This window comes from Ruegeria sp. O5 (assembly GCF_056535105.1).
In genome coordinates, this window is record NZ_JBQERN010000011.1 from 1 (window position 1) to 57,084 (window position 57,084).

Genomic DNA, 57,084 nt, shown 5'->3' on the forward strand with positions numbered 1-57,084 from the left:
CGCCCGCCGGCACCTGAAACCATCATCCCGATGGATCACAGGCCGATGATGCACTAACAATCAACTTGGACCAGTCAGATGAGGCTGCTCAGAAGCACGGACACGCAGCCTAGTCCGTGACATTCAGAGCGAATTGAACCGCGTCGGATGCAGTGCGGGCGCGGCGGACGGCGTTGCAGGTCCTCGCACTAGAGCGGCATATACCAGATACCGGAACGCCCGAAAAAACCTGGGGCTTCCGGCGGAAGGTCTGATCCAACAACAGACCCTCATTGCGCTTAAAAAAGAACCGGGTCGCGTTTGCAAGGAAGTTGCGGTTGCCGTAGGTTTAGACGGTGATTACGTCATCTCCATTCGGCGTAGATGGGATGATGACTATTGGCAGACTGCAACGCGCGGCGACGAATCCTACTACCCCGGAAAAATCGAACCACTCGCGTCATTGCGGATCAATCGGAAAGGCAGCAAAGTGACTCTGGTGTCCGCCCAAGCGTTTACCGGAGGCGGTCCGTGGTTCAAGGATTTCCAGGGGTCATTGGATGACAACGGTCAACTGAAACTCCGTTTCACCCTAAGCTCACATTTTGGTCCACCGGTGACGCCCTACAAGGTTCGAATTGATGTAAAATTGCCTCAAGGACTGCAACCCAACCGACGCCTCGTGTATGAGCCACGACGTATCGACGGTCAGTTTTTCCTGAATTTCCTGGTTAGGCGTGCGAACTAGCTTCCAACGGAAATCCCAAGATGACGAGGGTCGACAAGAGCGGCATGAATACCAAGCTGCGTGCCGTTTGCGCCAAAGTTGCAGAGACCGTTTTCCTCTACTACGAAGTCGGCAATCGGCTTGAGAGCCGTTGAAAATAGAATATCCACTAAATCAACTGAAGTAGCTGCATGTTGTTGTAGAATTCCGTACTCTGCCATGAGGTCGGTGATATTGGAAGGTGGTGGGCGGGATCACAGCGAACGGCAGCTATGCGGGCTTCACCACCAGCATTCGGCTTTGACGCTAAAGGTCCGGTATGGGGCGCTCACAAACTTCTCGATTTAGATGTGGAATTTTGAGATATTCCATGCCAAATCGACCTGAAGACGTCGAGGCACACAATCAGCATGCCGCCTTACATAGCCTCCAACGTATGGGCGAGGCCATTTCTGATGTGATCTTCCAACAGTTTCTTGGCTGTATCAGCGTCTTTGGCCAACGCGGCATCGAACATGCGTTTGTGTTCTTGGGCTGCAACCTCACCTCGGTAGGTCAGTACGAGCATCTGATAACGAAGGTACTTGTCATAAATGATTGAGTGAAGGGATAAGAGGTTCTTGGAATTACAGGCTGCAATCATCGCTTGATGAAACTCTGAATCGTACCTCTTCCAGGTTTCCTTTTCAGAGTCATCTCCCTTGAGAAGCCGTTGCTCCATCAAATGCAGCTTGTGATGCGCAGCGACCAGATTGCCTTCCCAGTCCGTGTCGCCATTCGCAATGGACAACTCCAACGCGTGGCATTCCAGCAGAACGCGCAGTTCTGAAATCTCGGTCAGGTCTTCTCGTGAAACTGGCGTGACCAGGAAACCCCGTTGCTCAGGAGCTTCGACAAATCCGTCGCTGGCGAGCCTGTTCAGCGTTTCACGAAGTGTCGAAAGGCTTGCCGAGTAGCGTTCCTTCAAGGCGTCCAGCTTCAGTTTGGAGCCGGGCTGCAGCTCCCCGAAGATGATGTCCCGCTTGATGCGCTGATAGGTGCTTGCACCTATCGTAGACGGCTGTTTCGCCATGCGTTTCACCCGATATTTTTGGTTTCCTCGTTCAATTAGCATTTTTTAGAGACATCAGCAATCCAAACTGATGTATGGTATAAATAAAAATATCATACATTATTGCGGAATCGCGAAAACCCCAATACGGTCGTGGCCAAATTGGGCAAGGCAGCCTGATCGCAATCAACGGTTTCGGGATTTTCCGGACCCTCCGGAAGGAAGCAAAGTGTCTAAGAACTTTCGCATTGCCATTGTCGGCATTGGTCTTGTTGGACGCCGCCACGCAGACGCTATCCTAGCGTTGCGCCATGTTGATCTCGTTGCGGTAGTCGACCCCAGTGATGAAGGTCGTGCTTACGCCGTTGAGCACGGGGTCGCATGTTACGAGACCCTCGAGAAAATGTTTGCAAATCAGACTCCAGACGGAGCTGTTCTTGCGACCCCGACCACACTTCATGTTGAACAAGGCCTCACGTGTGTTCGACACGGTTGTCCTGTTCTTGTCGAAAAGCCGATCGCCGTAGAAGCCACCGCTGCACTTGAGCTTGTTCAAGCTGCGGAGAAGGCCAATGTGCCACTGATGGTCGGCCATCATCGCAGACACAATCCTCTGATCAGGTCGGCTAAGGAAGCCATTGTCGATGGAAAAATTGGAGATGTGCGCGCTGTCCATGCGAATTGCTGGTTCTATAAGCCAGACGAGTATTTTGATGCTGCGCCCTGGAGAAAGAAACCCGGTGCAGGGCCCATCTCGGTCAATCTTGTCCACGATGTGGATCTGCTGCGGTACCTGGCCGGAGAAGTCATGACCGTACAGGCGCGGTCGGCTGCATCGCAGCGGGGTTACGACAACGAAGACGTTGCTGGTGCGCTGTTGACGTTTGAAAGCGGGGCGATAGGGACCATAAGTGTGTCCGACAGCATCGTTGCTCCATGGAGCTGGGAGATGACGTCTCAGGAATATCCAATCTATCCTTCGACCACAGAGAGTAGCTATATGATCGGTGGCTCTCATGGTTCGTTGTCCGTTCCCGATCTTCGCCTGTGGAGTTACCAGAGTGAGCAACGGGACTGGTGGACGCCTATCTCATCGACCGCGCTGAAGAAGGGTGCGTCTGACCCTTTGGTCAATCAGCTCAGGCACTTTATTGAAGTAGCCCGGCACGAAGCAGTGCCGATTGTGTCTGGATGGGAAGGTTTCAGAACGCTTCAAGTTATTGAAGCTATTCAGAATTCTTGCAGAACAGGTGAAACGGTCAGGATCAAAAACTTACAAAAAACACCAATGGTAGATATGACAGTAGTATAAAATATCAGATATTTTGCAAAAAATCTTGCAAACTTTCCAAAATAGGTCAAAACTCTGAATCGCAAAAAAGAAGCATCATGATGTCTCAGGGAGGAGCAAAGTGATTACCAAACTTACCCGCCGGGCTGCTGTATCAGCCCTTGTTGCAACCGGTGTTCTGTTTGGCGCGACAAGCGGTGCGCTGGCGGAAGACAAAGTGCAACTTCGCCTCGCAACATCAGGATCGGAGACCGACCAGCGCTCGGTGGCTATGGCCGAGATTTTCGCGCCGATGGTCGCCGATTTCGCAAGCTACGAGCCCAGCTATAATGGAACCATCTTTGCCCAAGGCACCGAGTTGGATGCCATCAGCCGGGGTAACCTGGAAATGTCGATCACCTCGGCGCAGGAACTGGCACAGTTCTTCCCCGAGTTTTCGATCTTTACCGCAGGTTATGTCCACCAGGACGCAGCGCATCAGGTGGCTGTCTTCAACGATCCCTTGATGGATGCCTTTAAGCAGAAGGCCGAAGAAGAATTAGGCGTCAAACTGCTGTCGGTCATGTATCTGGGCCGTCGTCAGGTGAACCTGCGCCAGCCCAAGGATGAGCTGACAGTCACGACACCCGCAGATTTGGAAGGCGTGAATCTGCGGATGCCGGGCACCGACGCATGGCAGTTCCTTGGCAAGGCGCTGGGTGCCGCGCCGACACCGATGGCCTTCTCCGAAGTCTATACCGCGCTGTCGACCGGTGCCGTTGACGGGCAGGATAACCCGTTGCCGACCGTCGTCGACGCCAAGTTCTATGAAGTGACCAATCAGATCGTCCTGACATCGCATCTGGTCGACCTGAACTATATCGCCATCGGCAAAGAGGTTTGGGACGGGCTGACACCGGAACAGCAAGCCAAGGTTCAGGAAGCTGCGGACGCAGCAGCTGAATCAGGCCGCCAGAAGCAGCTTCAGAAAGAAGAGGATCTTGTCAGCTTCCTGAAAGAGCAGGGCATGGAGATTTACGAACCCGATCTCGCTGCGTTCCGCGATCAGGTACAGTCTATGTATCTGGACAGCGAATTCGCTGGCTCATGGCCCGAAGGCGTTCTGGATCAGATCAACGCTCTGGGCAACTGAACCCAGTAAGACAGGGGAGGGAGAACCATAATGAAGGCCTTTATGAAGGGGTTCTCCCGACTGACCGAAGCGATTGCCGGCGGGATGCTGGCGGCAATCTTCCTTATCTTCCTTCTCCAAATTCTACTACGGTACTTCTTCACCCCAGCAGGCTGGACGCTGGAATTGATCGGCATTCTTTGGGTCTGGGTGATTTTCTTCAGCTGCGCTTTCATCGTGCGCGAACGGGATCACGTGAAGTTCGACATCATCTATCTTTCGGTGCCGATGCGCGTACGGCAGGTCTTTGCGATGCTGGCGGCCGCAGCGATCGTAGTCGGTATGCTCTACAGCTTCCTTCCGACGTGGGACTACATCGACTGGATGAAAATCCGCAAGACATCGACTGTCCGCAATCCGTTCTCCGGTGAGAAGATTCCGCTGCGCACAGTATTCTCGATTTACGCGGTATTCATGCTGGTCGTCGCAGCGCGCTACGCGTGGCTATTCTTCGACGTCATGCGCAATGGCCCACCAAAGACAGAGTTGGAACTGGTCGTTGGGTACAACGTGGTTGACGATCATCCCCGTGTCGACGTCGAAAAGGATGAGGAAGTTAAGAAATGAGTTTTGAACTTCTTTCCTGCCTGCTCGCTCTCTTTCTTCTGGCAGGCATCGGGACACCTATCGGCTATTCCATCCTCCTGGCCTCATTAGTGTACCTGGGCACGGCCGGACTGGACGTCGCCCTCGCGGGCGAGAAGATCCTGCAAGGTTTTTACAAAAGCACGATCCTGCTTGCCGTGCCTTTGTTCATCGTCGCCGCGAATATCATGAACGCTGGATCGATCACGGACCGTCTTTTGAACTTCTGCGTCGCTGCTGTCGGTCGTTTCAAGGGCGGCCTCGGGCACGTAAACGTGGTGGCGTCACTGATCTTTTCGGGTATGTCCGGCTCGGCCGTCGCGGATGCTGCGGGGATCGGGAAGATCATCATTGAAATGATGACCAAGGATGGCCGCTACAGCCGAGGCTACGCAGCTGCAATCACGGCGGCGTCGGCAACGATCGGCCCTATTATTCCGCCCTCTATCCCGATGGTTTTGTACGCGCTCGTTTCCAAGGCCTCCATCGGGTCGCTGTTCCTAGCCGGTATTCTGCCGGGCCTGATCATGGGCGTCGTCCTCATGGCGATGAACTATTATCTGGCCGGAAAGCGGAACTTTGCATTGGAAGAACCTGTTCCACTGCGCGAGTTGCCGGCTAAAACCGCCAACGCATTTCCGGCACTGCTGATGCCCGCAATCCTGCTCTACGGCATATATGGGGGCGTCACCACTCCGACTGAAGCTGCCGCCGTAGCTGCATTCTACGCCCTGCTACTGGCAGCGTTGTTCTACCGAGCGCTGACCTTCCGCGGCCTTTATCAGGTGTTCGTCGATAGTGCGCGCTCTTCCGCAGCCGTCGGGGTTGTCATTGGTGGCGCGTTCATTCTGAACTTCATCGTCATCCAGGAACAAATACCGCAGTCTATCTCGGCGCTGCTGGAGGGTTCCGATGTTAGCCCGATTGTGTTCCTGATCCTCGTAAACCTGCTGATCCTCGCGCTGGGATGCGTGTTAGACGCAACAACGATCATCCTGGTGATTGTGCCCCTGTTCATTCCAACCTGCGAGGCGCTTGGGATTGATCTGGTGCATTTCGGGGTGCTGGTCGTCGTGAACTCGATGATCGGTCTGATCACGCCGCCCTATGGCATTCTGCTCTTTGTGATCAACGCCGTGACGGACATTCCGCTACGCGAAATCATCTCGGAAATCTGGGCCTTCCTCGCGGTTCTCATCTTCGCCCTGGTGATCATGATACTGATGCCTGATTTGGTCCTGTGGTTGCCGCGTATGTTTGGATATCAGGGATAATGTGCCTCTCGGTTTCGACAACGTCGATCCCCGGTGATCTGGCCGAAAAACTAAGCACTATCGCTGACGCGGGATTCGGGGGTGTCGAATTACACGAACCGGACTTGACCGCTTTTGACGGGCCGCCATCGCAAATTCGGAACATTGCATCAGATCTCGGCCTGAAGATTTGCCTGCTGCAACCTTTCCATAACCTTGAAGGTCAGTCTGGCGGCGGACGGGAGCGCGCCTTTGATCGACTGAAGCGCAAACTCGACCTGATGAGCGAATTGGGTACGGATCTGCTGCTAATCGGGTCCGCATTCGAGGTCGATGCCGCTGCGACCGAAGAACAGGTAATCGCAGATCTTGGCGAGGCGGCCGAAATAGCAAAGGCATTGGGGTTGCGTCTGGCCTATATGGGCTTGCCATGGTCGGATCTTATTCACTCGGATGAACAGGCGTTAGGCGTCGTTGAAGCTATCGACAGCCCTTATTTGGGGTTGGCCTTGAATTCCTTCTTCTCGCTTGCCGACGGGTCCAAACCAGCCCGCCTTCGGGACATTCCCGGAGATCGGCTGTTCCATGTGCAGCTATCCGATGCACCCCGACTTGAGATGGATATTCGCAGGCTCAAACGGCACTTTGGGCTTCTGCCGGGGCTTGGGTCGCTGAACCTTGCGGGCTTTGTGCGGGTGTTGTCCCGCGCTGGGTACAAGGGGCCTTGGTCTATTGCGCGTGTCAATGAAGCAGCTCCTCAACCCGGTGGCCTGACACTGGCCCGAGACAGCTACAGGTCGCTGGTGAACCTGTTAGATGAGGTTTCCCGGACCGAACCGGGAACAGATTTCGGCATCCCGGACCTGCCGGAACGCGTCTATGCGTCAGGCTTCGAATTCGTCGAATTTACAGCCGACGAAACAAGCGGCGCGCAGCTGGCAGATATGCTGTCAGCAATGTGTTTTCGAATGGAGCGAAAACACGTAACCAAGTCCGTCGAGCTGTGGCGGCAGGGCGCGATAAACATCGTTGTAAATACCGAAAAGGAAGGTTTCGCCCATTCGGCGTTCCTGGGTCACGGCCCCTCCGTGTGTGACATGGGGTTGCGTGTCAAAGATGCGGATCAGACGGTTCAGCGAGCGACCGCGTTGGGCGCGCCGAATTTCTCACAGCCGGTAGGGACTGGGGAACTGGACATCCCGGCCATCCGAGGTGTTGGTGGCAATGTTGTCCATTTCATAGATGAGAAATCCGATCTGCATCGGGTTTGGGACATCGAGTTCGAGCCAGTCGCCAAGACCAAAGCGATCCAGCCTGCTGGTCTGCGCCGCATCGACCATCTGGCGCAGACGATGCGTAACGATGAGATGCAAAGCTGGCTGCTCTATTACATTTCGACTTTTGAGATGGCAAAATCTCCGATCGTGAACGTTGCCGACCCTTCAGGTGTTGTGCAAAGCCAAGCCATCGAGAGCCCCGAGGGCGAAGTGCGTTTAAACCTGAATGGTGCAGTTGGGCGTCGAACACTGGCGGCTTCATTCCTTGAAGACGGTTTTGGTGCCGGTGTTCAGCACATAGCCTTCCAGTCGGACGACATATTTGAAACCTCAGCCCAATTGCGGAAGTCCGGCTTTCCCAGCCTGTCCATCCCAGAAAACTACTACGCTGATCTGCAAGCGACATTCGGGTTAAGTGAAGACCTGATCGCCCAAATGCGCAGGGATAACATTCTCTACGACCGCGCAGCGGGTTCCGAGTATTTTCAGATCTACAGCCGACCTATCTTTAACGGCTTCTTCTTTGAAATTGTTGAGCGCCGATCTGGCTATTCCGGCTATGGCGCGCGCAATGCTGCGTTCCGATTGGCGGCCCAAGCGCGACACCACATGGCGGAAGGAACAACCTGAAATGAAGGCGGCACTAATCGGCCAAGGTATTGCTGGCTCCATGACGCCTGAGATGCACGAGGCAGAAGGTCGGGCGCAGGGTATCGATCTGAGCTACGGTAGGATCGACACTGCAAAAGAGCCATTTCGTGGAATGTCGGTCGCTGATTTACTGCATTATTCCGTTGAATTAGGCTGCGCGGCGGTCAACGTGACGCATCCCTACAAAGCATCAGTCATTGATCATCTTGATGAGCTTACCAAGACTGCTGAGGAGCTTCAAGCTGTCAACGCGGTGGTTTTTTGTGACGACCGAATGGTTGGCCACAACACCGACTACATAGGTTTCCACAGTGCCTTCGGAGATTCTTTGGGATCATCGAAGACTGAAACGGTTCTCATGTTTGGTGCTGGTGGCGCGGGCAGTGCAGTCTCTTTGGCTTTGCTTGATTCAGGTGTTCGAGACCTGGAGATTATTGATCCTGACCTCCGCCGAGCGCAGGCGCTGGTCAGTCGACTAGAGGTCTTGCGCCCTTACGCAAAGATTCAGGGTTCCCCTTCGATTTCGTTGGATCGGATCGAACTTGTGGACGGAGTGGTCAACGCAACACCACTTGGAATGGACAAGTACCCCGGAACAGTCATTGAACCATCCCTGTTGCGGCCCGATGCATGGGTGGCAGACATCGTATATTTCCCGCTTGAGACACACCTACTGAGCAGGGCCCGCGCAACTGGGTTGAAAGTGATGAATGGTGCTGGAATGGCGGTTCATCAGGCTGCAGCGTCTTTTGAAATCTTCACCGGCTGCACCGCCTCAATCAGTCGCCTTCAAAACGTTTTCGATTCACTTCGTCAGCAGCGCATGCGCGAGTTTAGAGGTGCAACGGTATGACAAACGACGAACAAGCAATCCGCCAATGGTGGCGCACATCCATCATTGACATGAAACCCGGCAAGATCGCGTTTCGTGGCAACGCAATAGAGGATCTGATCGGGAACGTTTCTTTCCCGCAGATGATCTGGCTGATGGTGCGGGGCGATCTGCCCAGCGACGCACAAGCGCGTCTGTTCGAAGCCGCTTTGGTCGCAGGCGTGGATCACGGCCCACAGGCCCCCTCAATCGCGGCGGCGCGCATGGCTGCCACCTGCGGGGTAGGTCTCAATAATGCGATGGCGACTGCGGTGAACATGCTGGGCGATGTGCATGGCGGAGCAGGCGAACAATGCGCCGAGCTTTACTATGATATCTCGGAACGCGTGAATGCTGGGGCATCGCTGATTAATGCTGTTCAGGACGGTCTGGACAGCTGGCGCGAGACGTACGGCAAGATCGTCTCGGGCTTTGGCCACCGTTTTCACAAGCCCGTCGACCCGCGCGCGCCCCGGCTGATGCAACTTGTTCGTGATGCGGCGGCAGAAGGCACAGTATCTGGCCGGTTTGCCGATATCGGAGAAGAGGTTCGCGCCGAACTCGGCCGTCAACGCGGCGGTCGGCCAATTGCCATGAATATTGACGGCGCGACAGCTGTGATCTTCTGCGAACTTGGCTTTCCCGCGCCCTTGTCGCGGGGGTTGTTCTGCCTATCCCGCTCGGTCGGAATACTTGCCCACGCCTGGGAGCAGACGAGCCAGGGCGGTCGGAACAAAGGGCCCATGCCCCCGAATTACTTACCTCTCTACGAAGACAGGAATGATGACACGTGAGACATCGAAATCCTTCCGGGTCGGCCTTATCGGTTGTGGTCGTATCAGCGATATCTATCTAAAAACGCTATCCAAATTCTCAAACGTCGAGGTCGTGGCTTGTGCAAGCCTTGATCCTTCGGAAAGCCGCGCCAAAGCAGATCAATACGGTGTCGCCCAGGCCTGCACACCAGATGAAGTGTTTGACGATCCGACGATTGACTGCGTTCTGAATCTGACAATTCCGGCGGCGCATGCGGAAATCAGTTTGCGCGCGTTGGAGGCCGGCAAGCACGTCTATTCCGAGAAGCCGCTGGTTATGAATCGAACGGACGGAAAGGCGATCCTGCACACTGCCACTGAAAAGGGGCTACTGGTCGGTTGCGCACCCGACACGTTTCTGGGCGGTCGTTGGCAGACCGTTCGGCGCTTGATCGATGAAGGCGCTATCGGGAAACCAACAGGGATTTTTGCCCATGTCGGGACCCACGGGACGGAGCGCCACCATCCCAACCCGGATTTCTACTATAAGGCGGGTGGTGGGCCAATGCTGGACCTTGGGCCGTACTACCTGACCGCCATGATCTACTGCCTTGGACCCGTTGACCGGGTTGCCGGAATGGCTCGGCGCACGTTTGACAAAAGGATGATCGAAAACGGCCCTCGCAACGGCGAATGGATGAATGTCGAGGTGGACACGCACTCCCTAAGCCTGCTGCAGTTCTCTTCCGGAGCAATAGGGTCGATGACCATGAGCTTCGACGTCTGGGACAGCGAAACTCCGCGGTTCGAGATCTATGGTGAAAACGGAACCATCAGCATCCCTGACCCTGACCCGGTTCATGGCGCCAACATCTTTCAGGGGGATGTCTGGCTGAAAACGCGGGAGACCTCACGCTGGTCTCATCAGCCCCGTCCAACCGGTCGTGAAGACTGGCAGGTTGTTGAAAACAGACATGGGTTTAACGAAGATAGCCGCGGGCTCGGCCTTTTGGACCTCGCCCTGGCGGCACAAGAAGGACGCCAACCCCGTGCAAGTGGAGCGCTTGCTTACCACGTTTTCGAGGTCATGGACGCAATTGAACGGGCGCCAAAATTCGGCGCCTATCAGACGATAGAAAGCCGGTGCGCGGCTCCGGAGCCTTTGCCGGTCGATTTTCTGAACGGTGAGAGGAAGGAGTCGGCCCATGCCGATTGAGACACTCGACTTTGCCCAGCCATTCTTTCGCGTCCAGCACATAACTGACGAGCGCAGAATTTCTATCGAGGGTCGCGCCATCGTCCTTAACCTTGGGGGGCGAAATTTCTCTGTCGAGGATCAGACCATTGCACCGCTTTCCTCTGTGATCGTGCAAGACAGCACGCTTAGCGGCGTGGAACGTGCAGTCATTGTCCACGGTTTCGACGCCCATTCCAATGACAACGAGTTGTTCGCATGGGTGAAAGATACATGGCCATCTGCTTTTGATGTTCGCCAAGAGGAGCGTCTGCGTGGCGTCAGCCACTACATGTCGCCGAAGGTCTTCGTGGGTAACGTTGGACTGACCATGTACCATTCCGGCTCGGTCCCTTTGAATGTCGGATTGCATAAGGATCATCCGTTCTGCCCGGTACCTGGGTTTCGCGAAGTGCATACGCAGATCGTTGGCTTCGGCAAAATGCAGCAATGTCGCGAACGGGATGTCGAGACCCTGTATCTCGAAGAATTCATGGCCCCGGGCGCGACCCACAAACCTATGTATGACGCCGAAGGCAATTATCCCTGGCATCAATACGAGACGATCACCCCCGGTATCTTCATGGCGGTGGAAATACTATCCGAGGGCGAACTGGTCCCGGAAATGGAGGTTGAGAATGGCTGAGAGACTTTTACCCGAAGACCTGAAGTTCGACGGCCCTTTCCCCCGCTTGTCTCGCCGTTTGCGGTTGGGCGTTGTTGGTGGAGGACGGATCTCTGTCACGCAAGCATCATCCGCGCGGATGACCGACCGGTGGGAGGTCGTCGCAGGAGCACTCAGTTCTGACACAGCGCGCAGTAAGGCGCGTGGGGCCGAGTGGTTCCTGCCGGCCGAACGGTGCTACGCGTCGTTCGAGGAGATGGCACAGGCCGAGGCGGCGCGCCCAGATGGCGTAGATGCCGTCATGATCACGACCCCAAACCACGTTCATTTCGGCGTGGCCAAAGCGTTTCTGGAAGCGGGCATTGACGTGTTGTGCGACAAGCCCCTGACCAACGAAGTGGCCGAGGCCGAGGGGCTTGAGGAGATTACCGCGCGCACGGGACACATCTTTGCTGTCGGTTATGTGATGTCATGTTTTCCGGTGATACGGCAGGCCAAGCAGATCGTGGCCGACGGGGGCATCGGCAAAATCAACCAGATCCATGTCGAGTTCATGCAAGACTGGATGACGCCCGAAGATGTGGCCGATGCGCCTCATGTAAAGTGGCGGCTGGACCCCAAGATTTCTGGTCCAACCAGCTGTGTCGGCGATATCGGCACCCATGCCGCGCATCTCGCCAGTTTTGTTTCCGGCCTGCCCTTGACCGACCTGCGGGCCGAGTTTCATGTCTGCGGCGCGCCAAAGCCTTTGGAAGACACGGTGTTCATGTTCACCCGTTACCAAAATGAAGTCCCCGGAACCTTGATGGCAACACGCCTTGCCCCCGGAAACCGGGGTGGGTTGCGCCTGCGCATATTCGGGAACGAAGGAGGCCTCGAGTGGGACCTAGAGAACTCGGAGCGGCTGAAATTCAATCGGTTTGGTGAACCGGATCAAATCATCAGCCGAGGTCTCGGGCATGGTATCGGACCCGGCGCAGAACGTTTGATCCGTACCGCGCGCGGCTTCCCTGAAGGGATTATCGAAGCCTGGGCCAACCTCTATACGGAACTTGCGATGGCCGTAGCCGCGCGTCGGGATGGCGTTACCGTTCCGGCCGATTGGCTTGCTTATCCCAGTGTCGAACAAGGCGCAGACGGTGTTCGATTCATTGACGCCTCTGTGCGCTCTCACCAGTCCGGAGGGGACTGGGTCACTCTCTAAGGGTCTGCCTACACGAATGTAATACACGCCCGGGCCGTTGCCCGGGCGTTTTCATTTCCTGTTCAGTATTAAAGTTGATATTTTAAAAAATAACAGATATTTTTGACTACGTGTGATGAATTTTAGATTCGCAGACACGTGGAGCTGTCGTTCATGGTGAAACCCGAAGAGGCTGGCGCAAGCCCCTCTCTCTACTCCTTGGCGCATCTGACGCTGATTGGCTGTACGCCGCCCGAGTTGGTCTATATCGCCGCACGGGCCGGTTACGATGCCGTCAGCCCCCGATTCATTCCGATGCATGTGCCCGGCGAATTCACTCAATCCCCAATCGACAAGGCACAGGTGCAGGCCACCAAAACGGCTCTCTCTACCACCGGATTGAAGGTCCTTGATGTCGAGCTTGCACGCATCACCGAAGATGTCGATCCACGCAGTTTTGAGCCTTCTCTTGAGATTGGCGGGGAGTTGAGCGCCAAACGCATGATTATGAGCGCGTGGACAAACACCCGCGATGATCGTGACTTTCTGATCGACGTCTATTCCGAAACCTGCGAACTGGCAGCGCCCTACGGATTAACGGTGGACTTGGAGTTCCCGAGCTTCTCCCGCTTGCGCACGCTGGATGAAGCACTGGACATTGTCCGCGCCTCTGATCAGCCCAACGGCGGTATTCTGGTCGATACGCTCTACCTGCACCTCAGCCGCGTAGATCTTGGTGAGCTGTTGCACGTTCCCTCGGACCTGTTTCACTTCCTGCATATCTCTGATTGCCTGCCCGGCATCGCCGATACGCGTGAGGGCATGATCCAACTGGCCCGCGATGCGCGGCTATATCCCGGTGAGGGATGGATCGATTTCACAGGCATCATCGAACGGATGCCACCCGTCGACTATTCCATCGAACTGCCCAACCAAAGCCGCGTGGCCGAGTTGGGATATGAAGAACACGCGCGTCGCTGTCTCAGCCACGCCAAGCGAACATTCGGCGAGGCGCGGTCACAGCGTCGTATGCCCGATGCTGCAATTCCAAAACACCAAGAGGATCATCATGGGCAAAGAGCTCACTGAAAACGACCGCAACATGGCGGCCGATATGCTGGCACGCGCCCGCGCTGCCATGGCCGAGATCGAGGATTGGGATCAGGGCAGGTTGGACCGCCTGTCTCAGGCCATTGCATGGTATGCGGGGAACGAGAAAACCTTCACGAGTCTGGCCCAGCAAGGCGTGGACGAAAGCGGTATCGGAGATCGCGAAGGGCGTCCTGCCAAGCGATTTAAGATTCACATGGTGTTGCGTGACGTCTTGCGGACACCATCGACCGGGATCGTCGAAGTAGACGAAGAAAAGGGTCTGGTAAAATATGCCAAGCCTGCCGGTGTGATCGCATCTTTGATTCCGATGACCAATCCAGCGATGACACCACCGGTGACCGGTGTTTCCGCCGCCAACGCCCGGAATGCTGTTATCTTCAGTCCGCATCCGCGAACCGCTCATACCACCTTCGAGATGGTCGAGGTCATGCGAGCGGCCTGCCGTGCCGCTGATGCCCCCGAGGATCTGTTTCAATCCATTCGCAAACCGTCGATCCCATTGACGCAACATTTGATGGAGATCTGTGATCTGACGCTGGCAACGGGCGGCAAGCCCATGGTCAAAGCGGCGTACAGTTCAGGGCGCCCGGCCTTTGGCGTCGGCGCGGGCAATTCATCCATCGTCATCGATGAGACTGCCGACCTGGACATCGCCGCTCAGAACACACGAATTTCCAAGACGTCTGACTTTGGTTCGGGTTGTTCGGCCGACGGTAACATCATCATCCAGCGCTCGGTTTACGACGATATGGTCAAGGCGCTTGAGGCCGAAGGTGGATACCTGTGTTCGACCAAAGAGAAGGCCATGCTCGAAGCTGCCATGTGGGATGAGAAAGGAAACCGTACCTTCCCGACTATCGCCTGTCCGCCTCAGCAAACGGCCAAGGTCGCCGGTTTCTCGATCCCCGAAGATCGCAAGTTCCTGATGGTTGAAAATCAGGGGCAAATCGGGCCGCAGCACAAGTTCTCGAAGGAAAAACTGACCACGCTGATGGCGCTATATCACTTTGACACTTTCGATGACGCGCTGGAAACGGTCAGCCAGATTTACAACACCGGAGGCAAGGGCCATTCCTGCGGCATCTACAGCCACAATGACGATCACATCGACCGGTTGGCGCGCCTGGCTCCGGTCAGCCGCATGATGGTGCGACAGCCTCAGTCCAAGGCCAATGCGGGTGCCTGGACCAATGGCATGCCTATGACCAGCAGCCTAGGTTGCGGCATCTGGGGCGGCAACATTACCAATGAAAATGTCACCATGAAACACATGATGAACTACACCTGGGTCAGCCGTCCCATCCCCGAGGATCGCCCCTCGGAGCCGGACCTGTTCGGTGAGTTCTACGGACAGGAGGTCGCGTGATGGACGGAGCGAAACTGGAAGGCAAAACCGTTGCCGAACACATCGTCGACTTTCTCGAACGTCGCGAGGTCAAGCATGTATTTGGCCTGTGCGGGCACACGAACATTGCGGTTCTGGCCGCGTTGGCGGAAAGCCCCATCGATTTCGTCACCGTACGGCACGAACAAATCGCCAGCCACGCAGCGGACGCATATGCCCGCGTGACGGGCAAGGCCTCGGTGGTGCTGTCCCATCTCTCCCCGGGGCTGACCAATTGTGCAACCGGGGTCGCCAACGCCGCACTGGACTGTATCCCGATGGTCGTGATCGCGGGCGACATTCCAACGCACTACTACGGTAAACATCCACATCAGGAAGTGAACCTCCATGCAGACGCCGCCCAGTGGGAGATCTATCGTCCCTTTGTCAAACGCGCCTGGCGGGTCGATCGGGCAGACCTGATGGCCGAAATTCTGGAAAAGGCGTTTCATCTGGCCGAAAGCGGCCAGCCCGGGCCAGTGCTGGTCAACGTGCCGATGGACATCTTCTCCGAGGTGATCCCCTCGGACAGTTTCGACCGTATCCGCGACAACACGCGCGCGCTCAAAAAACCGTCGATTGACGATGAAACAGCGCGAGAGATTGTCGAAGCGTTGGCGCAGGCTCAAAGTCCGGTCGCTTATGTCGGTGGTGGTATTCTACTGGCACAGGCCAGCGAGGAATTACGCGCCTTTGTGGAGCACATGGGCCTACCAGTCGCGCATTCTTTGATGGGTAAAGGCGCACTGCGCGACGACCATCCGCTTGTGCTGGGAATGACCGGGTTTTGGGGCACCGAGCTGGTCAACCAGTCTTGCCTGAATGCGGATTACATCTTTGCTGTCGGAACCCGGTTCAAAGAGGCCGATTGCTCCAGCTGGTATCCTGGTTACACGTTCAACATTCCTGGCTCAAAGGTCATCCATATCGACATTGAACCGCAAGAGATTGGACGGAACTATCCCACCGAGATCGGAGTCGTTGCTGACGCCAAGGCCGCTTTGCGCGTCGTCAACCGAGTTGCCCGCGAGATGTATCCTGAGGGCTTCAAACGCCCCGCGCTGGAACAGAAGATCACCGACTTCCGAACGAACTTCAAAGCGCGCAACGTGGACATGGCGACCTCGTCGTCCTTTCCGATGATGCCCGAACGTATTTTGGCAGATACCCGCAAGGCACTGCCCGAGGATGCCATTATCACTACGGACGTGGGATGGAACAAGAACGGCGTCGGACAACAATTTGATATCCTGGCACCCGGTTCAATCCTGACCCCGGGTGGATTCGCGACGATGGGCTTTGGCCCTCCGGGAGCGATCGGCGCAAAACTGGCAGCCCCTGACCGTGTGGTGATAAGTCTTGTTGGCGATGGGGGGTTCGGTCAGAACCCGTCGATGCTGGCAACCGCGGTCGAGCTTGATCTGGGCATCATCTGGCTGGTTATGAACAACAACGCCTTCGGCACTATCGCGGGCCTTCAAAAGGCGCATTACGGTCTGACATACGGGACCACGTTCCCTGGATCAGCCGCAGCTCCTGCAAACGGACCGGGTTATGCGGATATTGCAAGAGCTTATGGTGCAGAAGGGCACAGGCTCTGTGCTGCTGATGAATTGTTGCCCGCATTGGAAGCGGCAATCGCCAGCGGCAAACCAACCGTTCTTGATGTCCCAATGATCAACAACCCAACACCAACGACGGGACATTGGAACATCTTAGACATATACTCACCGGACAAAGAGGTATCTCACGTCGCGACTTGACGAAACTGGGCGCGTTCAGACGCGCCCAGTTTCTTGTTTCAATGCTCATCCGTGTTCGAGCAGATATCAACAGCTCCGTCGCGGCGCAGTCTTCGTTGTTATGTGTCTGAACTTTTTTGTTGGTTAGTTATTCTCAACGAAGCACGTGAGATAATGTCAAATTGCAATAACGCTGAAGTATGTGCGTTCTTAGCGTCCAAGTTTTCTCTCTCGCAGCGAATGGCAGATACGACGGGATGCGTCGCAGCATCACCAACAGGCAGCCAACGGCAGCCTAGGGCCGGGCGCGTCGTTTAGGCCAAGGCGCTTATTAGCTACCCAGTACGTGACTGTTTTTTGATGGCGGCGAGCAGTAAATGCCTAAGAAAGAAGGCCCGCAATGACGCGAGCCTTCTTTTGGCGGATGGGTCATCGACTATGCGTCGAGAAACCTTTTCGCGCTCGGCAGGTGGTGCATCAGCACGTAGTAGGTCAGACCCGCCGGGATCAGACTTGCGTACCAGGAGATCCCCGAAAAGATCAGGGCCGCGACAACTCCGACACCCATGGCGATCACGGCAGCCCAGTTCACGCCGTTATAGGGGCCTTCCGGATCATAGAGCTTGTCAAGATCAAGCGTCTGTTTGCGCAGCACGAAGTAATCGACGACAAGGATCGCGAAGATGGGACCTAGGAAAGCCGAGTAGGTCTGAATGAAAATGCTCAGGCCTGCCGCGGACTCATCTTTTACAAGTTCCCACGGGAAAGTGCAGAAGGCGAGCAAGCCGACGATCACTGCAGAGGTTTTGAATTTGATCTTGAAGACATCCATCAGCGCATAGGCGGGAGGGACGACGTTGTTCAGGATGTTCGTTGTGACCTGAGCAAAAGCAATGAACAGGAGCGTTACGACCAGCAGCAGCTTGTTGTCGACAGCGCTCGAAAACACCTTGATTGGATCAACTTCACCGGTAGCACCGGACACCATCAGCCCAATGAGGCCCATAAAAAGTGTCGCCGGCAGGATCGAATTGGCATAGATCGCGACCTGCCTTAGCGGCCCAACGCTCCGACGCAATTCGCGCGAATAGTCCGATACGTTCAGCATCATCGTACTGTAGATCCCAAGGAAGAGCATGGTTGCCCCCCAGAACGGTGCACCCCAGGTGCCCTCGACATTTACCAGATTGGTCGAGATTTCTTCGCCGTATTTGTTGATGACGCTAAAGAACATGTAGATCAGCGACGCGATGATGAAGATCGATCCGATATTCTCGAGCCACTTGATCCCGTGAAACCCAAGCACCGAAAGACCGATCTGAAGGAACTGGAAGCCGATAAAGAACGCCCACATGTTCGAATAACCGAGGAGCGTTTCCGACACGAGGTTGAGTGCGCCCGCGCCGATCCAACTCTGGAACCCGAACCAGACGATAGCGGGAACCGAACGCACCAGCGCCGGAATCCGAGTGCCCGCAAAGCCAAAGGCGGACCGGGCCTGTACCATGAACGGAATGCCATATTTGTGACCGGCCTGACCGTTGATCATTAGCGCGAGCCCGATCACCGTGCAGCCGATGGCGATAGCGACAAAGGTCTGCAGGAGGTTCAGCGTACCGACTAAGCCCGACCCGATAGTAAATGTTCCGATGGAAACACATCCGCCAAGCCACGCGAAAAGATAGGACCACGGGTCCATGATCCGCGTCTCTTGCGGTGCCAGGCTCTCTTCCCCGATCGCCTTGTGTTCGATATGGGTTACGTGATCGTCGTGCGACATAGCGACCGTGTCGGCCGTGTCTGATTTGATTGTCATTTTCTCCTCCGATGACAGGTTATTTTAGTTTTGGCCGGGCGTAGGCATTGATTTTGCTGGTCTTTAGGCCGCAACCGACCAGCGCTTCGATCATGCGGGTTGCCACGCTCACGCCATCGATCACAGGAATGCCGGTCTCTTCGCTGAGCCACGCGGTCAAATCGGCCATCCCCGCACATCCCAGAACAATTGCTTCGCAACGATCTTCCTCAATCGCGCGCAGGATTTCCTCGCGGATCTTTTCGCGCGCGTTCGAGCCGGGCTCTTCCAAGGCCAAAACAGGGATCTCTGCTGACCGAACCCGCCGGCATTGATGCGACAGGCCATAGCCATGGATCATGTGTTCGATGATGGGCACTGACCGCGGCAAAGTGGTGACGACCGAGAACGAGGTGGCAAGCATGCTCGCCGCCTTCACCGCAGCTTCGCAGATTCCGATGACAGGGCCCGTCGCGATCTCGCGGCAAGCGCCGATACCGGGATCATCTAAACAAGCAACGACAATGCCATCGACCTGCTGGTCTTCTGCGGCTTGCACGCAGGACAGAAGGCCGGGAACTGACATCGCTTCGTCGAAATGCCCTTCGATACTCGCCGGTGCGCCTTGCGCGGTAGCGCCTCTGATCACGACACCGGCACTCGCGGCCGCCTGGGCGGACGTGATGATCTTGCGTGTCATCGATTCAGTAGAGTTGGGGTTTACAACTAGAATTTCCATGTGATCTCCCTTGACGATATAAATTGTTAACAAACAGTGGTAACGATTCAAAAAAAATGTTAACTTAAATTGTCAAGGCGTTACCGATGCCTAGATGGCGTCTGTTCCGACTGGGGGCAGAATGACAGGGGTGTTGTCAGGTTAACCCGAGATCGGTTGCTCGTGTCTGGATTTGGACATAGATCGCATCGATGAATTCATCGTCCATCAGCTACAAGCGTCACCGATTTCCTCCTCAGATCATTACCCAGGCTGTGTGGCTGTATTTCCGCTTCAATTTGAGCCTTCGCGAAGTTGAAGAGATGCTGCTAGCGCGCGGGATCGACGTTTCTTACGAGACTGTCCGGCGTTGGGTGATCAAGTTCGGACCGATGATGGCTCGAAACTTGCGACTAAGTCAGGACCGTCCTGGTGATGTCTGGCATCTCGATGAAGTTGTCGTGAAAATCGCTGGTCGCAGGTATTGGCTTTGGCGCGCGGTCGATCTGCATGGCATCGTGCTGAACGAAATACTCCAACCCAGGCGGGACAAACGGGCCGCTAAACGGTTGTTGCGCCGCCTGATAAAGCGTCTTGGCTTCCTCCATTGGTCAGCAAAGAAGTGAAATTTCTTTCAGACAGTTACACATATCCGCAATGCATCGAGAATTGCGGCGTGTATATTTCGGCTTGTAACTGCGTCGCCAATTCGGGCCAAATGGAAACGGCCGCTTAGATTGGTGTCAACGAATGGAAATGTCCCACCAATAAGCGCCTTGTGTTCAACCTGCCCGTGGTTCCGCGAGCTTGGTTTGAGATCGTGAAAAAGTCCGTCCATTGGGGACAGGCCATGTTCTACGACTACGTGATCAACAAGACGTTCAGTGACATCCCCCGTCAACACATGACGCAGGCTGGCGCGAACTCCATCATCTTCGCGCACCAGGGAGGTAAGCTCTTGCAGGCAGGTGAAGGTAACTCCATTGGCGGCCAGATCGCGTAAGGCGACGGCAGAGGTCGTTGGGCCAAGGTCATGCAGAAGTGCCCGGTCCGGGGTTACAAGATTTACACTGCAACCATTGCCCGCCAGCGCGTCGGCAGTTACAGCCGCAGGGTGGTCGCCGACTTCATCGAACAACAGCACCTCGCCCGAGACACGTGCCTCGCCCGACAACACGTCCCAACTGGAAATTGCCAGGTCGCCGCCGGGGATAACTGTGGTTTCGGGCCAGCCGCCTGTTGCAACGATCACCAAATCGGGGGCTTCGGATATCACGTCATCAGCTTCGGCATAGGTGTTCAAGCGGATATCGATCCCAAGCAAAGTCACTTCGGAAATCAACCAGTCAGCTACGCCCCAGACCTGTCTGCGCGTTTTCCCTTTAGAGGCCAGAACCAACTGCCCGCCCAGCCGATCCGATGCCTCGAACAGCTCGACTTCGTGACCGCGCAGGGCGCAGACCCGTGCGGCCTCCAGTCCGCCGGGCCCGCCGCCGACGACAACAACTTTCTTTCGGGTGTCGCTGTAGGCGATGATATGAGGCAAGGTCTGCTCACGCCCCGTGGCGGCATTATGTCCGCAAACGGCAGGTTTGCCCTGATTGACCCGGTCCACGCAGTAGCCCAAGCCGACACAGGGGCGGATGCGTTCTTCTTCCCCCCGCGCGAGTTTTTCTACCAGATAGGGATCTGCCATCTGTGCGCGGGTCATGCCCACCAGATCGACATGGCCGCCGGAGACCGCGTGGCGGGCCGTGGCAATATCCGCAATCCCTCCCGCGTGCAGGATCGGTAAATCGACAGCGTCACGGATGCGCCCGGCTATAGAAACATGCGGCGCCGCTGGTAGGCCCATAGGGCGCACCCATTCGGCCAAGCCAAGATCATCGTAAGGCGCGCCGGCAAGGATGTTGAGCAGGTCGACATGGCCGGAATTCTCAAGCATCCTGGATGCGGCAATGCATTCTTCAGCGCTCAGCCCACCTTCATTCAGCTCATCGCCGGTGACGCGCATCGACAGGATGAAATCAGCGCAGACTTCGGCGCGCACGGCGTCGAGCACCTGCAAGGTCAGGCGCATGCGGTTCTCCAGCGTTCCACCATAGTCATCGTCGCGCTTGTTTGTCAGCGGGGACAGGAATTGCCCCAGAAGGTGTGAGTGGGACAGGAGCTCGATCCCGTCGAATCCTCCCTGCTGACAGCGACGCGCAGCGGCTGCGAAATCGTCAATCACGCGGTTGATGTCTTCTTGTTCCATGGCCTTGGGAAAGGAACGGTGTGCACGTTCGCGGATACTGGACGGAGCTATGACAGGCAGCCAATGGCCATCATCCCATGCAGTGCGGCGCCCCATATGAGTGATCTGACACATGATCGCGGCACCATGTTCGTGAACGCCATCCGTTAGTTTCCGAAACCATGGAATGACGCTGTCATCACCGGTATAAAGCTGGCCGAACACCGATGGGCTATCAGGGGCGATATTGGTCGACCCACCGACCATGGTCAGGGCAACCCCGCCCTTTGCCTTTTCCTCGTGATACAACCTGTAGCGGTCCCGGGGATGGCCATCTTCAACAAAATTCGGCGCATGGGACGTGCTGACGATGCGGTTGCGCAAAGTCAGGTGTTTCAATTGAAACGAATCGAGTAGGTGCGCCACTTTCGTGCCCCTTCGGCCAAATCTGCTGTTTGAAAACTGTCCAGGGTCGGCTCCGCTGGTCAGTTTCAACACCTGATGAGTTTGGTTGTCGAAAGCACTATACTTGGGAAGCTATGCGTAAGAATTCACTGCTTCCGACATTGCTGTATGAAAAGGCGACCCGACCAGGAAATCCAATGGTGGAACACCCTTTGAGCACAGAAGGGAACCTGGCAGGGGCCGCTCGATCCATCAAGGTCTGCACAAGGTTGCAATCACGTGCAATCTTAGATTGGAGGTGCTGCGCGCGCTGTGATCAACTGTCTGGCAGTAACTCTTTCGCGATGTATCATGTACAGACCTGCACCGATGATGATGGCAATGCCAAGCAGGCTAAGCCTGTTCGGAAAGTCATTGAAGACAAGGTAGCCAAACAAGGTTGCTACCGGCAGCTCAAAATACTGCAAAGGAGCCAATGTGGCAGACGGGGCAAATGACAGCGCATAAGTCATCATCATGTGGCTTACCGTCGCAAAAAAACCGGTCCCAAGAAGCCACAACAGTGCAATGTCTTTCGGCCAAACGGGATCGAAAAGTTCGGAACCAGAACCTTGCGCAACCAATAAGATTGGAATGCAAAACAGACTGGCAACCAGGCCAGTGTGAAATTGCAGAGCCACCGGGTGCATCCGTCGCGACAAGCCCCGCGTCACAAGAATGTAGAAAGCGAAAGCAACAGCCGTACCGAGAGGAATAATTGCCACTGCGCCGAAAGCCGCGAAGCTGGGTTGGATGACGAACAATACGCCGACAAACCCTACAAGAGCTGCCCCGACGCGACGAGGACCGACATCTTCACCAAGGTAAAACTTGCCGACCAGCAAGACAATGAACGGTGCCACAAACACGATGGCAAGGGCATCAGCAAGCGGCATCACTCGGATAGCCGTAATGAAACAAAAAGTCGCGAACAGCAAAAGTATTGAGCGGAATACAAGTACCATCAATTCACCGCTCGCGACACGCAATGACAGTCCCATTTTCCAGACAAACGGTCCCATCAACGCACATTGCAATACAAAGCGAGCGGCCGTTATCTGCCCAACCGGCACACTGGCCGATGCGAGCTTGGCAGCTACATCGAGCAAGGGAGCAGTCAGGCAAAATCCAAGCATCAGTGCAACGCCCGCAAGGGTGCGATCCGTGGATTGAGGTGTGGAATCAGCTGAGGTCATCTCATCATGAAGAACTGTCGCCAAATGCGTGTCTGTTCTCAATGCGACGCCAGGCAAAAGTCCCGATATTCCCGAGCTCGGGCAGAGTAGGAGTTTGCTCATGCAGCGAACCGCAGGTTCCATGACCCGCACGGCAGCATCAACTGCCTTGTTTCAGGTTTCGCTAACGAGATGTACTGGCTTTTTCATTCAACGGTTTACCTGCAAGGCTAGGCACAGAGATCGGCGACCTGCAAATCTCTAGAAACCGGTCAATCAACGCTGTCTGCACTGTTTGGCGAGAGCGGGCAATCACCACCCTGTAGTGTCCGATGCTTTCCTCGAGCGGTCGCGCAACGATGGGGTCGCCTTCAATCGTGCGATCCTGCTTGGGCGGGAAGCCTGCCAGGGTGAAGCCGAACCCCTTGCCGACGTAGGCCTGAACAAGCTCGCGTGATTGGGATTGGAATGGCACTTCGGGGTGAACGCCTGCGGCCTGCAGCAGTTGAAGATAGCTAGGGCCGGGCCCGGCTGGTGATACAGCGATATAGGGCAGTCCGATCAGGTCGGACAGGCTGATCCGGGCTTTTGCTGCCAAAGGGTGTTCGCCTGACAGCAGAACCAGGGGCGGCAGCTCCAGCAGCACTTCTGCCTCATGCCGCTTGAGATCGAACCCCTGGTCAAAAACCACCAGCGCATCCACTTCGCCACCATCCAGTACGTCCACCAAGGTCGGATAATCCGCTTCCTTCACCTCGACACGAACGTCTGGGTAGCTTTCGCGGAAGGCAAGCACCGCAGGCAGGACGATGCGCTGTGCCAGTGCGTGATGAGTGCCGATGTGGATCCTGCCAGTGCGTCCTGACGCCAGGTTCTCGGCCTGCCTGTCCAGCGCCGCGGCCTGCGCCAGCAGCGCCTCAGCCTGGGCGAAAAACTCCTTTCCCGCAGGCGTCAGCCGCATACCTTGCGCCGGAAAGCGGTCGAACAGGGTCAGGCCGGTGGTCGCCTCCAGTTTGTCCACCGCTGAGGCAATCGCGGCGGGAGAAACATTCAATTGCCGAGCAGCCTGGGCAATACCGCCCCGCCGGGCGGTTTCTGACAGGTAGGCGAGTTGGCGAAGGGTGAAATTAATCATCTAAAAAACTGACTTTTGAGGTGTATTAAATCAGTTTTACCGACCTTTTGACAAGCCCTATGCTGCTTTTGGGACAAACAGGAGACTCACATGGAGATTCTTCCTCTGACGGGGGGGCTGGGTGCCGAAATTCTGGGTGCGGATGTCCGCAGCGATGCAGATTTTGACGCCATTCAGCGCGCATTTGCCAAATACTCGGTGATTGTGCTGAGGGGGCAGGATGTGGGCCCGGAAGATCACCTCGCCTTTGCCCGCCGTTTCGGGCCGGTCAACGTGAACCGGTTCTTCAAGCCGGTCAAAGGGCACCCCGAGATCGCCATGGTGCTGAAAGAGAAGAACCAGAAAGAAGCCGTTGGAGAAGGTTGGCATACCGATCATTCCTACGATCAGGAACCGGCGATGGGCTCGATTTTGCATGCGATCGAAATGCCGCCTTACGGCGGCGATACGCTGTTTGTCTCAATGGGGGCCGCCTACGAGGCGCTTTCGGCCCCGATGCGCCGGTTTCTCGGCGAGCTGACGGCCGTGCATTCCTCGCGGCATGTGTTCGGCGCTGCCGTAATGGATAGCGAGGCAGTAAAGTCAGGACGTCTGGGCAATGCAGAGGCCGCAATCCAGGACGCCCGGCATCCGGTCGTTATCACGCATCCCCTGAGCCGACGGCGTGGCCTTTTTGTGAACCCGGTCTTCACAACCCGTATCGAGGGTTTGGCCCCGGCTGAGTCTGAGGCGCTTCTGGCCATGCTCTATGCCCATTGCCAGCAACCCGAGTTCCAATGCCGTGTGCGCTGGCAGGCCGGTGACATTACCATGTGGGACAACCGCGCCACCTGGCATAAGGCGATCAATGATTATCACGGCTTCCGCCGCCTGATGCATCGTGTCACTGTTGAGGGCGTGCCCCTCGCGCCCGCTGCTGCGGCCTGACCTTAGCGAAAGTATCGCAATGACCCACCTCAACTCACAGGCAGCAACCAGCCGGCCCAATGTCATCCTGATCCTTGCGGACGACATGGGATTTGCCGATCTTGGCTGCACCGGTTCTGAAATCCAGACCCCCAACATCGACGCCCTTGCGCGGGGCGGCGTTATGCTGTCGGCGATGTACAACTGCGCCCGCTGCTGCCCCACCCGTGCTTCGCTTCTGACCGGGCTTTATCCGCATAATGCAGGCGTTGGCCACATGGGCGCCAATCTGGGCACCCCTGCCTATCAGGGCTTCCTGCGCAATGACAGTGCCACGATTGCCGAGCATCTGCGCGCTAGCGGTTATGCCGCGCTGATGTCGGGGAAGTGGCATGTGGCGGGTGATTTTGAAGCCCGTAAGGTGGACAGTTGGCGGGTTGGCGACGTCGAACACCCAACCCCGCGCCAACGCGGCTTTGACCGGTTTTACGGGATCATGGATGGGGCCACACATTTCTTTTCGCCGCATTACATGCTGGAGGATGACAGTCGGGTCGAAACCTTCCCCGATGACTTCTACTTCACCGACGCCATCACCCAAAAGGCTATTGGTATGATCGAAGGCGCTGTGGCGGAAGAAAAACCCTTCTTCCTTTACCTAGCCCACACAGCGCCGCACTGGCCGTTGCACGCCCACCCCGAGGACATCGCAAAATACGATGGGGTCTATTCAAAAGGCTGGGACCATATTCGCACCGCGCGCCATGAAACCATGAACGGTCAGGGTGTGTTCCAGCGCGGCTGGGACATCTCGCCCCGCGACAGCACTGTACATGGTTGGGAGCAGGAACAGAACCGGGACTGGGAGGCCAGCAAGATGGCCACCTACGCGGCGATGGTGGACCGAATGGATCAGTCGATCGGCACGCTGGTTGCGGCCCTGAAACGGCTCGGTCAGTTCGACAACACGCTGATCCTGTTCCTGTCAGACAACGGCGGCTGCGCCGAGTTCATGGCCGAGGACGGCTGGGCCAAGTTCTATCCCGACCGCACCCATGACGGCAGGCAGATCACCATGGGCAATGTGACCGATCTGCGCCCCGGCGATGCCCAAACCTTCCAGAGCTATGACAAACCGTGGGCCAATGTCTCCAATGCGCCGTTCCGGCTTTACAAGCATTATGTCCACGAGGGCGGTATCTCCACGCCACTGGTGGCCCATTGGCCAAATGGGTTCGAACCGCGCGGCACAGCTCATGCAGCTTGCCATGTGGTCGATATTCTGCCGACCATCCTGGAAGCCACCGGAGGCGCCTATCAGACAGAGGTGGGCGGTCATGATATCCAACCGTTGCAAGGGGAATCTCTGCTAGGTCTAATGAAGGGCAAGGACTGGCAGCGCGAGCAGCCGATCTTCTGGGAGCACGAGGGCAATGCCGCCATCCGGTTGGGCCAGTTCAAGCTGGTTCGACTGCATGACCGCCCCTGGGAGCTTTACGATATCGAGGCCGACCGTACCGAGTTGACCGACCTAGCGGGCCGCAACGCCGCCCTTGAGAAAGACATGATCCATCAATACCAGGCTTGGGCGGAAACCGTCGGCGTGATGGACTGGAACGTAGCGTTGCCGAAACTGCTGGCGGCATGGGGGATGGAGAACGCGGATGGCTGAAGCTGATCGCTAGGTGGCTGCTGAGGTCCCTTGGTAAAGGACGGGTTTGCTCGCATCCTGCCAGTTCTGGCGAGGTGTAACGAATGGAACCGAAGCCAGCATCAGATCATCCATTTCGATCTTACCTGTGACTTTGGGGGTATCTTGCTCTGGGTAGATTGCTCGCCTCATCTTTTTTCTTGAGACGAATGTTTAATTATAGGAATGTATTTGAAAAAATCGAAAGTAGAACAGAGGAGTAGGCGTCAAATGGCCGGGAAGTTCGAGATATATAAAGACAAGGCTGGTGAATTTCGATTTCGTCTGAAAGCAGGGAATGGTGAAATCATTCTGGCCAGTGAAGGATATGTTCAAAAGGCGAGTGCCACGAACGGGATCGAGTCAGTCAAGAAGAACGCGCCGGATGACAGCCGGTACGAGCGCAAGGAAACCAAGTCCGGCGGTCATATGTTCAACTTGAAGGCCAGCAACGGTCAGGTGATCGGCACCAGCGAGAGCTATACCAGCACTTCAGGGCGGGATAACGGGATCGATTCCGTCAAACGGAACGCACCTGACGCACGTGTCGACGATTTGACGTGACCTGACACGGTAACTTTTTACCACTTCCATTTGTGTAAACTGCGAAGGCGAGATGCATGGACGCATCTCGCACAAAGGCTTGAACAACCAAGCCGAAAGCACTCATCAATCAACCCGTAGGCGCGAACGCATCGTGAAGCGCTTCGTTTCGATTCTGTTTCAAATCCGTGCCTACCGAATAAAACGGCGTTTTAGCGACAGAGGATCCAGACCCATGCTGGCAATCAAATCCGTTGCTTCAACCGCATTTGCCCTGACGACCATTAAACAGAAAAACATGATCCGCTAAGGGCAGACCTCCCCTGGACTCCGTCCATTTCAGCACTTTGCCCAACTGGCAGGCCAATAGAGTCGCCATCTCCACTGATGCCGCCGCTATTAAGACCGTAGTAGAATTGTCAACTTTGGTTCCGCGCGGGTGGGTTTGTCACAGGCAAATTGGGTTTGCTCGCGAGGTCCCCAAGGCTAAAAATCCGGGAGTGAGTGTGAGACGGAGGTAAAGCGGTGACCCAACAGAACTGGAGCCAGGCCATTCTCGACCGGCTCAAGTCCGCAGGAAGTAATCTGACTATACCAGACGGATCCCAACTGTTTGCACCGGGCGCTTACGGTGAGATGTTTTTGATCGTCCGTTCGGGCATCGTCCGGGTGGAACAAACCAGCCCGTCGGGACGCACCGTTGTTCTTTATCGGGTTGGCCCGTACGACAGTTGCGTTATGACGACCTCGTGCATGTTGTCGGACATCCCCTATTCAGGGTTCGGTTATGCCGAGGGGCCGGTGACGGCGCTGGCCATCGGGCGGGACAAGTTCAACACGTTGCTGGCTACAGATGCCGAGTTTCGGGGCGCGGTCTTCATGGCGTTTTCACAACGCATTGTTGAGCTGTCCGAGGTTATCGATGATCTTCTACTTAACCGGATGGACCTGAAATTGGCGCAGTGGCTTTTGGATCAGGGCGCACCTTCGAGCGATATCCGCATCACGCACCAGCGCATTGCGGCCGAACTGGGCAGCGCACGCGAAGTCATGTCCCGTATTCTCAAGGATTTTGAACATCGCGGGTGGGTCAGGCTTGAGCGAGGTGTGATTTATCTGCAGGACCGCCCAGCCCTGCACCACCATGCAAGAACGGGGGTTGTGTGACCTCGTCACATAACACGACTTGGAAAACAGTGAATCTTGGGCCAGACAATCAAGGAGATTCGACCATGCAATTCACGTCAAATGTTGGTTCTGTCGACCGGATTCTGCGCCTGATCCTCGGTGGTGTGCTGCTCCTTCTGGCACTGACCGGTACTATCGGCCCCTGGGGTTGGCTTGGGGCTGTGTTTGTGGTGACAGCATTCATGAAGTTCTGTCCGATCTATGCGCTTCTGGGTCTGTGCACCAACAAGCAAGCCAAGCCGTAACACGACCAACCCTTGCCTCGTGCAACACCGGGATTTGTCTGGATCCCGGCGTTGCGCAGCTGGCGCAGGTCAGGCGCGACGTTTCTCAGAGCTGACGCTGTTTGAGGCGGCCCGAGCGCCCGTGATCCTGGCAAGGGCGGGGGCCAGCTCGGGGCTATTGAAACGGAACCCGCTGCGTAGCAGTTTTGCCGGAATGACACGCTGGCCACCCAGTATCGTTTCACGTCCCATATCCCCTGCGACGTTTGTGATCAGCCAAGCAGGCAGACGTATCAGGGCAGGGCGGTTCAATGCGCTTGCCAAAGCCTGTGTGAACTCTGCGTTGCGCACCGGGTTTGGAGCAGCGGCGTTGAGCGGGCCGTTGATATCCGGATGCGACATGGCGAATGCGATGACGCGGATCAGATCATCCCGTTCGATCCAGGGCATCCACTGTTGTCCGTTCCCCAGCTGACACCCGGCGCCAAACTCGAAAGGTGTCAGCATTCGGGCCAGCATGCCGCCTTCAACCCCCAGCACCAGACCGATACGCAGTTGCACAACCCGGACGCCCATATCCACGACTGGCGCAGCGGCGCGCTCCCATGTGTCGCACACCTCATGGATGAAGGCGGGGCAGTGCGTGTCGTCTTCGGTGAGGGTCTCGTCTTGCCGCAGCCCATACCAGCCCACGGCTGAGCCGGTGATCAGACAAGATGGTTTTTGATCCAGCCTGCGGGTCAGTGCGACCAAATCTTTCGTCATCTTGACCCGAGACTCCAGGATGCGCGCGCGTTTCCGAGGCGTCCAATGCGCGTTTGCCACCGGCTCACCCGCCAGATTGACGATGGCGTCAAAACGCTCTGTGTTGTCAATTTGCTTGAGTGAGGCGATCAGGCGTACCGGATGGGTCAAAGCGTCGACCTTTTGCAGATTGCGGGTCAGGACGGTGACGTGGTGGCCGCCAGCAACCAGCGCTTCGACCAGACGTTGCCCGATGAAACCGGTGCCACCCGTGATCAGCAGATGTTGTCGGGGCGCGAGTTGCGCGACCAGAGAGGCCGAGTTGACAGCATTCAACCGCGTGCTGCGTGCGGCCGCCACCAAATCGCGCGCGCTGAACAGCGCCACACCAATCGCGGCAAGGGTCGCCATGATGCTCCAACCGCCGTGATGGACGGGTACCATCGCTGACGGCAGGGCAGACCACGTCCAAAGGTATGGGGCAGCCAGCGCGAGGATCGCACCATAATTCAGCGCCAGCAAAGTGTGATTGACCCGTTCCGTGGCGGGGAGACGGCGGGTTAGGTCCTCTTCAACGAAATCCCAAAGGGTAATCAGGACCTCAAGGCCCAGGATTATGGTCAGAGCAATGGTAAACGTGCCGTGGGGTTCGAACCATCCAAGGCACAGGAAGATGACGGCGTAGAACGCGTTCCTGACCCCATGCAGGCGCAGTTCGGTCTGTTGCGAAGGGCGCCAGGCCAGCCGCTCGGTGCCTTCATGGTGCACCAGCGTGTCGAATGCACCCATCGAGATCTGAAGGGCAATCAATGTCCAAAGCAGGGGGTCAGTCATGTCGGATCCTTTCTGTCGTGAAAAATGGCGTCCTGGTGGATCAACTCTCCGAACAGGCGGCTATGAAGGCTTAGGGAAAACAGAAACCGCGCGTCGCCAAGATCGGTGTGACTGATGGTCAGAACGCCAGGGCGAATCCAGCGCGGGAGGCGCAGTTTCCTATCACCCAATTGAACGAAGTAATGATCGCTGAGAAAGCGGAGACCGGTGCGGTCTGCTTGAACGCGTAATGCGATACCGATACCGGCGCCGATGTATTCTTCGATCCCGGTCGGTCCAGAGAACCGTTTTGAGCTGTGGATAACTTGAGGAAACCCTCCGTCGCGCCCATACTGGCGGATCCAGAACTGTCCGTTAACGGAACTATCCTCGGTCACGGTGACAATCGCGGGCTGATCCACGCTGGATGTATCAAAGGGTAGGGGGCCGCCGATCAGACGGGCCAGATGCGCCAGCAATTGCCCGGCCAGCGTCAGCCGCATTGCTACAACTTTGCCCTGATAGACCACGCTGGCGCCGTTCGCTAGGCAATGACCAAACCGCGCCCGGACCTGATGGGGCAGGGCGGCCCAAGCTGCTGGGCCAACCAAGTTGCGAAACCTTTGATCGGACATGTCCATAACATGCGGAGAGAAATTGCTCAGTTTCATATCACACCATATGCTGTAGTTGCTGTTATTTCTGTATGAAGAGAAATATTTTCTCAAAATTTTTTTACGACTTGCCTTTCTTGCTCCCGATCTTGAGAAGCGTGAAGATCTTGTCGCCCATCTTCATAAGAGCCGAAAGCTTGGACTTGGGGACCGACAGCATTTGCTCGGACCATTGGTCGGCCGTAGCCAGGAACTGTTGCATATTTTGCATTCTCTCCAATACGACAGGGGACAGATCAGCCTCGTCCGAGGCTTGTTGCACGCAGATGTCCAACGCCCGCATCGCGGGGTCGATCTCGCGCTCTTTGCGGCCTTTTGCAATCAGAAGGGCCATGTTCCAGACATCGGTTTCGGCTGCGAAGTGCTCGCGACGATCACCGGGGACGGGCACGCGGTGGATCAAACGCCATCCGGCCAGCTCTTTCAGCGAGTTTGAAACATTTGACCGGGCGATGCCAAGTTCGTTTGCGATTTCTTCGGCATTCATGGGCGAAGTGCTGAGGTACAAAAGCGCATGTATCTGCGCTACGGATCGGTTCACGCCCCACTGGCTGCCCATATCACCCCAATAGAGGATGAATTGTGAACGGGCCGAGGATTCGGATAAGTCAGTTGTTTCTGTCATGACAGAAATATGAGATATCGGTAGTCAAATGTCAAACAAATTTACCATGACGTCAGGGTGATCCGCCCGAAACCTGTACCGAGGTCTTGTCGCAACCGGATCGCAATTGATGACCGTGGAATCCTGAGTGATTAACCAATTCCAAAATCAAATTTAGGGAATTAACCAGCCGAAATACCTGCCGTGCATTTGTAGCTAACAAACTATGCTAAAACCCGCGGTACGTTGGAACTGGTCACCTGACCGTGGCAATCTGGACATTTCCTACACGGAACCGACCATCCGCGGCCAACGGTACCCATTTTTCAGGACCGACACGCCGTCCACCTGTCCAGGTTCCGTTCGTTGAGCCCATATCACGAATAAAAAGATCGCCCGTTTTTTCTACGCGTAAAACACAATGCTGACCCGAAGTTCTTTCGCTGCGAGAAAGCGCAAGATCAGCCCAGTTCTTGTCACGCCCGATTTTGATCTGATGTGTGTTAGACAAGCCTTTAACATTCCGAAATTCGAAAAACTTGCCGCGATCCGGGCCGTTCAGAACAACCAGTTGCCAAAAGGCCAAGGCGCGGGGAGCCATCGGGCTGTACCATGTCACATCGGCTGCCCTGTCATATCGGGATGCGACATTTGGATTTGCTCCGGTTAAGCCAAACGACATGACCTTTTTCAACGCGCGGGTAGAACGCCGCATATGAGATACCGGATTGCCGCGTTTGTCGCGCATATTCAGACGTAAGGCATATCGTCCCAGGCTGTGCCCACCAAGAAAACCTTCGCAGATCAACCAGTAGCTAAGGACCAGGATCAGATAGAGCCCTACCGGTAAGGCCAGACCGGTATTTCCCAACCGTAGTTCCTGACGCAACACAGGTTCCAAAGTGACCAATACAAAACCCAGAAACATAAAATCTAGGACAGCGGCGGCGCTCAGCAGGCGCGCGGCGTTTTTTGAATCCAGAGGTCCACCGAGCTTCATGTCCGTGCCCCCAACAAAGTAAGCACCATAAAAAGGGCCGCGCCGATCGAGAATAGGAACAGCGCGTCGCACCTGACCCGCAGTGCTCGCCTCCCACCTGCACCGGCGCTTTGAAAATGGAATCCAGCGACCCACAGGGCAAGACCCGTTCCTGCGACAGTGAATAACAGGATTTCCGGCAAGACCTGTTGGTGGGGCGCAATAGAAAGCCAGTCAGCGGCCCCCACCATAAGGCCGCCCCACAAAAGCGCGACGACATAAGCTGCAAAGCCAAGAGACTCATTTCTTTGCTGACTTAGCTTTCCGACAAGTGCACCCAATCCCCATCCCAATGCCGCAGCGACTAAAACTAATAATGTCAGGCGGACAGGTAAAGACAGTGAAGAAACCTGAGCATTGAACACAATACTGGACGTATTGTTCGTCAAATTGGAAGTAATACCGAGAAACGCAAGAAATGCGCCAACTCCGGCACCGAGGTGCCCAAGGAAGGTAAAAATATCATTTGCGAGTGAGAGTTTATCTCTGATATCAAAGGGTAATTTCATTGAAAATCTCGAAGGCGGATCTGAGTAACCTGGAAGAAGCATTGCGGATCATTGTCGACCAGGCCGAGCGGAACGTCGTAAACCCTGATCAGTTCTTTGCACAGGTTCTTGGAGTTGCCGCAGACATGAGCCGCAGACCTGATCAGGTATCACGCCAGTCAGACCCCAGCCTTGCCGAAGCTGTAGCGTTGGACGAATACCTGTCTGACTTGCCCTATAAGTCTCAGATCATGACTATCACTGAAGATGATTGGGTGCGCCTTCCGATTTCAGAGCAGCAAACCATCGTCAACGGGCTATATGACAAGATCGAACGGTACCGGCGGTACAACGAGTCGACCGATCAATGGGTTGATTACCTCGGGGCCGGGCCGCAGGCAGGAAACTTGCTGTACCCGATGTTGCTGGATGATCTGCCATAACTCTAAAGGATTGTCGCCAAATTTCTGTGCGAATGAAGCCCGTCAAGGCGGTTACTAGATCATTTGACCATGCGCCAAGCGGGCGATGTGTTCCATCGGGTCACGTTTCTGGTCCCCGACCAACGTATACTGCCAGGGTCCGTCCTGCCAGAAGACGACGAGATATCCGTCCTCTTGTCGAAACCGAAACGATTGAGTTTGAATTGTGTCGCCGTGCGTGGCCATCAAACTCAACCGATCACCCTCTGCATTCTCATACATAAATAAAGCTGAGGCATGGTCGCCTGCGGGCAGAAGGCGTCCTCCAATCAGGGTAAACCCGGTTTCCCCAAGTTGTGGCGCGATAATGGCAGAGCCCAATCGATTGGAGAGCCAGGTTTGCAAGTGATCTTTTTCCGTAGCGGCGACCTCCACAGGGTGAAGAACTTCAACGGCGAACAAAGAATGCGCCGCTTTTGCGTGTTGCGAAAACAATGCCAGATCGTCGGTTGCTCGGCTCTCCCAAGGTTGCAAATAAGACCCCAAACCAAAACCAACGGCAAAAACCGCGACCGAAGCAACCAGCCTCAAAGAGACTGGCGAGGGCGGCTTGGCCTGTTTCCGCAGACTTCGAAGATGTGCCGCAGAAGGAACAGGGACCGCCTTGTTTATCAGGTCTGATTGACGCCGTAATGCACGGATGCGCGCTGCATCGTCCGGGTGATGTTCAAGGTGACGGTCAAGGCGTTCGCTTTCTTCCGATGTCAATTCACCGTCTATGCTACGCTGAACCAGGTCTTCGATGGATGGGGTGTGCGTCATTTCACGCTCCTGATCTTCACGGCGGCTGAAGCGTCCATTTCAGATTTGATTTTAGTGCGGGCGCGCGAGATCCGCGACATCAGCGTACCCTTTGGAATGGACAAAGTTGTGGCCGCTTCGTCATAGCTTAATCCACCAATGACAACAGAAAGAAGGGCTTCTCGCTGATCTTGAGGAACAGAATCCAGCGCCTTCCAGACAGCCTTGATTTCCAACCATTCTTCGACTGTGCTTGTCGTTGCTGCCAGCGTCGAAATGTTGTCTAGATCGACAGTGTTAAATCTGGCCTCTCGACGCCACCTGTCCCGGTAGAGGTTCAACAATATTTTAGTGAGCCATGGTTTCAACGGCCGCCCCGGAAGCCAAAGCAATCGTTTGCGCAGGGCGCGTTCAACACAATCCTGCACCAGATCATCCGCCGCATCCCGATCACGGGTCAGCGACCAGGCATAACGCCAAAGATCGGGGAGGCAGTTTTCAAGCTGGTTTTCAAATGACTGAAGCATGTACGTAAGCCGGGGGAGGAAACCTTCCCCCGGCACCAAGGTTCAGGGGCGTGCGATATGCCAAACACCTTTTACACCGTCCCCTGTCATGTCCCCAGGGTTTTCGTCTTTGAACCATAGATAAAGCGGCTTTCCTTTGTAGGCGATCTGAACGCTGCCATCTTTGCGTTCGATCAGGCTGTAGCCTTTTTTCAGTTCCATGTTGGCATCACCCATCAGCGGCGGCCATTTGGTGGCACAGTCATCATAGCAATTCGAAACGCCTGTTTCGTCCTTGTCAAAGGTATAGAGAGTCATCTTGTGCGCATCCATCAGGAAGGTTTCTCCGTTGAGCTTGCCAGTTACGGCTGGCGCACCGGTGTGACCATCCGCAAATGAACCGGTTGCAGTCGCAACCAGCGCGACACCAGAAAAAGTAAGGGACTTTAGGGACATTGTATTCTCCGACTGTTTCAGGTCTGCCGGATGGCAGACAATACAACTACGAAGGCACCTGGAAAAAATTCCCCAAAGTGAAACATTTTTTCGGCGGCGTGTGGGCATTGTTTTGATGGTAAAGCCAGAGTCCACGCCTATGGGAAAGGTCACGCATATCCAGTTTGGGTACGAAGAACCTGTATCTGTTCGACAAGTGGGACAAGCGCGTTAGGGCCCGTGGGGCAGGGTGCTTCGTCACCTGTCAGTATCTGAAGTAAGGACATTTAAGTGTTGGCACGGCTATCGCGAATCTTGCAAAACGAAAGCACAGGCGAGCTGATTGCATGCGCCCGGAACAATTATCTCTCAGAAACTTCTGTCTCCGAGCTATCCAATTTGAATTGGAACGCCGCCTAGACTTAGACCTAGAATTTTCCGGGGAAAAGTCCGCATAAAAACCTTCGAACAAGGTTGACAGAGCGGCGGCGTGAAAATCCCTGCATATCGGTTAGGTAGTTCACCCACATCCCCTCCAGCAAGGCCAGCGTTCCGCTGGTTGCGTCATCTACCAGGTTCGGGTCGCCCCTGTTTTCCGAGGCTATCTCTGTGAACGCGGACCGCAAGGTTTCGACAAGTTTGTCATCCTGAGTGCTGCTGTAACGGGCGATACCTGGATGAGAGCTTGCGATACCCCGAAACGCATGCCAGATTTTAGTACTGCGGGGATTGAGCAGTGCTTCTGACAGGTCGGCCTCAATCACTGCCATAACACGGTCTTCGGGTCTTGCGCTCGCGCCCAGATCTGTCCGTCTGTCCATCTCGGCATAATACTCGGTGCTGAAATGCTGGGCGGCTGCGGTCAGTAAATTGTCCTTACCCCCGAAATGCAAATGGATCATTCCGCGTGACAGACCGGAGCGCTCGCAGATTCGGCTGACCGAGGTATCGGTAACCCCAATATCGGCAATCGTGTCCAGAGTCGCGTCGATCAGTAGCTGTTTATTGGCTTCCGGATCCCGCTTTGAACCGCGTTTTTGTTCTTTGACACTTTGCGCTTTATTCAATGTTACCAACCGTTTGTGAATGTCTCATAGAGGTAGCTCACAGAAATATTGACACGAAAGGCCATTCTGGCGCAACATTTAATGGACGATCGTCCATTAGTGACTCGTGAATTGCGGGAAGGGAGGTTGGGTGATCTTTCGCAGCGAAGCGTCCCGGGGATATACCCTCAGCGCGCCAGCCACGGCTTACGTGGGCTTTCTGGTCGCGGCGCCATTGGTGATCCTGATTGCCTATTCATTCTGGACCCAAACCTATGTGACGCTCGACAAGACACCGACACTGAAGAATTACAGCGATGCGTTTGCGGATCCGCTGGTCCGGCACCTGATGCTCAGATCAATCTGGATTGCCGGAGCGGTGACCATAGTCACCGTCGCGCTGGCCTATCCCATCGCGTATTTTATCGCGATGAAGGCCCAGAAAAAGACCATCTGGCTTCTGCTCATCACCATTCCGTTTTGGTCCAGCTATCTGCTGCGCGTATTTGCCTGGAAGCTCATTCTGGGGTTCAACGGCGTGATGAACTCTGCGCTTCTGGCGCTGGGTTTGATCAGCGAACCTCTCGACTTCCTGCTCTACAACGAATTCGCAGTCGTGCTGACGCTCGCTCATGCCTGGGCACCATTTGCGATCCTGCCGATCTATGTCTCACTGCAAAAGATCGATCCGAGCCTTCTTGAGGCTGCGACAGATCTTGGGAACAGCCCCTTTCAACGTTTCATGCGGGTGACCCTGCCACTGACGATCCCAGGTATCATTGCTGCTTGCCTGATCATCTTCATCCCTACCGTCGGTGATTATGTGACCCCGGCTCTGGTTGGTGGTTCAGACGGGAAGATGATCGCCAATCTTATTCAGGTGCAGTTCGGGGCCGCCAACAACTGGCCCCTTGGGGCCACGCTGTCGCTGATCGCAATGCTTTCGGTGGGTTTTGTGGCCATCGTGTTTGTGATGTCCGCGACGCGGCTGGGGAGGCGGATCAGATGAGACGTCCTTCGACCCTGACAGCCTATGCGTTCCTGTATCTGCTGTTTCTGTACCTGCCGGTTCTGTTCCTGCCTCTGTTCTCTTTCAACAGCGGTACAATCGTTGCGTTCCCGATCAAGGGCTGGACACTGGACTGGTATCGTAAGCTAGGCGAGCAGGACACGTTGATCCAGGCGCTTTGGAACTCGCTTGCCGTCGGAACTGTTGTTGCCCTTCTGTCGACCGCCATGGGGCTGTTCGCCGCCCGTGCCTTCGTTCGGTACCGTTTTAGGGGTCAACGCGCGGCAGAAGGTCTGGTGATGCTGCCTTTGGTGATCCCAGGTATTATCGTCGCCTCTTCAATGCTGGTCCTGTTTCTGTTTCTTGGTCTCAAGCCGTCATTGCTGACCGTCATTCTGGGCCACACGTTTCTCGCGCTGCCGTTCTCTGTCTCGATCTTGAAATCCGCCTTTGATGACTTCGACGCATCACTGGAGGAAGCATCTTACGATCTGGGCGTCGGTGTGTTCGAAACCTTCCGCCGCGTGACGCTGCCGGTCGTCGCCCCCGGTATCGTAGCCAGTGTTTTGGTCACATTCACCGTCAGTTTCGATGAATTCGTCCTTGCCTTTTTCCTGTCCGGCAACCAGCCAACCCTGCCGGTTTACATCTGGAGCCAGATCCGTTTCCCCGCCAAGCTTCCAAATGTGTTGGCGCTGGGGTCGATCCTGCTGCTGACTTCGGTTCTGCTTCTGGTTCTGGCCGAATACTTCCGCCGCCGTTCATCCGCATCAGAGGTCCGATGACAAACAGAAACATCATAGAGCTCAGGGACGTCGAAAAGCGCTACGGAACATTTGTGGCTGCGAGCGGAATAAACCTTGACCTCAGAGAGGGTGAGTTCTTTTCGCTCCTCGGTCCTTCGGGATGTGGCAAGACCACGGTTTTACGCATGATCGCGGGCTTTCAGGAACCCACCAGGGGGAAGGTGCTGATTGACGGTCAGGATATGGAAGGAGTGCCGGCCAACAACCGTCCGACGAACATGGTCTTCCAAAGCTACGCAATCTTCCCACACCTCAATGTCGGGAACAACGTAGCCTACGGGTTGCGGGGTAAAGCGCCCAAGGCCGAGATCGACCAGCGCGTCGCCGAAGCTTTGGAAATGGTCGAGCTGGGTGGTCTTCAGGATCGCGGTGCAAGCGAGTTGTCGGGCGGGCAGCGTCAAAGGGTGGCACTTGCCCGCGCGCTGATCATGCGGCCAAAGGTGTTGCTTTTGGATGAACCCTTGTCAGCGCTTGACAAGAAGCTGCGCGAACAGATGCAGTTTGAAATGCGCAATCTGCAACAGTCGCTTGGCATTACCTTTGTGATGGTCACGCATGACCAGTACGAGGCGATGACCATGTCCGACCGTATCGGCGTGATGTTCAACGGACAACTCAAACAAGTGGACACGCCAACGACGCTTTATGCCCGTCCCTGTGATCAACAAGTGGCCAGCTTCATCGGTGAGATGAACATATTGCCGGCCCGGTTACTGAGCGAAAGCGGTGACGTGTTGTCAATTGATGCGGCTGCCTTCGGGCGGATGGAAATCGAGAGAAACCCCAATGTGGCGACCAGCGCCAGAAACATGAACATCGGTATTCGACCGGAACAGCTGGAGATTGCTGTGGACCGGCCTGAAGACTACCCATCAACGGTTCAGGGCACTGTCAGCAACGTCGCCTTCTACGGTGAGAATATTCACTACCACATTCAAGTGGCTGGGGCCGAGAAACCAATCTCGGTCTCGGTTCCGAACTATTTCCACACGGTCGACTTTAAACGCGGCGATGTCGTTTGGTTGGGGCTTCAGGCGGCTAGCGTGATCGATCTTGGTACGATCTCGGAATAAAACAGAGGGAGGATAGAATGAAACTTCAGGGAATTGCGGCCTTCGCGTGTGCGACGGCAATAACGACAGGCAGTGCCAGTGCAGGTGGCGCCGATCTGACGGTTTTTGACTGGTCGGGATATGAAGATCCCGGATTCTTTGCCAGCTACATGGAAAAATACGGGGATGAAGCGCCAAGCTATTCCTATTTCGGAAGCCAGGAAGAAGCCTTTACCAAGCTGAGTTCCGGTTTTACCGCTGATCTGGCACATCCTTGTTCTGACGCGGTCAGAAAATGGGTCGCAGCTGATCTGATTCAGCCTTTGGATGAAAGCAAGCTGACCAATTGGGCGGATGTGCTGCCCGAGATCAAAGAGGTCGACGCCATCGTTCTGGACGGCCAGCTTTATATGCTGCCGTTCGAATGGGGGAACACAGGTCTTATCTATCGCACCGACAAGATATCAGGGGATGACATCTCACTGCAACTGATGGCGGACCCGGCCTATGCAGGCAAAATCGCCATCCCGGACGCCGCATCGTCTGCTTATGCCCTGGCCGCGCTGGCCACCGGAAACGCGGATGACTACACCAACCTGAGCGATGAACAATTCAAGGAAGCATCGGATTTCCTGCGCTCGATCCACCCGAATATGCGTTTTTACTGGTCCGATGCGGGTCAGTTTGACCAGGCCATGACCAGTGGCGAGATCGAAATGGGGTGGGCCTGGAACCAGTCCGAACTGAACCTGATCTGGAACGAAGTGCCCGCGGCCATGATGCGCAACGTGGACAAGGGCATCGCGACCTGGGCGTGTGGCTATGTGCATCTGAAATCGTCCACGACACCGGTCGATCAGGTCTATGACCTTTTGAACGCGCTTACGGACCCTGCCAGTGGTCAGTACATCATCGACAACTGGGGCTACCCGCATTCCAACGCAAAAGCGTTCGAAATCGCCGATCAGGGCAGTATAGAAGCCTATGGTTTTTCCGATCCCAAAAGCTTCTTCGAAGGCAGTTTGTTCTTTGATGCTGTGAACCCCGAGCTTGAGGCGAAGATGCTGGCCGAATTCGAGCGGATCAAAGCCGGCTTCTAACATAACCCACTATCCGGAGCCTTAAGGCTCCGGAACTCAACTACAGGAAAACGCGTGATTATGTCGAACGCGAACCCATATGCTCTGCTTTTCGAACCGGTCCAGATCGGGCCCGTCACAGCCAGAAACCGCTTTTATCAGGTGCCGCATTGCACCGGGATGGGGCATCTCAGGCCGCGGGCGGACGCTGCCGTTCGGGGAATGAAAGCAGAAGGTGGCTGGGCCGTGGTGTCCAATCAGGAGACCGAGATTCACCCGACCTCGGACTTGTCCCCGTTCCCCGAAGGGCGATTGTGGGACGCACGCGATGTGCCTGCGCTGCGGCTGATGACAGATGCAGTGCATTCACATGGCGCGTTGGCGGCCATACAGCTGGTTCATAACGGCAACCACGCGCAAAACCTGCTGACCCGCGCTCCGGTTCTTGCACCGTCCGAGATGTCTGTGGATACGACGCAACCAAAGCACGCGCAGGCCATGGACAAGGCCGATATCCGGGAACTCCGCCGCTGGCACCGCGACGCGGCCCTGCGCGCGAAAGAGGCCGGGTTTGACATCGTTTATGTCTATGCCGGGCACAACATGACATTGGCGCAACATTTCATGCTGGCCCATATGAACCAACGCAGCGATGAATATGGGGGGTCGCTTGAAAACCGCGTGCGGCTGACCCGTGAGTTGCTGGAAGACACCCATGATGCCATAGGCGACAGCTGTGCCGTGGCGTTCCGCTTTGCCATTGACGAGATGATGGGCGCCGACGGTATGCAGGCGGCAGAAGAAGGCCGCGCGGTTGTTGAGCTATTGGCCGATCTTCCCGACCTGTGGGACGTGAATGTGGCGGATTGGTCCAATGACAGCGCAACGACCCGTTTTCAGCCCGAAGATGGCTATCAGAATGCGTTTCTGTCCCACGTCAAACAGATCACCCGAAAACCTGTCGTTGGCGTTGGCCGACTGACGTCCCCGGACATGATGCTGTCGATGGTCAAAAAGGGAATTGTCGACCTCATCGGTGCCGCGCGGCCATCCATTGCGGACCCTTTCATACCAAAAAAGATCGAGGAAGGCAGGATCGACGAAATCCGCGAATGCATCGGCTGCAATATCTGCGTGTCGTCGGACAATCTGGGTATTCCGATCCGCTGCACGCAAAACCCAACGATGGGCGAGGAATGGCGCCGTGGCTGGCACCCCGAGATCATCGCGTCGAAAAAAAGCGAGGCCGAAGTGCTGGTCATCGGCGGCGGACCTGCGGGGTTGGAATGCACGATGCAATTGGCACGGCGCGGGTATCAGGTGACACTGGCCGAGGCCTCGGCCGAACTTGGTGGACGGGTAGGTAGGGAAAGCAGACTTCCCGGCCTCGCCGCCTGGTCGCGGGTGGTTGACTATCGCCTGAACGATCTGAAACAGCGGGCCAACGTTCAGTTATTCACTGACAGCAAGCTCGAAGCCGGACAAGTCGCCGAGCTTGGCATCGAGCATGTCTTTGTTGCAACCGGCAGCCATTGGCGCGCAGACGGCGTGGGTCGCAATACGCAGCGCCGCCTGCCTAGGGTCACGCCGGATGCCAAGGTGTTGACGCCTGATGACATCATGAAAGGTGTTCTGCCCCCGGACGGTCCGGTGATGATCTATGATGATGATCATATCTATCTGGCGGGAGTGATTGCCGAAAAACTTGCGGCAGCCGGATATCAGGTCATTTTTGCCACGCCAGAGAGTTTGGTTTCGGCCTACGCCGTTCATACTTTGGAACAGTCCCGCATCCAGGCCCGCATGATCGAACTGGGGGTCGATATCCGCTGCAATCAAGTGCTTACGGCGGTTCAGAGCGACGCGGTGCGGATCGGCTGTGTCTTTACAGGCCGCGAAACTGAAATCCCGTGCGCCTCAACGGTTCTTGTGACCGAGCGTCAGCGTGAAACCGCCCTTTTCGACAGCCTGAAGAGAGCCGGTTTGAAAACCCTTGACCTCATTGGTGATGCCGCGTCGCCGGGGCTGATCGCAGACGCGGTCTTTGCAGGCCATCGCGCCGCCCGCGATTTCGAACGCCCAAAGGCCGATGCAGACAAAGACTGGTTTCGCCGTGAGATTATTGATTTGGCAGAGGATGCAACATGAACAGCACCAATGAAGCACCCCGTTCACGTCGTCGCGGGGGCGGGGGGCGCGCAGCGCGTCTGAAGGTACAACAGACGACCACGGGTAACGAAGCCGTACGCGGGGGTCTGAGCGGCGGACGCTATAGACCGCTGACTCAGACCGATATGGAGAACATCCATCATGCGGCCTTGACCGTCCTGGAACAAACCGGAATTACCGACCATTTCCCGGAGTTGCTTGAGCTGGTGCTTCCCAAAGGTGCAGTGCTGAGTGACCTCAACCGGCTGTGCTTTCCACGCGCCTTGATGGAAGACATCCTGGCAGGCGCCGCCAAGGAGTTTTACGTCTATGCCCGAGGGGAACGCGAAGGCAAGGACGACATGCATTGCACGGCAGAAAGCGTCTATTTCGCCAATTCCGGTACCGCGGTGACAACATTCGATTCCAAAACCAAAACCTATCGTCCGTCGGTTCTGCGTGATGTTTATGATTTCACCCGCCTGGTCGACCGTTTGGAAAACATCCACATGCTGGGCGACACGGTTCTGGCGACGGATGTGACCGATGATTTCACCCATGACATGAACACCATTTATGCCATGCTTGCAGGCAGCCAAAAGCCCGCCTGTCTGACTTTCCGCGACCGTAGCCACATCCCACATGCCATCCGCATGTTTGACCTGGCTCAGGGCGGCGAGGGGGCTTTCCTGAAAAAGCCAAGCGTCATATTTGGCGGCTGCCCCATTGTTTCCCCTCTGCGGATCGGCAAGGAAAACATGGAAATCCTGATCGATACTGCAAAGCTGGGCCTGACTGTCGATCTGGCCGTGCCGCCTCAAGCCGGGGCCACGGCTCCGGCGACGCTTGCGGGAACGCTGGTTCAGACCGTGGCCGAAACACTTGCCTGTGTCGCCATCGTCAACCTGATCACGCCGGGTTGCCCCATCTGCTTTGCGGCCTGGCCCTTCATTACGGACCTGCGCAGCGGGTCTTTTACTGGCGGCAGCGGCGAACAGGCGCTGATCGGTGCCGCAGCAATTCAGATGGGCAACTTCTACGGCCTTCCTACTTCGGTGGGTGCAGGTATGACCGATGCAAAAATACCTGATGCGCAATACGGGCTGGAAAAGGCGCTGACCTTTACCCTTGCAGCGCATGCCGGTGCCAATCGCCTGTGCGAGTTTGGTGGCATGATCGGTAGTCTTATGGGGTGCAGCTTTGAAAGCATGGTCATCGATGACGAAGCGGGCGGCATGATTCTGCGATCGTTGCGCGGGATAGAGGTTACCGATGAAACCATGGCGGTGGATGTGATCCACCAATGTGCCTTAGATCCGGGTCATTTCCTCGGCAATCCTCACACGCTTAGCTATATGAACAGCGAATTCGTCTACCCTCAGCTGATGGACCGTGAGCGCACGGATACTTGGGAGAATGAGGGGAAAACTGATCTGTTGGACCGCGCCCGCGACAAGGCGAATTCCATCCTCGACAGCCATTTCCCGAACTATTTTGGCGCCTTGGACGCTCGGGTGCGCGAAGAATTCCCCATTATACTTAGCGCAGAAAGTATGGCCCGCCATGGATAACTCAAACGCCAAGCAATGGGACAATGATCACTTCCTGCATCCGTGGGAAGGGATGGAGGCTTTGGGTGAAAACGACCGCACGTTTATCGAAGGAGCCAGCGGCATTCATCTGATAAACGAAAAGGGCGCACGCCTGATCGACGGACCGGGGGGTATGTGGTGTACTCAGATCGGGTATGGGCGCGCGGAAATGGCCGAAGCAATGGCCGAGCAAGCCCGGAACCTTGCCTATTTCTCGCCCTTCAACAACACCAACTCTACTGCGGCACATTTTGCCCGCGAAATCGCCAAACGCGCGCCGGGCGACCTGAATAATGTCTTCTTTACAACCGGCGGTTCGACTGCGGTTGATACAGCCATCCGGTTTGTTCATTTCCGCAACAACCTTATGGGTCGGCCGGAGAAAAAGAAAATCATTTCAAGGCAAAAAGCCTATCACGGAAGCACATATCTGGCAGCCAGCGTCAGTGGGAAGGAACGTGACAGGCTCTGGCTCGACAAGGCTGACGACCTGGCGCATTTCCTGCCGAACGTGAACCCGCTTTACCGCACGCCCGGTCAAAGCGATGAAAGTTTTCTGAACGAGAAAGTTGCTGATCTCGAAAACGCCATTGTGGCACTTGGCCCGGAAAACGTTGCCGCTTTTATCGCTGAGCCGGTTTTGGCCTCGGGCGGCGTCATTGTGCCACCAATTGGGTATCACGCACGCTGCCTGAACATCTGCAGGAAGTATGATGTTCTGTATATTTCCGACGAGGTCGTTACGGCTTTCGGGCGATTGGGTCATTGGTTCGCCTCCGAAGCTGTCTTTGGCATTCAACCTGACATAATTACCTGCGCCAAGGGGATGACATCCGGGTATGCGCCGATGGGGGCCGCGATTATCTCAGACCGGTTGATTGCGGATGTTGCGGGAAAAGATGCCACCTTTTCGAATGGATATACCTATTCGGGCCATCCGGTCAGCGCGGCAGCCGGGTTGAAAAACATCGAGATTTTCGAGCGGGAAAAGATACTCGAACACGTTCGAGAAGTCGGTCCGGTTTTTCAGGATCAACTTCAGCAGTTACGTCAGATTGACATCGTGGCTGATGCGCGTGGGATGGGATTGATGGGGTGTGTTCAGTGCTCAGTCGATGGCGATCCCCAGAGCGAGCTTGGGCGCGACTATGAGATTGGCGGTCGTATCGATATGGAATGCCAGAAACGCGGTCTGCTTGTACGACCCGTGATCAACATGTGTGTTCTTTCACCGCCCCTCATCATTACAAAAAGCGAAATCGAGCATATGTTTGCTATTCTGCGACAAGGGCTAGAAGCGACATCCGAGTGGCTCGGCAGGATCAGTGGCCGGTGACTGTTGCAGGCTGTCGCTGCGAAAATCTGGAGATCGGATACCGTAGCGGCATTTCGAACTTAGGCTTTGCCAAATTCGTTTTCGTCAAGGAGTTGGCGTATTTGCACTGCCCGAGCGACTATGGCATCCACACGTCGGCTCCAGTGATGGAGTGTTTCGGATCATCAGTGTAGTCGTTTGCTTCTGTCGTGCTCGGCCATTACAGGACCGGCTATTTACGTCCAGAGAGATCCCAAACAAGGCCAGTAAACGAAGGACGAGTTCGTAGCGCGTCAAGACAGTGACTACCGTTTCAACTTCGGGACAGCGTAATCAAAAGGATTCCCAATGCGATCAGGCTTGCCCAGCCGATACGGTGCAGAAAACGGGATTCCTTCAAGATGATCGCCGCGAGGGTCACTGAAACCGGGATCGACGCTTGCCGTACCGCGCTGACTGTGGCGGCTTCGGCTCCAAGCTGGAATGCGGTCAGGATGAACAGGTAAGACAGATAGGACGCAATCCCGGCAAAAGCGATCCGCACCGGTGCCTGCGCCCAGCCACGCACGACCCCCAGAAACGGGGCTGACAAGTGGCGATCTTCCCAGGCTCTGATGCCAGCAAGCAGCGGTGTCACCAGAATATAGGTGAAAAACAGGAAAGGTGCCGGATTGGTCAGCTTCATCGCTTGGGCATCGCTGAGCGAATAAGCGGCCGATCCCAGCATCGCCATACTTGCCAGCGCGAATGCTTTGTGATCATGCAGCAGTCCGCCAGGCGACTTCTGAATCATCAGGCTGCCTAGCAGGACCAATGCGATCCCCAGCAGGGTGAACCACGAGTAATGCTGATCAAGGGCCAGCCAGCTGAAGGCGACAATGGCAATCGGCGACGAACGGATAATCGGATAATAAACCGACAGGTTCCCACGTCTCAGGGCCGACAATGTGCCGTAGTAGTAGAAGGTCAACCCAAGGGCTGAGATTGCGACAAAGGGCCAGGTCTCAAGTGGCAGGCTCAATTCCTGACCCATGACCAGCGTATGAACCGCCGCCAGGATCACCCAGGTCAGAGACACTCCGACATAGCACGACACCGGATGCGCAACCCCTTTCAGCGTAAGGTCGCGCAATGGGTGGGTTGCCGCCGAAACCAGAACCAATGCGATCCAATAGGCTTCCATACCTCAGGTCTGATGCAATGGGTTGCGTTGCAGGAAAGTGTTGAAATGCACCGTCAGCTGATCCTCGGCGATCTGTACGACACCGTAGGCCGGAGGTTCGTCGCAGAACTCGCCATCGACACTGGCCGCATTCAACGGAATCTGATGGTTGAGACTGGGCAGGCTGGTAAATGGAATGCCACGCCAGTTCACATAGGTCATGCGGTGCACATGGCCGTAAAACACATGCCGAATGTTGCGCCCGTGTTTGAGGGCGTCAGCAAAGGCGTCCGCCTCGACCAGCCTGATCTCGTCCACAAGGGGAATGCCAAGGTCAAAGGGCGGGTGGTGCAGGAACACATAGGTTGGCTTGTCCTCGGCTTGGGTCAGTTGCTGCCTGAGCCAGTCCAGCCGGGCAGGGCAAAGCTGCCCTTCATGCACATCGCGCCCGTCTTTGGTTGAATCGAGAAACAAGAAAACACCCTCATCCGTTTCGAACCGATGCTGGACAAACCCGTTGGCATCCTTTGGATGATCGGGGAAGACCGATTGGAAAACAGTTCGGTCGTCGTGATTTCCAATCAGCAGAAAAGAGCGGAGCGGAAATGCGGCCAGTTTCGCCTTGAGCGCCCGATAGGCCTCATCCTCAGCAAATTCAGCCAAATCGCCAGAGATGACACAGAACGCCGCATCGGAATGCCACCGAAGGATATCGTCCAAACAGGCGTCCAGCCGCTGGGATGGAAAGCCGCCGTTTAGCGGGCCGGAGTCGCGGACGAGGTGTATGTCAGTGATTTGAATGAATTTCATCAGCCATTTTCCCCGAGTATTGCAAGAAACAAGGTATCGACGAAGTTTGCCGATCACACGGATTTAGTAAGAAATTCACTGGGTTCACTCGCTCATACGCGACAAGGTTTGCAGTCGAACACGACAGAGTTCGCGAAACTTCCCCCAAATGATGTGAAGCCGTAGTCCAGATAATCCGGCCGTATTGCTGTCGCGGGTACGCAAGTCTGAAACGGGCGCGGTACCGTGCCTAAACGAACATGTGGAACCTGGGCAGTCTTGCTTAGCTGAGAAAATTGAGAACCAATGTCGCGCACGCCGAGGAGGTAGATACGCTTAGGTTTGCCCTCTGTATGCCGCCGTTTCACACAGCGCAGCCAGTGTCATCACAACGCCTGGCCTGGCTGGGTTGCCGACTTGCGTCCACAGCGGCAGCCTCGCTGGCAAGTAGGCTTCCAATCTCCGCACCCAGCTGCAGCTTAGAGACCTGGCCAAAGTGATGTGCCGCAATCCTGCCTGACTGATCCAATAGAACAAGGCTGGGCGTGCCGCGCATTCCGTATGCCGCCATAGTTTCCGGCAAAGGCCCGGTGCCCTGTTTGTCGACCGCCACAGGAAACCTGATGCGGTATTCGTGAAGAAAGGCTTTCAGTGATACCGGCGTCATTGCGTCGTGATGTTCGAAAACGGTGTGCAACCCGATTACGGCGACGTGTTCGTTGGAAAAATGCTCCCGCACAGCTTGTGCCAGAGGGATGCCATGGATGACGCAGCCTGGGCATAGCATCTGGAAAGCCTCAATGACGACAACCTTACCCTGGAAATCCGAAAGCTTTAAGTTCTTGTCAGTGTTGAACCATTCACTGACCTGCAGTTCAGGTGCTTGCATATTGATCTCTCCTGTTCAGAGGTCGGCCGCCTGCCTGAGACGACCGGCTGACATCGTTACTGAAGCTTGCCCGGTAGGCTCAGGTCGCCCGAGGCAATGTCGAAAACATCCGTGACGCACAATAGCGGAGCGTGAATGTTGGCGTTTACCCGCAGAGCAGAGGTTACGCCATCATAAGCGATGCCTTCCAACTGAACGTCGTTGGAAAATCCGGCTTTGACTTGAATTTCCGGACCATCGAACAGCGGTGTGAACCCTGGGCTGTCCAGGAAGATTGGGAATCCAGGCCAGGTTGCAGGAAGCTTAGGCGTCGTCCCTTCAGGGATATCGCGCACTGCAAGGGCGCCCGGGCCGCAAGTTTCGGTCGGGGCGAGAACAACCCAGTGGCTGTGCCATTCGATACCGTCGTTGGCTGGGTCGCCATCGCCGTTTTCATCAAACAGCGGGGTGTCGTCAAAATCCGGGTGGCTGGTTGCAGCCATTGCCAAGATGCCGGCGCCGCCTTCGAAACCTACTGCAGACGTATCCAGGGATGTAGGCCACACATAGGACCAGACGTCTGACCCTCCTACTGCCCCGGTTCCTGCCGGCACCGATGCCCCGGCAGTACCATTGGTGGTCATGTGGAACGTAATGGTATTGCCGTTGCGATGCGCATGCGCTGCAAGGATGTCAAAGTCGGCCACCTTGGCGACATCAGCGGGAGAGACAACAGCCCCCTCCTGATGTATCGCGTGATCGCCTTCTGCGACGGCGGACGAAGCTCCGATCACAACTGCAGCAAGTGATTTCCAGGTGAGTGTCATTTCTTATCTCCGGTAAAGTGATATCGACTCGCTACCAAACGGAGAAACATATTGCAACTTTAATTTCGACTCGCTACTTGTTGGGCATGAGAACCGCCCACAGTATTCGTATCCTTATCAACCGTCTTGCCCGGATAGATTCCGCTGCGGGCTGGACGGGCGACCTGAACCCGACACAAAGGGCGGCGCTGGAGTACCTTTCCGAGGCGAATCAGTTTTCCCGTTCACCGTCACATGTCGCTGAGTACCTTGGGACAACCCGCGGAACGATGTCCCAGACACTGAAAGCGCTTGTGCGCAAGGGATACGCTGCCGAGCACCGACAAAAATCTGACCAGCGGTCGATCTCGTACGAACTGTCCAAGGCGGGCGCCTCTGTTTTGACAGAGGCCAATCCGATTGCTGACGCCATCGGCAATCTGCCCTCCAGCGTTCAGGTGTCTCTCAAGGATGGTCTGCTTCAGAGCTTGATGTTGGCATTGGCAGCGAACGGTGGTCACTCGTTCGGGAAATGCATGACCTGCGCCTATCATAAGAAAGGTCAGAAAAATGGCTTCTGCAGCTTGCTGGAAGTGAGCCTCGAGCGTGGCGAAGAAGAAAAGATATGTATTGAACACAAAGAGGCCTGAATGACCCTTCCTGAACTATCGACAGTAATAGGTGGCATTTTCCTGGGTTGTGTCACGAACCGCTGGGAGGCAAAGCCGCCCTCTGCCATTCAGAAGGATCGGGTGTCTGGCCGTCAGGTCATTTCGCTTACTGGATTTTCAGATGATGCACAGGCGGACCTGACCGTGCATGGCGGTGCAGAAAAAGCCATTCACCATTATGCGCAGGATCACTATGCGGATTGGCAGAGAGAAGGGCAGCTGCCCCCCGGCGCAGAGCCCGCAGCATTTGGTGAAAACATCTCAACAACCGGTTTGACCGAGGAAAATCTGTGCATTGGCGACATCCTGAGGCTGGGCACGGCAATCGTTCAAATCAGCCAGGGCCGTCAGCCCTGCTGGAAACTGGGACTGCACACCGGAAATGAAAGGATGCCCTACCTGTTTCAGAAAACGGGTCGCACTGGGTGGTACTACCGTGTTCTGGAAACCGGCGAGGTCGAAGCAGGAGATCGAATAACGTTGATTGAAAGGCGCAATCCGGACTGGAGCGTGCAGCACGTGACCCGCGCCCGACTGACACGACGAGTTTCCCGCAAGGATGCCGAAGCCCTCGCAAATCTGACGGACCTCGCCCCTGGCTGGCGGCAAGCCTTTGCGCGCATGGCGATGGGCGACGTAAAAGAAGATACGCGCGCGAGATTGGGGAGCATGTCGAACACATCGCCTTAAGGCCCCACTGCGAGACTTCAGCATGTTTGTTGGAAGACATGGGCAGGTCGCCAGCGCGGTGCACATCGGCACGTCAAGGGGCTATATGAATTTCTGGCGGTTGATCAGCCAGGAAGTTTCCAGTGAACGTTCCGCTTTCGCAGTTAGGATATCGGTTCCGGTTGTCGGAAGGAGGGTCCGCATGCGGCGGACCACGTCTTTTGCGCGCCATCTCAGAGATGGCAATCAAAGTTCCTTTGCCCTTCATCGGGCGGTCGCTATCTCCGAGATGAGCGCGCGGAGCCATTGGTGGCGAGGTGACGCTGCCTGGCGCATGTGCCAGATCTGCGCAATTCTATCGGGTGGCAGGTCGACGGGTGGGCTGCAATGAGCAAAGCCGGCAAAGATATTGTCCTTTAACCGCGCAGGCATAGTCGCAATAGTATTGGTCCCGCGAATAAGAGAGGCGATTGCCGAGAAACCGGGCAGCGTCACTGAGATGCGGCGATGCCTTTCCAGGTGGCTGAGCGCCAAATCGATAGCGGTAAGTTCGTGTTGCCCGGGCATCATGACCGCGTGGGGCAACGCGCAATAAGCCGCGATTGTATCAGGAGCAGTCACGTGGTCAGGGTCGAAATAGCAAAGATCATTGTCGGTCAGGATCAGTTTCTGCATCAAGTCGGCTTCGGTTCCGGTAAGCTCGGGCGCCAGCACCAGATCGACCTGCCCGTTGCGTAGTAGTTCGGCCCAGTCTTGTTGCGACTGCGCGCGCCAAATGCGCAGTTGTACCTTCGGTGCGCGGTGTCGCAACGCGTGAAATAAGGGTTTCAGCACGATTTCGGTCTCATAATCATTGGCGGCGATCACAAACTGGCCGCTGTCATCACGAGGCTCGTATTGCGCGGGTTCTGTAAATGCGTCCACTGCCTCCAGAATATGTTGCGCTTGTGCAAACAACTGGGCTGCGCGCGGCGTAGGAGAGATACCGCGCCCCATAGGGACAAACAGCTCATCTTTCACAATTCCGCGTAGCCGGTTCAATCCATGGCTGACAGTGGATTGTGTGACCTCCAGACGTCTGGCCGCCGCCGTGATCGAACCTGTGTCATATACCGCGGCAAACATGCGTATCAAACGGACGCCGAGTTCCTTGTTATCGTTTTTCTTCATGAGTTGTATGGTTATTCTTTCTGTTATTTTCATCAATGAAAATCTCTATCTGGTCGCCACATGCAACCGAAAAGGTAAACCCATGCCGTTTAGAAGATCCGTCCTCTTTGCTGCAACCGCTGTGGTTATGGCGCTTTCCACTCCGCTCCATGCTGATAAGCTAAGCATTGACGCACAAACCCAGGCCTCGATCAAACTGGCCGAAGGGTTCTATCGGGATGTTTTGGTTTACCGGAACCTCAACAATTTCGGGAAGTACATCGGCGATACCTATGTTCAGCATGCCACCGCATATGGCGACGGGCCGGTTGAGTTGATCAAGGCCGTTGCCAGTGAACTGACTGCCGATCCTGATGTGCAGGTGGATCTCTACCGTGTGCTTGCCGAGGGTTCCTATGTTGCAATCCATTCTGTCTGGACCGGCAGTAACGGGGACCAGTACGTCTATGTTGATGTCTGGCGCGCCGAGGACGGAAAACTGGTCGAACACTGGGACCACTACCAGCAGGTCCCCGAAAGCGCGGCGAATGAAAACACTATGTTTCAGGGACCAAACGCAGATGTTTATTCCGATCAGAATATCGAGCAGAACCGTGAACGTGCTATCGCCGTTCTGAAAAGCTTTGAAAACCCAAGTGATCTATCAGCGGTCGAAGCGTATTTCTCCTCCGAGAACTATATACAGCACAACCCGAGCGTGCCGGATGGGCGCGATGCTCTGGCAGAATACTTGACCGGACTAGCTGCTGATAACGTGCGCCTAAAAACAGAAATTGCCAAGACTATTGCGATGGGCGACATGGTGCTGGTTCATTCGAAGCAGACCAACCTCGACATTGAGGGCGATCTGGGCATCGGATTTTTCGATATCTTCCGCTTTGATGACAATGGTTTCATCGTAGAGCATTGGGACATCGAAGAAGCGCAGACCGGAGAATCTGCAAACACCAACGGCGTGTTCGAGTATTGAGGATCAGGAGAAACCCCATGACCATCAAACCCGGCAATGTGCACAGGCGAGGATTTCTAAACAGGATGGCCGGAGGTTTGACTGCCGCCGCCGGTACAGCGATGATCGCTGATATGCTGGCAACGCGGGCCTACGCCAGCGCGGTTGATGGGAAGGGGGTTTCGAAACTCAGAAAAGGAGCCTATGGCATGAGAAGCAGCGAAGCCCCCGTGTCAATCGGCCGTGTGGCACTGATTGTGAACAATCTGGACACTGTTGGGACCTTTTACCAACAAGTGCTTGGCCTTGAGGAATTGGCGCGGGATGGCGAAACCCTGAAACTGGGCGCAGGAAACAACGTTCTGCTCGAGTTGCGCCAAGACCGTGCTGCGCGGCGCTATCCGCATGCGGCGGGTCTTTTCCATACAGCTTTTCTGATGCCGGACCACGATTACCTGGGACGCTGGCTGATCTATGCTGCACAAAACCGCATCCCTTTGACCGGGGCGGCGGATCACGACGTTAGCGAGGCGCTGTATCTAAACGATCCAGAAGGCAATGGGATCGAAATCTACGCCGACCGGCCTGTTGAAACATGGCAGATGGATGGAGAGTATATCCGCATGGGCTCGCATCATCTGGACCTGGAGGCCATTGCAGGTGCGGCCCGTCAAGACTGGTCCGGGGCTCCGGAAAATATGGTGGTCGGACATGTCCACCTACAGGTCGGGGATATCAATGCGGTCGACGAATTCATGACACGACATCTAGCGCAGGATCGCATGCTGCACGAAGGTTCAGCAGGGTTCTACAGTTCGGGTGGGTACCACCATCACTTTGCAGGCAACGTCTGGAACAGCAATGGTGCAAAAGCTCGTCCAACTGACAGCAGCGGCTTGGATGAGATCGTGCTGTTGACGGATGGGACTGTATTGCAACCGCAAGAGCTGACAGACCCTTGGGGAACGCGGTTCACTGTCGAAAGGAAGTGAACCTGCATGATTGGCCAAGAACAAAGGCGTATCTTGCAGGCCGGACAGCGGTAAACTCCTGCGGCGTGGCCGGAAGGTGGAAGCCGGGCGCGGCTTCCACCAAGGGGGAATACCACGCCGGGTCATTTCCGCAAGTCAGTTGCTATCATTCATGATCCGGTCGAAAACATGCGGATCTGTGACGCCCTCTGACCCGATCAACATCACTCGGGATCGCGGCGTAATTTGAAATTGTTTTCGCAAGTCGGTGCGCATCGACGCGCAGATCAAGCCAATCAGACCGGCCACGGCGCTTTCTCCGGCTTCGATTGGCTCATCTCCGAAAGCGCCGTTTGCCAATAGGCGGACGGCCGGTGCCACAAGCTGGTCAGGGATTTTCATGAAACCGCTGGCGGCCTCTTCCAAAACGTTCCATGCCAATTCGGACGGCGCGCCGCAGGATAGACCAGCCATTATGGTTTCTTCGCCTACTTCGACGGCTGTAGGCCGATTTGCCTGGGCGCTTGCAAAAAGGCAGGGGGCCAATTCAGGTTCGACCACGATGACGCGCGGCGCATTCCGCTCCCATTCCTGGAGGAATACCGCGGTGACGGCAGCCGCTAAGCCTCCAACGCCGCCTTGAAGGAAGACATGAGTGGGTGGCAAAGCCAAATCCTGCACGATCTCGCGCGCCATGACCCCGTAACCAGCCATGACATCAAGAGGTGCCTGAGTGTAACCGGGCCAGGAAGTATCTGAAACAATCAACCAACCGTGTGCCGCTGCATCGGTCCGGGTCTGTGCGACGGAAGCGTCGTAATCTCCATCAACCCTGATCACTTCGGCCCCTAGCTGGCGCATTGCGTCGGCGCGGAATGCGCTTACTTCTTTGTGAATGTAAATTCGGCATGGCGCGCCGAAGCGCTGGGCACCCCAAGCCACTGAACGACCGTGATTGCCATCTGTCGCCGAAATGACGGTTATGTCTGCAATTCCGGCAGTATGGGTGCCGTTTCGGATCTCATCGGCAGTGACTTCACGGCCTGTCTTTTTGGTTAATTCGCGCTGTAATACTCGCAGAACCGCATAAGCGCCGCCAAGTGCTTTGAAACTGCCCAAGCCAAATCTTAACCCTTCATGCTTGTAATAGACTGCGCCCAAATCGAGTGCTTCGGCTAGACCTTGAAGAGACGGCATAGGCGCTCTTTCGTACCCACTCCAGCTTTGAATTTCCCTCTGTGCGAGGTCAAATCCCTCGCGGGGTAAGGTGGCTGTGGCGGCATGGCCAAAGCCTGGCTTGGCTGTATGGCTTTCAATTCCGACTGTCTCAAAGTTTGCGAGCATTTTGTGGTCCTTCCATTGTTGGTGCAAATATAATTCAATGTCAGTGATGTTTTCGCTCTGAGTTGCTGGTAATTTTGAAGCAAACTTGCATGAGGTCGCCGTGAAACAAAAATATTCATCAGGAAGTCTGGATAGCTTCGATCTCGCGATTCTTAGGGTGTTGCAGCAGGACAATACGGTGCCGCACCGTCAAATCGGTGAAAGCGTGAATCTGTCCGCGCCCAGCGTGCAGCGGAGGATCAAACGCATGGAGGCGGAAGGGGTCATTGCCGCGCAATCAGCGCATATTGATCCGGCAGCCGTGGGATTGCCGCTGACCATTTTCGTCGAAGTCGAACTAAAAACCGAGACTGGCGGAAAAATCGATGAAATCAAGAAAAGCTTCTATGCTGCCCCTGAGGTTCAGCAATGCTACTATGTTACTGGTGAAGTGGATTTTGTTCTGATCGTTATCGTTCGAGATATGTCCGAATATGAAAAGCTTACCCAACGGTTGTTCTTTTCGAACAAGAACATCCGAAAGTTCAGAACATTCGTTGCAATGGACCGAACAAAGTCATCCATGCAGTTGAACATCTGACTTGTGCCTCTCCAGAGCATGTAGTCTGGCGGGGTATTTGACTTTTGCGCGGCGCGAACTGGAAACAAAGTGCTTGTGCACTCCAAATCTGCCAGAAACCTGGTGATCTGGGCGGTAAATCCTGCCGAGACACCTCTCGGTTTACCTGGAAAATAACCACGTTTCCCGAGGTATTGAGGTTGGGACACATTTGCCCCAACCTCATCAAGGTAACAGGAGTTTATGTTACGATTTGATACGGTCCATTTTGGGATCGTAAAGCGGTTGAAGTGTCACGTCGCAGGAGACACGTTGGGTCGCAACCTCCAACTCATACGTGCCGGACGTAACAAAATCTGCTTCGACGCCGCCCTGATTTCGGACATAGCCGTAACCGATGGATTTGCCGGTTGTATAGCCATAGCCTCCCGACGTTAGCCAACCCACCCGTTCTCCATCCCGGTATATTGTTTCGCGGCCCAACAGCACCACATCGGGGTCGACGGTGAAGCAGGCCAGCATCTTTTTGACGCCCTCGGCCTTTTGCTTCTCGCTTGCCGCGCGACCCTTGAAGTTTATGTTTTTGCGCAGTTTCACAGCCCATCCCAGACCGCTTTCAAACGGCGTGTGATCAGGCCCGATATCAGACCCCCAGGCGCGGTAACCCTTTTCTAACCGAAGAGATTCAATTGCGCGGTAGCCCGCATTAACCAGCCCTTGCGGTTGCCCTGCTTCCATCAGCGCAGAATAGACTGTTTGCGCGTATTCGACAGGCAAGTGCAGTTCCCAGCCAAGCTCGCCCACGTATGTCACCCGCAGCGCTTTGACCGGGCAACCCGCGATGCCGATTGTCCGGATCGTGCCAAACCTGAACCCGTCATTCGAGACATCATCACGGGTAACTGCCGCCAGAATATCTCGTGCTTTTGGCCCCATCAGCGACAACACTGCGTTCGAGGAGGTGATATCGAACAGCTGGCAGTTCAGCCCGTCCGGAATATTTCGGCTGATCCAGTCAAAATCGTGGGTGGCATAGCCCGTACCAGTGACAATGTAGAATTCATCATGCGCTACACGGCCCACGGTCAGGTCGCATTCAATTCCGCCCTTGTCATTGAGCATCTGGGTATAGACCAGCGCTCCCACCGGTTTGTCCACATCATTGGCACAAATCCAGTTCATCGCCGCCAAGGCGTCCGGGCCTTTCAGCGCGAATTTGGCAAATGATGTTTGATCGAACAGCACTGCCGCTTCTCGGGCCGCTTTGTGTTCACGACCAACGGCAGCGAACCAGTTCTGGCGACCAAAGCTGTATTCGTCCTTGGGCGTTTCACCCAGCGATGCGTCGGCAAACCAGTTTGGACGCTCCCAACCCAGTTTTTCTCCAAAGCAAGCGCCCTGATCCATAAGCGTATCGTACAGCGGTGACTTGCGGCAGGGGCGGCCGGACTCGTGTTCTTCATGAGGCCAGGCCATAGTGTAGTGTTTGCCATATGCTTCGACTGTTCGGGTGCGAACCCAATCGGTGTCGAAATGCGGGCGGCCAAAACGGCGAATGTCGGCGGACCACAGGTCAAAGGGCGGCTCGCCCTTGGCGGCCCATTCTG

55 protein-coding genes and 1 pseudogene (1 of these 56 only partly in view) are annotated in these 57,084 nt (G+C 55.7%); 33 read left to right on the plus strand and 23 right to left on the minus strand.

Features of this window, described 5'->3' with window-relative positions:
* The first annotated feature begins 133 nt into the window (after window positions 1–133).
* Window positions 134–727, plus strand: a complete 594-nt coding sequence (locus ACR0M3_RS13850; protein ID WP_480911343.1) for a peptidoglycan-binding domain-containing protein — start codon at window positions 134–136, stop codon at window positions 725–727.
* 397 nt (window positions 728–1,124) lie between these two features.
* On the opposite strand, the gene ACR0M3_RS13855 is transcribed toward ACR0M3_RS13850, so the two are convergent.
* Window positions 1,125–1,778, minus strand: a complete 654-nt coding sequence (locus ACR0M3_RS13855) for a GntR family transcriptional regulator (protein WP_209506749.1) — start codon at window positions 1,776–1,778, stop codon at window positions 1,125–1,127.
* 208 nt (window positions 1,779–1,986) lie between these two features.
* Here ACR0M3_RS13855 and ACR0M3_RS13860 point away from each other — a divergent pair, with 208 nt between their 5' ends.
* The 13 genes from ACR0M3_RS13860 (at window position 1,987) to ACR0M3_RS13920 (ending at window position 16,913) form a co-directional block, all read left to right on the plus strand.
* A complete protein-coding gene (locus tag ACR0M3_RS13860; protein ID WP_480911345.1) occupies window positions 1,987–3,069 on the plus strand; it encodes a Gfo/Idh/MocA family protein in 1,083 nt (360 codons plus the stop codon).
* Window positions 3,070–3,169: 100 nt separating this feature from the next.
* On the plus strand, window positions 3,170–4,180 hold the full coding sequence (gene dctP / locus ACR0M3_RS13865) for a TRAP transporter substrate-binding protein DctP (protein WP_480911347.1): 1,011 nt from the start codon (window positions 3,170–3,172) through the stop codon (window positions 4,178–4,180).
* A 30-nt stretch (window positions 4,181–4,210) separates the two neighbouring features.
* Window positions 4,211–4,786 (plus strand): TRAP transporter small permease, encoded by a 576-nt coding sequence (locus ACR0M3_RS13870; RefSeq protein ID WP_480483576.1) that lies wholly within the window; start codon window positions 4,211–4,213, stop codon window positions 4,784–4,786.
* Entirely contained in the window at window positions 4,783–6,078 is a 1,296-nt protein-coding gene (locus ACR0M3_RS13875; RefSeq protein ID WP_170753386.1) for a TRAP transporter large permease, read from the plus strand. Before ACR0M3_RS13870 ends, ACR0M3_RS13875 begins: the two co-directional genes overlap by 4 nt.
* On the plus strand, window positions 6,078–7,964 hold the full coding sequence (locus ACR0M3_RS13880; RefSeq protein ID WP_480483575.1) for a bifunctional sugar phosphate isomerase/epimerase/4-hydroxyphenylpyruvate dioxygenase family protein: 1,887 nt from the start codon (window positions 6,078–6,080) through the stop codon (window positions 7,962–7,964). Before ACR0M3_RS13875 ends, ACR0M3_RS13880 begins: the two co-directional genes overlap by 1 nt.
* A gap of 1 nt (window position 7,965) precedes the next feature.
* On the plus strand, window positions 7,966–8,838 hold the full coding sequence (locus ACR0M3_RS13885) for a shikimate dehydrogenase (protein ID WP_480871456.1): 873 nt from the start codon (window positions 7,966–7,968) through the stop codon (window positions 8,836–8,838).
* Window positions 8,835–9,650: a citryl-CoA lyase gene (locus ACR0M3_RS13890; protein WP_480911349.1), complete on the plus strand. Its 816-nt coding sequence runs from the start codon at window positions 8,835–8,837 to the stop codon at window positions 9,648–9,650. The genes ACR0M3_RS13885 and ACR0M3_RS13890 overlap by 4 nt, the downstream gene beginning before the upstream one ends.
* Window positions 9,637–10,827 (plus strand): Gfo/Idh/MocA family protein, encoded by a 1,191-nt coding sequence (locus ACR0M3_RS13895; RefSeq protein WP_480539171.1) that lies wholly within the window; start codon window positions 9,637–9,639, stop codon window positions 10,825–10,827. Before ACR0M3_RS13890 ends, ACR0M3_RS13895 begins: the two co-directional genes overlap by 14 nt.
* Window positions 10,817–11,491, plus strand: coding sequence for a hypothetical protein (locus ACR0M3_RS13900; RefSeq protein ID WP_480539173.1), 675 nt, complete (start codon window positions 10,817–10,819; stop codon window positions 11,489–11,491). The genes ACR0M3_RS13895 and ACR0M3_RS13900 overlap by 11 nt, the downstream gene beginning before the upstream one ends.
* The gene (locus tag ACR0M3_RS13905) at window positions 11,484–12,674 is read left to right on the plus strand and encodes a Gfo/Idh/MocA family protein (protein WP_480911351.1); all 1,191 of its coding nucleotides are present in this window, start codon (window positions 11,484–11,486) and stop codon (window positions 12,672–12,674) included. The genes ACR0M3_RS13900 and ACR0M3_RS13905 overlap by 8 nt, the downstream gene beginning before the upstream one ends.
* Before the next feature lie 153 nt (window positions 12,675–12,827).
* Complete coding sequence (locus ACR0M3_RS13910) at window positions 12,828–13,742, plus strand: sugar phosphate isomerase/epimerase family protein (protein WP_480911353.1); 915 nt, start codon at window positions 12,828–12,830, stop codon at window positions 13,740–13,742.
* Window positions 13,723–15,132, plus strand: coding sequence for an aldehyde dehydrogenase family protein (locus ACR0M3_RS13915; RefSeq protein ID WP_480911355.1), 1,410 nt, complete (start codon window positions 13,723–13,725; stop codon window positions 15,130–15,132). The genes ACR0M3_RS13910 and ACR0M3_RS13915 overlap by 20 nt, the downstream gene beginning before the upstream one ends.
* Window positions 15,132–16,913, plus strand: a complete 1,782-nt coding sequence (locus ACR0M3_RS13920; RefSeq protein WP_480911356.1) for a thiamine pyrophosphate-binding protein — start codon at window positions 15,132–15,134, stop codon at window positions 16,911–16,913. The genes ACR0M3_RS13915 and ACR0M3_RS13920 overlap by 1 nt, the downstream gene beginning before the upstream one ends.
* Before the next feature lie 415 nt (window positions 16,914–17,328).
* Here ACR0M3_RS13920 and ACR0M3_RS13925 read toward each other — a convergent pair whose 3' ends face one another.
* On the minus strand, window positions 17,329–18,708 hold the full coding sequence (locus ACR0M3_RS13925) for an NCS1 family transporter (protein WP_480483567.1): 1,380 nt from the start codon (window positions 18,706–18,708) through the stop codon (window positions 17,329–17,331).
* Between the two features lie 19 nt (window positions 18,709–18,727).
* Window positions 18,728–19,426, minus strand: a complete 699-nt coding sequence (locus tag ACR0M3_RS13930; protein WP_480558996.1) for an aspartate/glutamate racemase family protein — start codon at window positions 19,424–19,426, stop codon at window positions 18,728–18,730.
* Between the two features lie 191 nt (window positions 19,427–19,617).
* Here ACR0M3_RS13930 and ACR0M3_RS13935 point away from each other — a divergent pair.
* A pseudogene (locus ACR0M3_RS13935) lies at window positions 19,618–20,004 on the plus strand (IS6 family transposase); the annotation flags it as partial.
* Window positions 20,005–20,039: 35 nt separating this feature from the next.
* Here ACR0M3_RS13935 and ACR0M3_RS13940 read toward each other — a convergent pair.
* From ACR0M3_RS13940 to ACR0M3_RS13950, 3 genes are all read right to left on the minus strand, one after another.
* Complete coding sequence (locus ACR0M3_RS13940; RefSeq protein WP_480911358.1) at window positions 20,040–22,067, minus strand: oxidoreductase; 2,028 nt, start codon at window positions 22,065–22,067, stop codon at window positions 20,040–20,042.
* Window positions 22,068–22,333: 266 nt separating this feature from the next.
* Window positions 22,334–23,281, minus strand: a complete 948-nt coding sequence (locus ACR0M3_RS13945; protein WP_480483617.1) for a DMT family transporter — start codon at window positions 23,279–23,281, stop codon at window positions 22,334–22,336.
* Window positions 23,282–23,444: 163 nt separating this feature from the next.
* Window positions 23,445–24,395, minus strand: a complete 951-nt coding sequence (locus ACR0M3_RS13950; protein WP_480911360.1) for a LysR family transcriptional regulator — start codon at window positions 24,393–24,395, stop codon at window positions 23,445–23,447.
* Window positions 24,396–24,485: 90 nt separating this feature from the next.
* On the opposite strand from ACR0M3_RS13950, the gene ACR0M3_RS13955 reads away from it, so the two are divergent.
* Together ACR0M3_RS13955 and ACR0M3_RS13960 are read left to right on the plus strand one after the other, a co-directional pair.
* Complete coding sequence (locus ACR0M3_RS13955; protein ID WP_480483563.1) at window positions 24,486–25,322, plus strand: TauD/TfdA dioxygenase family protein; 837 nt, start codon at window positions 24,486–24,488, stop codon at window positions 25,320–25,322.
* A gap of 19 nt (window positions 25,323–25,341) precedes the next feature.
* Window positions 25,342–26,973, plus strand: coding sequence for an arylsulfatase (locus ACR0M3_RS13960; RefSeq protein ID WP_480911362.1), 1,632 nt, complete (start codon window positions 25,342–25,344; stop codon window positions 26,971–26,973).
* 9 nt (window positions 26,974–26,982) lie between these two features.
* Here the strand turns inward: ACR0M3_RS13960 and ACR0M3_RS13965 are convergent, their stop codons facing one another.
* Window positions 26,983–27,144, minus strand: coding sequence for a hypothetical protein (locus ACR0M3_RS13965; protein ID WP_480539185.1), 162 nt, complete (start codon window positions 27,142–27,144; stop codon window positions 26,983–26,985).
* Window positions 27,145–27,222: 78 nt separating this feature from the next.
* On the opposite strand from ACR0M3_RS13965, the gene ACR0M3_RS13970 reads away from it, so the two are divergent.
* From ACR0M3_RS13970 to ACR0M3_RS13980, 3 genes are all read left to right on the plus strand, one after another.
* Complete coding sequence (locus tag ACR0M3_RS13970) at window positions 27,223–27,555, plus strand: YegP family protein (RefSeq protein ID WP_480539187.1); 333 nt, start codon at window positions 27,223–27,225, stop codon at window positions 27,553–27,555.
* Between the two features lie 504 nt (window positions 27,556–28,059).
* Window positions 28,060–28,701 carry a Crp/Fnr family transcriptional regulator gene (locus ACR0M3_RS13975; RefSeq protein WP_480911363.1) on the plus strand — a complete coding sequence of 214 codons (642 nt, stop codon included), beginning with the start codon at window positions 28,060–28,062 and terminating at the stop codon, window positions 28,699–28,701.
* A gap of 65 nt (window positions 28,702–28,766) precedes the next feature.
* A complete protein-coding gene (locus tag ACR0M3_RS13980) occupies window positions 28,767–28,967 on the plus strand; it encodes a YgaP family membrane protein (RefSeq protein ID WP_480871235.1) in 201 nt (66 codons plus the stop codon).
* A gap of 69 nt (window positions 28,968–29,036) precedes the next feature.
* Here the strand turns inward: ACR0M3_RS13980 and ACR0M3_RS13985 are convergent, their stop codons facing one another.
* From ACR0M3_RS13985 to ACR0M3_RS14005, 5 genes are all read right to left on the minus strand, one after another.
* A complete protein-coding gene (locus tag ACR0M3_RS13985; RefSeq protein WP_480911365.1) occupies window positions 29,037–30,524 on the minus strand; it encodes a TIGR01777 family oxidoreductase in 1,488 nt (495 codons plus the stop codon).
* Window positions 30,521–31,174 (minus strand): DUF4166 domain-containing protein, encoded by a 654-nt coding sequence (locus ACR0M3_RS13990; RefSeq protein WP_480911367.1) that lies wholly within the window; start codon window positions 31,172–31,174, stop codon window positions 30,521–30,523. Before ACR0M3_RS13990 ends, ACR0M3_RS13985 begins: the two co-directional genes overlap by 4 nt.
* 64 nt (window positions 31,175–31,238) lie before the next feature.
* Window positions 31,239–31,802 (minus strand): GbsR/MarR family transcriptional regulator, encoded by a 564-nt coding sequence (locus ACR0M3_RS13995; RefSeq protein WP_480911369.1) that lies wholly within the window; start codon window positions 31,800–31,802, stop codon window positions 31,239–31,241.
* Between the two features lie 235 nt (window positions 31,803–32,037).
* A complete protein-coding gene (locus tag ACR0M3_RS14000; RefSeq protein WP_480911371.1) occupies window positions 32,038–32,781 on the minus strand; it encodes an FHA domain-containing protein in 744 nt (247 codons plus the stop codon).
* On the minus strand, window positions 32,778–33,329 hold the full coding sequence (locus tag ACR0M3_RS14005) for a hypothetical protein (RefSeq protein ID WP_480773841.1): 552 nt from the start codon (window positions 33,327–33,329) through the stop codon (window positions 32,778–32,780). The genes ACR0M3_RS14000 and ACR0M3_RS14005 overlap by 4 nt, the downstream gene beginning before the upstream one ends.
* Here ACR0M3_RS14005 and ACR0M3_RS14010 point away from each other — a divergent pair.
* On the plus strand, window positions 33,329–33,751 hold the full coding sequence (locus ACR0M3_RS14010; protein WP_480773840.1) for a hypothetical protein: 423 nt from the start codon (window positions 33,329–33,331) through the stop codon (window positions 33,749–33,751). The two genes, ACR0M3_RS14005 and ACR0M3_RS14010, sit on opposite strands and share 1 nt — an antisense overlap.
* Before the next feature lie 54 nt (window positions 33,752–33,805).
* On the opposite strand, the gene ACR0M3_RS14015 is transcribed toward ACR0M3_RS14010, so the two are convergent.
* The 4 genes from ACR0M3_RS14015 to ACR0M3_RS14030 all read right to left on the minus strand — a co-directional run bounded on the left by ACR0M3_RS14015 (window position 33,806) and on the right by ACR0M3_RS14030 (window position 36,539).
* Window positions 33,806–34,498 (minus strand): anti-sigma factor family protein, encoded by a 693-nt coding sequence (locus tag ACR0M3_RS14015; RefSeq protein WP_480911373.1) that lies wholly within the window; start codon window positions 34,496–34,498, stop codon window positions 33,806–33,808.
* 50 nt (window positions 34,499–34,548) lie between these two features.
* Complete coding sequence (locus tag ACR0M3_RS14020) at window positions 34,549–35,094, minus strand: RNA polymerase sigma factor (RefSeq protein WP_480899740.1); 546 nt, start codon at window positions 35,092–35,094, stop codon at window positions 34,549–34,551.
* A 6-nt stretch (window positions 35,095–35,100) separates the two neighbouring features.
* Window positions 35,101–35,493 (minus strand): COG4315 family predicted lipoprotein, encoded by a 393-nt coding sequence (locus tag ACR0M3_RS14025; RefSeq protein WP_480832995.1) that lies wholly within the window; start codon window positions 35,491–35,493, stop codon window positions 35,101–35,103.
* 407 nt (window positions 35,494–35,900) lie between these two features.
* Window positions 35,901–36,539, minus strand: coding sequence for a TetR family transcriptional regulator C-terminal domain-containing protein (locus ACR0M3_RS14030; protein ID WP_480773836.1), 639 nt, complete (start codon window positions 36,537–36,539; stop codon window positions 35,901–35,903).
* A gap of 130 nt (window positions 36,540–36,669) precedes the next feature.
* Between ACR0M3_RS14030 and ACR0M3_RS14035 the strand changes: the two genes are divergently transcribed.
* The 7 genes from ACR0M3_RS14035 to ACR0M3_RS14065 are packed head-to-tail and all read left to right on the plus strand — an operon-like array spanning window position 36,670 to window position 45,540.
* Window positions 36,670–37,527 (plus strand): ABC transporter permease, encoded by an 858-nt coding sequence (locus tag ACR0M3_RS14035; RefSeq protein ID WP_267366088.1) that lies wholly within the window; start codon window positions 36,670–36,672, stop codon window positions 37,525–37,527.
* Window positions 37,524–38,312, plus strand: a complete 789-nt coding sequence (locus ACR0M3_RS14040) for an ABC transporter permease (RefSeq protein ID WP_480588105.1) — start codon at window positions 37,524–37,526, stop codon at window positions 38,310–38,312. The genes ACR0M3_RS14035 and ACR0M3_RS14040 overlap by 4 nt, the downstream gene beginning before the upstream one ends.
* A complete protein-coding gene (locus ACR0M3_RS14045) occupies window positions 38,309–39,406 on the plus strand; it encodes an ABC transporter ATP-binding protein (protein WP_480911375.1) in 1,098 nt (365 codons plus the stop codon). The genes ACR0M3_RS14040 and ACR0M3_RS14045 overlap by 4 nt, the downstream gene beginning before the upstream one ends.
* 17 nt (window positions 39,407–39,423) lie before the next feature.
* The gene (locus ACR0M3_RS14050; RefSeq protein WP_480483509.1) at window positions 39,424–40,485 is read left to right on the plus strand and encodes an ABC transporter substrate-binding protein; all 1,062 of its coding nucleotides are present in this window, start codon (window positions 39,424–39,426) and stop codon (window positions 40,483–40,485) included.
* 60 nt (window positions 40,486–40,545) lie between these two features.
* On the plus strand, window positions 40,546–42,612 hold the full coding sequence (locus ACR0M3_RS14055; protein WP_480911377.1) for an FAD-dependent oxidoreductase: 2,067 nt from the start codon (window positions 40,546–40,548) through the stop codon (window positions 42,610–42,612).
* Window positions 42,609–44,183, plus strand: a complete 1,575-nt coding sequence (locus ACR0M3_RS14060) for a trimethylamine methyltransferase family protein (protein ID WP_480911379.1) — start codon at window positions 42,609–42,611, stop codon at window positions 44,181–44,183. Before ACR0M3_RS14055 ends, ACR0M3_RS14060 begins: the two co-directional genes overlap by 4 nt.
* Window positions 44,176–45,540 (plus strand): aminotransferase, encoded by a 1,365-nt coding sequence (locus ACR0M3_RS14065; RefSeq protein ID WP_480911380.1) that lies wholly within the window; start codon window positions 44,176–44,178, stop codon window positions 45,538–45,540. Before ACR0M3_RS14060 ends, ACR0M3_RS14065 begins: the two co-directional genes overlap by 8 nt.
* 292 nt (window positions 45,541–45,832) lie before the next feature.
* On the opposite strand, the gene ACR0M3_RS14070 is transcribed toward ACR0M3_RS14065, so the two are convergent.
* The 4 genes from ACR0M3_RS14070 to ACR0M3_RS14085 all read right to left on the minus strand — a co-directional run bounded on the left by ACR0M3_RS14070 (window position 45,833) and on the right by ACR0M3_RS14085 (window position 49,165).
* Window positions 45,833–46,702 (minus strand): EamA family transporter, encoded by an 870-nt coding sequence (locus tag ACR0M3_RS14070; protein WP_480911381.1) that lies wholly within the window; start codon window positions 46,700–46,702, stop codon window positions 45,833–45,835.
* A gap of 3 nt (window positions 46,703–46,705) precedes the next feature.
* The gene (locus tag ACR0M3_RS14075) at window positions 46,706–47,491 is read right to left on the minus strand and encodes a phosphodiesterase (RefSeq protein ID WP_480559032.1); all 786 of its coding nucleotides are present in this window, start codon (window positions 47,489–47,491) and stop codon (window positions 46,706–46,708) included.
* 343 nt (window positions 47,492–47,834) lie between these two features.
* Window positions 47,835–48,359 (minus strand): redoxin domain-containing protein, encoded by a 525-nt coding sequence (locus ACR0M3_RS14080; RefSeq protein WP_480559034.1) that lies wholly within the window; start codon window positions 48,357–48,359, stop codon window positions 47,835–47,837.
* Window positions 48,360–48,415: 56 nt separating this feature from the next.
* Window positions 48,416–49,165: a hypothetical protein gene (locus tag ACR0M3_RS14085; protein ID WP_480483495.1), complete on the minus strand. Its 750-nt coding sequence runs from the start codon at window positions 49,163–49,165 to the stop codon at window positions 48,416–48,418.
* Between ACR0M3_RS14085 and ACR0M3_RS14090 the strand changes: the two genes are divergently transcribed.
* Together ACR0M3_RS14090 and ACR0M3_RS14095 are read left to right on the plus strand one after the other, a co-directional pair.
* Entirely contained in the window at window positions 49,159–49,794 is a 636-nt protein-coding gene (locus tag ACR0M3_RS14090; protein WP_480483493.1) for a MarR family winged helix-turn-helix transcriptional regulator, read from the plus strand. The genes ACR0M3_RS14085 and ACR0M3_RS14090 overlap by 7 nt on opposite strands.
* Window positions 49,795–50,505, plus strand: a complete 711-nt coding sequence (locus tag ACR0M3_RS14095) for an MOSC domain-containing protein (protein WP_480483491.1) — start codon at window positions 49,795–49,797, stop codon at window positions 50,503–50,505.
* Window positions 50,506–50,748: 243 nt separating this feature from the next.
* On the opposite strand, the gene ACR0M3_RS14100 is transcribed toward ACR0M3_RS14095, so the two are convergent.
* On the minus strand, window positions 50,749–51,654 hold the full coding sequence (locus tag ACR0M3_RS14100) for a LysR family transcriptional regulator (protein ID WP_480483489.1): 906 nt from the start codon (window positions 51,652–51,654) through the stop codon (window positions 50,749–50,751).
* Window positions 51,655–51,661: 7 nt separating this feature from the next.
* Between ACR0M3_RS14100 and ACR0M3_RS14105 the strand changes: the two genes are divergently transcribed.
* Together ACR0M3_RS14105 and ACR0M3_RS14110 are read left to right on the plus strand one after the other, a co-directional pair.
* Window positions 51,662–52,624, plus strand: coding sequence for a nuclear transport factor 2 family protein (locus tag ACR0M3_RS14105; RefSeq protein WP_480911383.1), 963 nt, complete (start codon window positions 51,662–51,664; stop codon window positions 52,622–52,624).
* 17 nt (window positions 52,625–52,641) lie between these two features.
* A complete protein-coding gene (locus ACR0M3_RS14110) occupies window positions 52,642–53,595 on the plus strand; it encodes a VOC family protein (protein ID WP_480487999.1) in 954 nt (317 codons plus the stop codon).
* Window positions 53,596–53,730: 135 nt separating this feature from the next.
* On the opposite strand, the gene ACR0M3_RS14115 is transcribed toward ACR0M3_RS14110, so the two are convergent.
* Window positions 53,731–55,092: a diaminopropionate ammonia-lyase gene (locus ACR0M3_RS14115; RefSeq protein ID WP_480911384.1), complete on the minus strand. Its 1,362-nt coding sequence runs from the start codon at window positions 55,090–55,092 to the stop codon at window positions 53,731–53,733.
* A 4-nt stretch (window positions 55,093–55,096) separates the two neighbouring features.
* Between ACR0M3_RS14115 and ACR0M3_RS14120 the strand changes: the two genes are divergently transcribed.
* Complete coding sequence (locus ACR0M3_RS14120) at window positions 55,097–55,498, plus strand: Lrp/AsnC family transcriptional regulator (RefSeq protein ID WP_480911386.1); 402 nt, start codon at window positions 55,097–55,099, stop codon at window positions 55,496–55,498.
* A 225-nt stretch (window positions 55,499–55,723) separates the two neighbouring features.
* On the opposite strand, the gene ACR0M3_RS14125 is transcribed toward ACR0M3_RS14120, so the two are convergent.
* On the minus strand, window positions 55,724–57,084 hold the 3' portion of the coding sequence (locus ACR0M3_RS14125) for a GcvT family protein (protein ID WP_480911388.1). It continues 1,084 nt past the right edge of the window; the window shows 1,361 of its 2,445 coding nt (coding positions 1,085–2,445); its start codon lies beyond the right edge, outside the window; it ends in the stop codon at window positions 55,724–55,726.

What these genes read in the sequence shown, in the direction of transcription:
- ACR0M3_RS13855 (WP_209506749.1), bottom strand. Translation starts at nt 1,778, where the DNA reads ATGGCGAAACAGCCGTCTACGATAGGTGCAAGCACCTATCAGCGCATC.
- ACR0M3_RS13870 (WP_480483576.1), top strand. Translation starts at nt 4,211, where the DNA reads ATGAAGGCCTTTATGAAGGGGTTCTCCCGACTGACCGAAGCGATTGCC.
- ACR0M3_RS13875 (WP_170753386.1), top strand. Translation starts at nt 4,783, where the DNA reads ATGAGTTTTGAACTTCTTTCCTGCCTGCTCGCTCTCTTTCTTCTGGCA.
- ACR0M3_RS13880 (WP_480483575.1), top strand. Translation starts at nt 6,078, where the DNA reads ATGTGCCTCTCGGTTTCGACAACGTCGATCCCCGGTGATCTGGCCGAA.
- ACR0M3_RS13885 (WP_480871456.1), top strand. Translation starts at nt 7,966, where the DNA reads ATGAAGGCGGCACTAATCGGCCAAGGTATTGCTGGCTCCATGACGCCT.
- ACR0M3_RS13890 (WP_480911349.1), top strand. Translation starts at nt 8,835, where the DNA reads ATGACAAACGACGAACAAGCAATCCGCCAATGGTGGCGCACATCCATC.
- ACR0M3_RS13895 (WP_480539171.1), top strand. Translation starts at nt 9,637, where the DNA reads ATGATGACACGTGAGACATCGAAATCCTTCCGGGTCGGCCTTATCGGT.
- ACR0M3_RS13900 (WP_480539173.1), top strand. Translation starts at nt 10,817, where the DNA reads ATGCCGATTGAGACACTCGACTTTGCCCAGCCATTCTTTCGCGTCCAG.
- ACR0M3_RS13905 (WP_480911351.1), top strand. Translation starts at nt 11,484, where the DNA reads ATGGCTGAGAGACTTTTACCCGAAGACCTGAAGTTCGACGGCCCTTTC.
- ACR0M3_RS13910 (WP_480911353.1), top strand. Translation starts at nt 12,828, where the DNA reads ATGGTGAAACCCGAAGAGGCTGGCGCAAGCCCCTCTCTCTACTCCTTG.
- ACR0M3_RS13915 (WP_480911355.1), top strand. Translation starts at nt 13,723, where the DNA reads ATGGGCAAAGAGCTCACTGAAAACGACCGCAACATGGCGGCCGATATG.
- ACR0M3_RS13920 (WP_480911356.1), top strand. Translation starts at nt 15,132, where the DNA reads ATGGACGGAGCGAAACTGGAAGGCAAAACCGTTGCCGAACACATCGTC.
- ACR0M3_RS13925 (WP_480483567.1), bottom strand. Translation starts at nt 18,708, where the DNA reads ATGACAATCAAATCAGACACGGCCGACACGGTCGCTATGTCGCACGAC.
- ACR0M3_RS13930 (WP_480558996.1), bottom strand. Translation starts at nt 19,426, where the DNA reads ATGGAAATTCTAGTTGTAAACCCCAACTCTACTGAATCGATGACACGC.
- ACR0M3_RS13945 (WP_480483617.1), bottom strand. Translation starts at nt 23,281, where the DNA reads ATGACCTCAGCTGATTCCACACCTCAATCCACGGATCGCACCCTTGCG.
- ACR0M3_RS13950 (WP_480911360.1), bottom strand. Translation starts at nt 24,395, where the DNA reads ATGATTAATTTCACCCTTCGCCAACTCGCCTACCTGTCAGAAACCGCC.
- ACR0M3_RS13955 (WP_480483563.1), top strand. Translation starts at nt 24,486, where the DNA reads ATGGAGATTCTTCCTCTGACGGGGGGGCTGGGTGCCGAAATTCTGGGT.
- ACR0M3_RS13960 (WP_480911362.1), top strand. Translation starts at nt 25,342, where the DNA reads ATGACCCACCTCAACTCACAGGCAGCAACCAGCCGGCCCAATGTCATC.
- ACR0M3_RS13965 (WP_480539185.1), bottom strand. Translation starts at nt 27,144, where the DNA reads ATGAGGCGAGCAATCTACCCAGAGCAAGATACCCCCAAAGTCACAGGT.
- ACR0M3_RS13970 (WP_480539187.1), top strand. Translation starts at nt 27,223, where the DNA reads ATGGCCGGGAAGTTCGAGATATATAAAGACAAGGCTGGTGAATTTCGA.
- ACR0M3_RS13980 (WP_480871235.1), top strand. Translation starts at nt 28,767, where the DNA reads ATGCAATTCACGTCAAATGTTGGTTCTGTCGACCGGATTCTGCGCCTG.
- ACR0M3_RS13985 (WP_480911365.1), bottom strand. Translation starts at nt 30,524, where the DNA reads ATGACTGACCCCCTGCTTTGGACATTGATTGCCCTTCAGATCTCGATG.
- ACR0M3_RS13990 (WP_480911367.1), bottom strand. Translation starts at nt 31,174, where the DNA reads ATGAAACTGAGCAATTTCTCTCCGCATGTTATGGACATGTCCGATCAA.
- ACR0M3_RS13995 (WP_480911369.1), bottom strand. Translation starts at nt 31,802, where the DNA reads ATGACAGAAACAACTGACTTATCCGAATCCTCGGCCCGTTCACAATTC.
- ACR0M3_RS14000 (WP_480911371.1), bottom strand. Translation starts at nt 32,781, where the DNA reads ATGAAGCTCGGTGGACCTCTGGATTCAAAAAACGCCGCGCGCCTGCTG.
- ACR0M3_RS14005 (WP_480773841.1), bottom strand. Translation starts at nt 33,329, where the DNA reads ATGAAATTACCCTTTGATATCAGAGATAAACTCTCACTCGCAAATGAT.
- ACR0M3_RS14025 (WP_480832995.1), bottom strand. Translation starts at nt 35,493, where the DNA reads ATGTCCCTAAAGTCCCTTACTTTTTCTGGTGTCGCGCTGGTTGCGACT.
- ACR0M3_RS14040 (WP_480588105.1), top strand. Translation starts at nt 37,524, where the DNA reads ATGAGACGTCCTTCGACCCTGACAGCCTATGCGTTCCTGTATCTGCTG.
- ACR0M3_RS14045 (WP_480911375.1), top strand. Translation starts at nt 38,309, where the DNA reads ATGACAAACAGAAACATCATAGAGCTCAGGGACGTCGAAAAGCGCTAC.
- ACR0M3_RS14050 (WP_480483509.1), top strand. Translation starts at nt 39,424, where the DNA reads ATGAAACTTCAGGGAATTGCGGCCTTCGCGTGTGCGACGGCAATAACG.
- ACR0M3_RS14055 (WP_480911377.1), top strand. Translation starts at nt 40,546, where the DNA reads ATGTCGAACGCGAACCCATATGCTCTGCTTTTCGAACCGGTCCAGATC.
- ACR0M3_RS14060 (WP_480911379.1), top strand. Translation starts at nt 42,609, where the DNA reads ATGAACAGCACCAATGAAGCACCCCGTTCACGTCGTCGCGGGGGCGGG.
- ACR0M3_RS14065 (WP_480911380.1), top strand. Translation starts at nt 44,176, where the DNA reads ATGGATAACTCAAACGCCAAGCAATGGGACAATGATCACTTCCTGCAT.
- ACR0M3_RS14070 (WP_480911381.1), bottom strand. Translation starts at nt 46,702, where the DNA reads ATGGAAGCCTATTGGATCGCATTGGTTCTGGTTTCGGCGGCAACCCAC.
- ACR0M3_RS14075 (WP_480559032.1), bottom strand. Translation starts at nt 47,491, where the DNA reads ATGAAATTCATTCAAATCACTGACATACACCTCGTCCGCGACTCCGGC.
- ACR0M3_RS14080 (WP_480559034.1), bottom strand. Translation starts at nt 48,359, where the DNA reads ATGCAAGCACCTGAACTGCAGGTCAGTGAATGGTTCAACACTGACAAG.
- ACR0M3_RS14085 (WP_480483495.1), bottom strand. Translation starts at nt 49,165, where the DNA reads ATGACACTCACCTGGAAATCACTTGCTGCAGTTGTGATCGGAGCTTCG.
- ACR0M3_RS14095 (WP_480483491.1), top strand. Translation starts at nt 49,795, where the DNA reads ATGACCCTTCCTGAACTATCGACAGTAATAGGTGGCATTTTCCTGGGT.
- ACR0M3_RS14100 (WP_480483489.1), bottom strand. Translation starts at nt 51,654, where the DNA reads ATGAAGAAAAACGATAACAAGGAACTCGGCGTCCGTTTGATACGCATG.
- ACR0M3_RS14105 (WP_480911383.1), top strand. Translation starts at nt 51,662, where the DNA reads ATGGTTATTCTTTCTGTTATTTTCATCAATGAAAATCTCTATCTGGTC.
- ACR0M3_RS14110 (WP_480487999.1), top strand. Translation starts at nt 52,642, where the DNA reads ATGACCATCAAACCCGGCAATGTGCACAGGCGAGGATTTCTAAACAGG.